Origin of the sequence: uncultured Aggregatibacter sp., assembly GCF_901873365.1 — a bacterium.
Lineage (GTDB): Bacteria > Pseudomonadota > Gammaproteobacteria > Enterobacterales > Pasteurellaceae > Aggregatibacter.
Map to the genome: position 1 here is coordinate 1 of NZ_CABFLM010000049.1, position 57,671 is coordinate 57,671.

55 protein-coding genes and 1 other RNA gene (1 of these 56 running past the window's edge) are annotated in these 57,671 nt (G+C 43.8%); 33 read left to right on the forward strand and 23 right to left on the reverse strand.

Features of this window, described 5'->3' with window-relative positions:
- The first annotated feature begins 291 nt into the window (after positions 1 to 291).
- The 9 genes from rsxA (at position 292) to QZ106_RS02745 (ending at position 10,444) form a co-directional block, all read left to right on the forward strand.
- On the forward strand, positions 292 to 873 hold the full coding sequence (rsxA, locus tag QZ106_RS02705) for an electron transport complex subunit RsxA (protein WP_209364546.1): 582 nt from the start codon (positions 292 to 294) through the stop codon (positions 871 to 873).
- On the forward strand, positions 873 to 1,466 hold the full coding sequence (rsxB, locus tag QZ106_RS02710; RefSeq protein WP_209364544.1) for an electron transport complex subunit RsxB: 594 nt from the start codon (positions 873 to 875) through the stop codon (positions 1,464 to 1,466). The genes rsxA and rsxB overlap by 1 nt, the downstream gene beginning before the upstream one ends.
- Positions 1,467 to 4,004: an electron transport complex subunit RsxC gene (rsxC, locus tag QZ106_RS02715; protein ID WP_295973921.1), complete on the forward strand. Its 2,538-nt coding sequence runs from the start codon at positions 1,467 to 1,469 to the stop codon at positions 4,002 to 4,004.
- A gap of 10 nt (positions 4,005 to 4,014) precedes the next feature.
- Positions 4,015 to 5,094 (forward strand): electron transport complex subunit RsxD, encoded by a 1,080-nt coding sequence (gene rsxD / locus QZ106_RS02720; RefSeq protein WP_295973924.1) that lies wholly within the window; start codon positions 4,015 to 4,017, stop codon positions 5,092 to 5,094.
- 9 nt (positions 5,095 to 5,103) lie between these two features.
- Positions 5,104 to 5,715 (forward strand): electron transport complex subunit RsxG, encoded by a 612-nt coding sequence (gene rsxG / locus QZ106_RS02725; RefSeq protein WP_295973926.1) that lies wholly within the window; start codon positions 5,104 to 5,106, stop codon positions 5,713 to 5,715.
- Positions 5,715 to 6,431: an electron transport complex subunit E gene (locus QZ106_RS02730; protein WP_295973929.1), complete on the forward strand. Its 717-nt coding sequence runs from the start codon at positions 5,715 to 5,717 to the stop codon at positions 6,429 to 6,431. The genes rsxG and QZ106_RS02730 overlap by 1 nt, the downstream gene beginning before the upstream one ends.
- Positions 6,432 to 6,642: 211 nt before the next feature.
- On the forward strand, positions 6,643 to 7,278 hold the full coding sequence (gene nth / locus QZ106_RS02735; RefSeq protein WP_295973930.1) for an endonuclease III: 636 nt from the start codon (positions 6,643 to 6,645) through the stop codon (positions 7,276 to 7,278).
- A gap of 16 nt (positions 7,279 to 7,294) precedes the next feature.
- Positions 7,295 to 8,668, forward strand: a complete 1,374-nt coding sequence (locus QZ106_RS02740) for a sodium-dependent transporter (RefSeq protein WP_295973932.1) — start codon at positions 7,295 to 7,297, stop codon at positions 8,666 to 8,668.
- Between the two features lie 321 nt (positions 8,669 to 8,989).
- Complete coding sequence (locus tag QZ106_RS02745; RefSeq protein ID WP_295973933.1) at positions 8,990 to 10,444, forward strand: glycoside hydrolase family 32 protein; 1,455 nt, start codon at positions 8,990 to 8,992, stop codon at positions 10,442 to 10,444.
- A gap of 14 nt (positions 10,445 to 10,458) precedes the next feature.
- Here QZ106_RS02745 and prmB read toward each other — a convergent pair whose 3' ends face one another.
- A complete protein-coding gene (gene prmB / locus QZ106_RS02750) occupies positions 10,459 to 11,409 on the reverse strand; it encodes a 50S ribosomal protein L3 N(5)-glutamine methyltransferase (RefSeq protein WP_295973935.1) in 951 nt (316 codons plus the stop codon).
- Between the two features lie 62 nt (positions 11,410 to 11,471).
- Between prmB and smrB the strand changes: the two genes are divergently transcribed.
- Positions 11,472 to 11,978: an endonuclease SmrB gene (smrB, locus tag QZ106_RS02755; RefSeq protein ID WP_295973938.1), complete on the forward strand. Its 507-nt coding sequence runs from the start codon at positions 11,472 to 11,474 to the stop codon at positions 11,976 to 11,978.
- On the opposite strand, the gene yccS is transcribed toward smrB, so the two are convergent.
- The 4 genes from yccS to QZ106_RS02775 all read right to left on the reverse strand — a co-directional run bounded on the left by yccS (position 11,975) and on the right by QZ106_RS02775 (position 15,793).
- On the reverse strand, positions 11,975 to 14,116 hold the full coding sequence (yccS, locus tag QZ106_RS02760; RefSeq protein WP_295973941.1) for a YccS family putative transporter: 2,142 nt from the start codon (positions 14,114 to 14,116) through the stop codon (positions 11,975 to 11,977). The two genes, smrB and yccS, sit on opposite strands and share 4 nt — an antisense overlap.
- Positions 14,117 to 14,131: 15 nt before the next feature.
- A complete protein-coding gene (locus QZ106_RS02765) occupies positions 14,132 to 14,587 on the reverse strand; it encodes a YccF domain-containing protein (RefSeq protein WP_295973943.1) in 456 nt (151 codons plus the stop codon).
- An 8-nt stretch (positions 14,588 to 14,595) separates the two neighbouring features.
- Positions 14,596 to 15,054 carry a methylglyoxal synthase gene (gene mgsA, locus QZ106_RS02770; RefSeq protein ID WP_295973946.1) on the reverse strand — a complete coding sequence of 153 codons (459 nt, stop codon included), beginning with the start codon at positions 15,052 to 15,054 and terminating at the stop codon, positions 14,596 to 14,598.
- A 73-nt stretch (positions 15,055 to 15,127) separates the two neighbouring features.
- Positions 15,128 to 15,793 (reverse strand): DUF2057 domain-containing protein, encoded by a 666-nt coding sequence (locus QZ106_RS02775; protein WP_295973948.1) that lies wholly within the window; start codon positions 15,791 to 15,793, stop codon positions 15,128 to 15,130.
- Positions 15,794 to 15,952: 159 nt separating this feature from the next.
- On the opposite strand from QZ106_RS02775, the gene QZ106_RS02780 reads away from it, so the two are divergent.
- Positions 15,953 to 16,225, forward strand: a complete 273-nt coding sequence (locus tag QZ106_RS02780; RefSeq protein ID WP_295973950.1) for an acylphosphatase — start codon at positions 15,953 to 15,955, stop codon at positions 16,223 to 16,225.
- Here QZ106_RS02780 and QZ106_RS02785 read toward each other — a convergent pair.
- The 6 genes from QZ106_RS02785 to QZ106_RS02810 form a co-directional block, all read right to left on the reverse strand.
- Positions 16,200 to 17,048: a metal ABC transporter permease gene (locus QZ106_RS02785; RefSeq protein WP_295973953.1), complete on the reverse strand. Its 849-nt coding sequence runs from the start codon at positions 17,046 to 17,048 to the stop codon at positions 16,200 to 16,202. The genes QZ106_RS02780 and QZ106_RS02785 overlap by 26 nt on opposite strands.
- On the reverse strand, positions 17,045 to 17,902 hold the full coding sequence (locus QZ106_RS02790) for a metal ABC transporter permease (protein WP_295973955.1): 858 nt from the start codon (positions 17,900 to 17,902) through the stop codon (positions 17,045 to 17,047). The genes QZ106_RS02785 and QZ106_RS02790 overlap by 4 nt, the downstream gene beginning before the upstream one ends.
- The gene (gene afeB / locus QZ106_RS02795; protein ID WP_295973957.1) at positions 17,902 to 18,792 is read right to left on the reverse strand and encodes an ironABC transporter ATP-binding protein AfeB; all 891 of its coding nucleotides are present in this window, start codon (positions 18,790 to 18,792) and stop codon (positions 17,902 to 17,904) included. Before afeB ends, QZ106_RS02790 begins: the two co-directional genes overlap by 1 nt.
- Positions 18,792 to 19,673 carry an iron ABC transporter substrate-binding protein AfeA gene (gene afeA / locus QZ106_RS02800; RefSeq protein ID WP_109127750.1) on the reverse strand — a complete coding sequence of 294 codons (882 nt, stop codon included), beginning with the start codon at positions 19,671 to 19,673 and terminating at the stop codon, positions 18,792 to 18,794. Before afeA ends, afeB begins: the two co-directional genes overlap by 1 nt.
- A gap of 99 nt (positions 19,674 to 19,772) precedes the next feature.
- On the reverse strand, positions 19,773 to 20,102 hold the full coding sequence (locus QZ106_RS02805) for a TusE/DsrC/DsvC family sulfur relay protein (protein ID WP_109127751.1): 330 nt from the start codon (positions 20,100 to 20,102) through the stop codon (positions 19,773 to 19,775).
- Between the two features lie 84 nt (positions 20,103 to 20,186).
- Positions 20,187 to 20,849: a Bax inhibitor-1 family protein gene (locus QZ106_RS02810; protein ID WP_295973963.1), complete on the reverse strand. Its 663-nt coding sequence runs from the start codon at positions 20,847 to 20,849 to the stop codon at positions 20,187 to 20,189.
- Positions 20,850 to 21,219: 370 nt separating this feature from the next.
- Between QZ106_RS02810 and QZ106_RS02815 the strand changes: the two genes are divergently transcribed.
- The 4 genes from QZ106_RS02815 (at position 21,220) to QZ106_RS02830 (ending at position 24,959) form a co-directional block, all read left to right on the forward strand.
- The gene (locus QZ106_RS02815) at positions 21,220 to 22,323 is read left to right on the forward strand and encodes a factor H binding protein domain-containing protein (protein WP_295973966.1); all 1,104 of its coding nucleotides are present in this window, start codon (positions 21,220 to 21,222) and stop codon (positions 22,321 to 22,323) included.
- A gap of 12 nt (positions 22,324 to 22,335) precedes the next feature.
- Positions 22,336 to 22,590 (forward strand): hypothetical protein, encoded by a 255-nt coding sequence (locus QZ106_RS02820; protein ID WP_295973969.1) that lies wholly within the window; start codon positions 22,336 to 22,338, stop codon positions 22,588 to 22,590.
- 263 nt (positions 22,591 to 22,853) lie between these two features.
- On the forward strand, positions 22,854 to 24,395 hold the full coding sequence (gene der / locus QZ106_RS02825) for a ribosome biogenesis GTPase Der (protein ID WP_295973972.1): 1,542 nt from the start codon (positions 22,854 to 22,856) through the stop codon (positions 24,393 to 24,395).
- Positions 24,396 to 24,749: 354 nt separating this feature from the next.
- The gene (locus tag QZ106_RS02830; RefSeq protein WP_295973973.1) at positions 24,750 to 24,959 is read left to right on the forward strand and encodes a cold-shock protein; all 210 of its coding nucleotides are present in this window, start codon (positions 24,750 to 24,752) and stop codon (positions 24,957 to 24,959) included.
- A gap of 81 nt (positions 24,960 to 25,040) precedes the next feature.
- Here the strand turns inward: QZ106_RS02830 and QZ106_RS10675 are convergent, their stop codons facing one another.
- Complete coding sequence (locus QZ106_RS10675; RefSeq protein WP_367259955.1) at positions 25,041 to 25,334, reverse strand: surface lipoprotein assembly modifier; 294 nt, start codon at positions 25,332 to 25,334, stop codon at positions 25,041 to 25,043.
- A 258-nt stretch (positions 25,335 to 25,592) separates the two neighbouring features.
- Between QZ106_RS10675 and metE the strand changes: the two genes are divergently transcribed.
- The gene (gene metE, locus QZ106_RS02835; protein WP_295973975.1) at positions 25,593 to 27,866 is read left to right on the forward strand and encodes a 5-methyltetrahydropteroyltriglutamate--homocysteine S-methyltransferase; all 2,274 of its coding nucleotides are present in this window, start codon (positions 25,593 to 25,595) and stop codon (positions 27,864 to 27,866) included.
- Positions 27,867 to 27,931: 65 nt separating this feature from the next.
- Here the strand turns inward: metE and QZ106_RS02840 are convergent, their stop codons facing one another.
- Complete coding sequence (locus QZ106_RS02840; protein ID WP_021616585.1) at positions 27,932 to 28,162, reverse strand: YgjV family protein; 231 nt, start codon at positions 28,160 to 28,162, stop codon at positions 27,932 to 27,934.
- 281 nt (positions 28,163 to 28,443) lie between these two features.
- Between QZ106_RS02840 and lspA the strand changes: the two genes are divergently transcribed.
- The 6 genes from lspA (at position 28,444) to nhaA (ending at position 34,598) form a co-directional block, all read left to right on the forward strand.
- Positions 28,444 to 28,944, forward strand: a complete 501-nt coding sequence (lspA, locus tag QZ106_RS02845) for a signal peptidase II (RefSeq protein ID WP_295973982.1) — start codon at positions 28,444 to 28,446, stop codon at positions 28,942 to 28,944.
- Positions 28,941 to 29,885 carry a 4-hydroxy-3-methylbut-2-enyl diphosphate reductase gene (ispH, locus tag QZ106_RS02850; protein ID WP_295973984.1) on the forward strand — a complete coding sequence of 315 codons (945 nt, stop codon included), beginning with the start codon at positions 28,941 to 28,943 and terminating at the stop codon, positions 29,883 to 29,885. Before lspA ends, ispH begins: the two co-directional genes overlap by 4 nt.
- Positions 29,886 to 29,941: 56 nt before the next feature.
- Positions 29,942 to 32,176 (forward strand): transglycosylase SLT domain-containing protein, encoded by a 2,235-nt coding sequence (locus QZ106_RS02855; protein WP_295973986.1) that lies wholly within the window; start codon positions 29,942 to 29,944, stop codon positions 32,174 to 32,176.
- A gap of 39 nt (positions 32,177 to 32,215) precedes the next feature.
- Positions 32,216 to 32,524 carry a trp operon repressor gene (gene trpR / locus QZ106_RS02860; RefSeq protein WP_295973989.1) on the forward strand — a complete coding sequence of 103 codons (309 nt, stop codon included), beginning with the start codon at positions 32,216 to 32,218 and terminating at the stop codon, positions 32,522 to 32,524.
- A complete protein-coding gene (gene mtgA / locus QZ106_RS02865; RefSeq protein WP_295973992.1) occupies positions 32,502 to 33,263 on the forward strand; it encodes a monofunctional biosynthetic peptidoglycan transglycosylase in 762 nt (253 codons plus the stop codon). Before trpR ends, mtgA begins: the two co-directional genes overlap by 23 nt.
- A 171-nt stretch (positions 33,264 to 33,434) precedes the next feature.
- On the forward strand, positions 33,435 to 34,598 hold the full coding sequence (nhaA, locus tag QZ106_RS02870; RefSeq protein ID WP_295973993.1) for a Na+/H+ antiporter NhaA: 1,164 nt from the start codon (positions 33,435 to 33,437) through the stop codon (positions 34,596 to 34,598).
- 279 nt (positions 34,599 to 34,877) lie between these two features.
- Here the strand turns inward: nhaA and QZ106_RS02875 are convergent, their stop codons facing one another.
- Both QZ106_RS02875 and rpmE read right to left on the reverse strand, forming a co-directional pair.
- Positions 34,878 to 36,533, reverse strand: a complete 1,656-nt coding sequence (locus QZ106_RS02875) for a sulfatase-like hydrolase/transferase (protein ID WP_295973995.1) — start codon at positions 36,531 to 36,533, stop codon at positions 34,878 to 34,880.
- Between the two features lie 117 nt (positions 36,534 to 36,650).
- A complete protein-coding gene (gene rpmE / locus QZ106_RS02880; RefSeq protein ID WP_021616576.1) occupies positions 36,651 to 36,863 on the reverse strand; it encodes a 50S ribosomal protein L31 in 213 nt (70 codons plus the stop codon).
- Between the two features lie 225 nt (positions 36,864 to 37,088).
- On the opposite strand from rpmE, the gene priA reads away from it, so the two are divergent.
- Together priA and ftsN are read left to right on the forward strand one after the other, a co-directional pair.
- Complete coding sequence (priA, locus tag QZ106_RS02885) at positions 37,089 to 39,287, forward strand: primosomal protein N' (RefSeq protein ID WP_295973999.1); 2,199 nt, start codon at positions 37,089 to 37,091, stop codon at positions 39,285 to 39,287.
- Between the two features lie 103 nt (positions 39,288 to 39,390).
- Positions 39,391 to 40,272: a cell division protein FtsN gene (gene ftsN / locus QZ106_RS02890; RefSeq protein WP_295974001.1), complete on the forward strand. Its 882-nt coding sequence runs from the start codon at positions 39,391 to 39,393 to the stop codon at positions 40,270 to 40,272.
- Between the two features lie 77 nt (positions 40,273 to 40,349).
- On the opposite strand, the gene pgeF is transcribed toward ftsN, so the two are convergent.
- Positions 40,350 to 41,087, reverse strand: coding sequence for a peptidoglycan editing factor PgeF (gene pgeF, locus QZ106_RS02895; protein WP_295974005.1), 738 nt, complete (start codon positions 41,085 to 41,087; stop codon positions 40,350 to 40,352).
- A gap of 1 nt (position 41,088) precedes the next feature.
- On the reverse strand, positions 41,089 to 42,063 hold the full coding sequence (gene rluD, locus QZ106_RS02900) for a 23S rRNA pseudouridine(1911/1915/1917) synthase RluD (protein ID WP_295974007.1): 975 nt from the start codon (positions 42,061 to 42,063) through the stop codon (positions 41,089 to 41,091).
- 106 nt (positions 42,064 to 42,169) lie between these two features.
- Between rluD and QZ106_RS02905 the strand changes: the two genes are divergently transcribed.
- Positions 42,170 to 42,958 carry an outer membrane protein assembly factor BamD gene (locus QZ106_RS02905; RefSeq protein WP_295974010.1) on the forward strand — a complete coding sequence of 263 codons (789 nt, stop codon included), beginning with the start codon at positions 42,170 to 42,172 and terminating at the stop codon, positions 42,956 to 42,958.
- Positions 42,959 to 42,989: 31 nt separating this feature from the next.
- On the opposite strand, the gene QZ106_RS02910 is transcribed toward QZ106_RS02905, so the two are convergent.
- From QZ106_RS02910 to QZ106_RS02920, 3 genes are all read right to left on the reverse strand, one after another.
- Entirely contained in the window at positions 42,990 to 43,583 is a 594-nt protein-coding gene (locus QZ106_RS02910) for a 5-formyltetrahydrofolate cyclo-ligase (protein ID WP_295974012.1), read from the reverse strand.
- Between the two features lie 15 nt (positions 43,584 to 43,598).
- Positions 43,599 to 43,782: non-coding RNA, 6S RNA (ssrS, locus tag QZ106_RS02915), on the reverse strand.
- Positions 43,783 to 43,871: 89 nt separating this feature from the next.
- A complete protein-coding gene (locus QZ106_RS02920; RefSeq protein ID WP_021616569.1) occupies positions 43,872 to 44,180 on the reverse strand; it encodes a cell division protein ZapA in 309 nt (102 codons plus the stop codon).
- 130 nt (positions 44,181 to 44,310) lie between these two features.
- Between QZ106_RS02920 and QZ106_RS02925 the strand changes: the two genes are divergently transcribed.
- Genes QZ106_RS02925 through QZ106_RS02940 form a run of 4 tightly spaced genes read left to right on the forward strand, consistent with a single transcriptional unit; the run spans position 44,311 to position 47,600 of the window.
- On the forward strand, positions 44,311 to 44,859 hold the full coding sequence (locus tag QZ106_RS02925; protein ID WP_295974017.1) for a YecA family protein: 549 nt from the start codon (positions 44,311 to 44,313) through the stop codon (positions 44,857 to 44,859).
- Positions 44,860 to 44,868: 9 nt separating this feature from the next.
- Entirely contained in the window at positions 44,869 to 46,194 is a 1,326-nt protein-coding gene (gene pepP, locus QZ106_RS02930) for a Xaa-Pro aminopeptidase (RefSeq protein ID WP_295974019.1), read from the forward strand.
- A 9-nt stretch (positions 46,195 to 46,203) separates the two neighbouring features.
- Positions 46,204 to 46,542 carry a nitrogen regulatory protein P-II gene (glnB, locus tag QZ106_RS02935; protein WP_021616566.1) on the forward strand — a complete coding sequence of 113 codons (339 nt, stop codon included), beginning with the start codon at positions 46,204 to 46,206 and terminating at the stop codon, positions 46,540 to 46,542.
- Between the two features lie 2 nt (positions 46,543 to 46,544).
- Positions 46,545 to 47,600: an AI-2E family transporter gene (locus QZ106_RS02940; RefSeq protein WP_295974021.1), complete on the forward strand. Its 1,056-nt coding sequence runs from the start codon at positions 46,545 to 46,547 to the stop codon at positions 47,598 to 47,600.
- Positions 47,601 to 47,629: 29 nt separating this feature from the next.
- On the opposite strand, the gene mfd is transcribed toward QZ106_RS02940, so the two are convergent.
- Positions 47,630 to 51,073 carry a transcription-repair coupling factor gene (gene mfd, locus QZ106_RS02945; protein ID WP_295974023.1) on the reverse strand — a complete coding sequence of 1,148 codons (3,444 nt, stop codon included), beginning with the start codon at positions 51,071 to 51,073 and terminating at the stop codon, positions 47,630 to 47,632.
- A gap of 205 nt (positions 51,074 to 51,278) precedes the next feature.
- On the opposite strand from mfd, the gene QZ106_RS02950 reads away from it, so the two are divergent.
- The gene (locus tag QZ106_RS02950) at positions 51,279 to 51,509 is read left to right on the forward strand and encodes a zinc ribbon domain-containing protein (protein WP_295974157.1); all 231 of its coding nucleotides are present in this window, start codon (positions 51,279 to 51,281) and stop codon (positions 51,507 to 51,509) included.
- 66 nt (positions 51,510 to 51,575) lie between these two features.
- Here QZ106_RS02950 and dusA read toward each other — a convergent pair whose 3' ends face one another.
- Both dusA and QZ106_RS02960 read right to left on the reverse strand, forming a co-directional pair.
- A complete protein-coding gene (gene dusA, locus QZ106_RS02955; RefSeq protein WP_295974026.1) occupies positions 51,576 to 52,559 on the reverse strand; it encodes a tRNA dihydrouridine(20/20a) synthase DusA in 984 nt (327 codons plus the stop codon).
- 2 nt (positions 52,560 to 52,561) lie between these two features.
- Positions 52,562 to 53,950 (reverse strand): chloride channel protein, encoded by a 1,389-nt coding sequence (locus tag QZ106_RS02960; RefSeq protein WP_295974028.1) that lies wholly within the window; start codon positions 53,948 to 53,950, stop codon positions 52,562 to 52,564.
- 260 nt (positions 53,951 to 54,210) lie between these two features.
- On the opposite strand from QZ106_RS02960, the gene QZ106_RS02965 reads away from it, so the two are divergent.
- The 3 genes from QZ106_RS02965 to QZ106_RS02975 form a co-directional block, all read left to right on the forward strand.
- Positions 54,211 to 55,215 carry an ornithine carbamoyltransferase gene (locus tag QZ106_RS02965; RefSeq protein WP_295974031.1) on the forward strand — a complete coding sequence of 335 codons (1,005 nt, stop codon included), beginning with the start codon at positions 54,211 to 54,213 and terminating at the stop codon, positions 55,213 to 55,215.
- Positions 55,216 to 55,225: 10 nt separating this feature from the next.
- On the forward strand, positions 55,226 to 56,158 hold the full coding sequence (gene arcC / locus QZ106_RS02970; protein WP_295974034.1) for a carbamate kinase: 933 nt from the start codon (positions 55,226 to 55,228) through the stop codon (positions 56,156 to 56,158).
- A 109-nt stretch (positions 56,159 to 56,267) separates the two neighbouring features.
- Positions 56,268 to 57,671 carry the 5' portion of a YfcC family protein gene (locus QZ106_RS02975; protein ID WP_295974037.1) on the forward strand. It continues 126 nt past the right edge of the window, so only the first 1,404 of its 1,530 coding nucleotides appear in the window; it begins with the start codon at positions 56,268 to 56,270; its stop codon lies off the right edge, out of view.

Consider the following 57,671-nt stretch of genomic DNA (forward strand, 5'->3'; position numbering starts at 1 on the left):
ATGTTGAGTTTCGGTTGCCAGCCTTGTTCATTATATAGCGAGGATTTTTTTCTGTTCATCGCTTAAGCTATTTGGCGCCATACGCATAGCCTATGGCTTTTACAGCCAGACTTTGGCTGGCTATAATAAAACGGCTGAAAAATCCACCGCACTTTTAAAATACACTTTTCGGCGTATCAAAAAGTGCGGTCAGTTTTGTTAAAATTCGTTCACCTACCTTGCTTATTTTTTTATTGTTCTTAAGCCCATAAATGGCGATAATACACCGCTTATACGAACGAATTGAACGCTATGACACATTACATTCTACTGATCATCGGCACGGCATTGATTAATAACTTCGTGTTGGTGAAATTCCTTGGACTCTGCCCTTTTATGGGCGTCTCAAAAAAAATTGAAACCGCTATCGGCATGGGCTTGGCAACAACCTTTGTGCTGACAGTGGCGGCGCTTTGCTCCTATTTAGTGGATAATTATATTCTCGCGCCATTAAACGCAACATTTTTACGTACACTCGTTTTTATTTTAGTCATCGCCGTAGTGGTGCAATTTACTGAAATGGCGATTCACAAAACCAGCCCAACTTTATATCGTTTACTGGGCATTTTCCTGCCGCTTATTACCACCAACTGTGCCGTGCTTGGCGTGGCGTTGTTAAACGTGAATCTTGCGCATAATTTAACGGAATCGGTGGCTTACGGCTTTGGTGCCTCTGCCGGTTTTGCCTTAGTTTTAGTCTTATTTGCCGCATTGCGTGAACGCTTGGTTGCCGCTGATGTGCCGATGCCATTTCGTGGTGCCTCTATCGCCTTGATTACGGCAGGCTTAATGTCTCTCGCCTTCATGGGCTTTACCGGATTGGTGAAACTATAATGGCCACTTTCTATTATGTTCTCATTGCCATTGTTGTATTGGCGCTGATTTTCGGCGCCATTTTGGGCTTTGCATCCGTAAAACTGAAAGTCGAAGCAGATCCTATTGTCGAAAAAATCGATGCGATTTTACCGCAAAGCCAATGTGGCCAATGTGGCTATCCCGGTTGCAGACCTTATGCTGAAGCCATTGCCAACGGCGATGTGATTACCAAATGTATTCCGGGCGGCAGACCCACTGTCATTAAAATCGCCGAACTCCTTGGCGTTGAACCGCCGGAGACCGATAATTTAGCCGAAGATCCTGCGCCGAAAGTCGCCTTTATTGATGAAAATATGTGTATCGGCTGCACCAAATGCATTCAGGCGTGTCCGGTAGATGCCATTATCGGTAGCAATAAACTCATGCACACGATTATTCCTGATTTATGTACCGGCTGTGAGCTTTGTGTTGCGCCCTGCCCGACCAGCTGCATTTCCATGATTAAAGTCGAAAAAAATATTGATACTTGGGATTGGAAATTCGATCCTAATCTAGTGATTCCGATTGTTGATACCACATCGGCAGAGAAGAAAATCATTGTGGGGAAATAAATGGCGGATGTATTAACACGTTTTAACAGTGGCAAACTTTGGGAATTTGACGGTGGTATTCACCCGCCGGATATGAAGTCCCAATCCAACGGCACACCCATTCGCACGCTCCCCCTGCCCGATGATTTTTATGTACCGTTAAAACAACACGCCGGTCGTGCAGGAAACTTGTTAGTCAAACCCGGAGATCAGGTTCTCAAAGGGCAACCACTGACACAAGGCGATGGCTTGCAAAGTTTACCTGTTCATGCACCCACCTCCGGTACAGTGATTGATATCGCGCCTTATGTCGCGCCACATCCATCCGGGCTGACAGAAACCTGCGTACATATTCAAGCAGATGGCTTGGATCAATGGCGTCCACAAGTGCCAATCGAGGATTTTTTCACCCAAACGCGGGAACAGCTCATTGAAAAAATTTATCAGGCAGGCATCGCCGGCTTGGGTGGTGCAGTTTTCCCCACTGCGGCAAAAATTCATTCGGCTGAAAAACAGGTCAAACTGTTGATTATTAACGGGGCAGAATGTGAACCTTACATCACCTGCGACGATCGCTTAATGCGCGATCGTGCCGATGAAATCATCGAGGGCGTGCGTATTCTGCGTTATATTTTGCGCCCTGAAAAAGTCGTTATCGCCATAGAAGACAATAAACTTGAAGCCGTATCCGCCTTAGAACATGCATTACATGGCGCGAATGACATTGACATCCGTATCATTCCGACAAAATATCCGTCCGGTGCGGCAAAACAACTCATTCAAGTGCTAACAGGCATGGAAGTGCCAAGCGGACAACGCTCTTCCAGCATTGGCGTGCTCATGCAAAATGTAGGAACCGCCTTTGCCATTAAACGCGCGGTACTTGATGATGAACCTTTAATTGAGCGCGTCGTTACTCTCACCGGTGATAAAATTCCAAACAAAGGCAATTATTGGGCGCGCTTTGGCACCCCGATTTCTCATTTATTGCGTGAAACCGGCTACCAATATGACGACCGCTTTCCAGTCTTTATGGGCGGTCCAATGATGGGTGTCATTCTACCTGATTTAAATGCGCCGATGACCAAAGTGGCAAACTGCTTATTGGCACCGGATCATTTTGAATATGCGCCACCGGAACCGGAAAAAAGCTGTATTCGCTGCTCTGCCTGCTCCGATGCTTGCCCGGTAAAACTGATGCCGCAGCAACTCTATTGGTTTGCCCGCAGCGAAAATCACGAAAAATCGGAAGAATATTCTCTCAAAGACTGTATTGAATGCGGTGTGTGCGCCTATGTTTGCCCAAGCCACATTCCGCTTATTCAATATTTCCGCCAAGAAAAAGCCAAAATTTGGGAAATCAAACATAAAGCAAAATTAGCAGAAGAGGCGAAAATCCGTTTTGAACAACGCCAAGCCCGCCTAGAACGGGAAGAACAAGAACGCAAAGCGCGTTCTCAACGAGCCGCGGCAGCACGCCGTGAAGAATTAGCACAGCAAAAAGGCGTTGATCCGGTCGCCGCTGCCTTAGAACGTTTAAAAGCGAAAAAAGCGGAAGCGGCGGAAAATACACAAATTGAGCAAAAAACCCTTATTGATGAAAAAGGCCATATTCAGCCTGACAATCGCGACATCATGGCACAACGCAAGGCGCGCCGATTAGCCCGTCAAGCGGAAGCCGTAGCCTCTGCCGAACCGGCAATAGACCAAAGTGCGGTTCAAATTTCAGATGAAAATCCGGCAGAAACCGATCCGCGCAAAGCTGCGATTGCTGCCGCGCTCGCACGTGCTAAAGCGAAAAAAGCCGCGCAGCAAGGGGAAACCGTAACCTCTGCCGAACCCGCAACAGCACAAAGTGCGGTTCCAATTTCAGATGAAAAACCTGTGGAAACGGATCCGCGCAAAGCCGCTATTGCGGCGGCTATCGCACGTGCTAAAGCAAAAAAAGCCGCGCAGCAAGGGGAAACCGTAACCTCTGCCGAACCGGCAACAGACCAAAGTGCGGTTCAAGTTTCAGATAAAAAATCAGAAGAGACGGATCCGCGCAAAGCCGCTATTGCTGCTGCGATCGCGCGTGCTAAAGCGAAAAAAGCAGCGCAGCAAGGGGAAACCGTAGCCTCTACCAAACCTGAAACAACCCAAAGTGCGGTTCAAATTTCAGATGAAAATCCGGCAGACACGGATCCGCGCAAAGCTGCCATTGCGGCTGCGATCGCGCGTGCTAAAGCGAAAAAAGCAGCGCAGCAAGGGGAAAACGTAGCCTCTGCCGAATCGGCAACAACACAAAGTGCGGTTCAAATTTCAGATGAAAATACAGCGGAAACAGATCCGCGCAAAGCCGCCATTGCTGCCGCTATCGCCCGTGCTAAAGCCAAAAAAACAGCGCAGCAAGGGAATGCAGTCGCTTCAAGTACCTCTGAAACAGCCCAAAGTGCGGTCCAAATTTCAGATGAAAATCCAGCGGAAGCGGATCCGCGCAAAGCCGCCATTGCCGCGGCTATCGCACGTGCTAAAGCGAAAAAAGCCGCGCAGCAAGCCCAACAAAATGAACAGCATTAAGGAATAACCCATGTTTAAGATGATCAGTTCACCCCATACTCATTCGGGAAAACTCACCATGCGAATTATGCTTTGGGTGATGTTAGCCATGCTGCCGGCGATTGCATTACAAGTGCATTACTTCGGCGTTGGCGTGCTGATTCAAGCCGCCTTGGCAATCAGTTTTGCTTTGGTGCTGGAATTGTTGGTGACTTTTTTGCGCAAACAACCGACCTTGAGTTACCTTTCCGATTTGAGTGTAATTTTGACCGCACTGATTCTTGCGGTGGCGATTCCGCCTTATGCGCCTTATTGGATTATTCTTATTGGCACATTTTGTGCGGTGATTTTGGGCAAGCACGTTTATGGCGGATTAGGGCAAAATCCCTTTAACCCTGCTATGGTAGGGTATGTAGTGTTGTTGACCTCATTCCCATTGCAAATGACGACTTGGATGCCGGCGATTCAACTTCTGCCGGAACCGCCAACCTTTGCCGATGCCTTACAATTGATTTTTCATGGTTTAACCACCGATGGTTTTAGCTTACACCAATTAACCGCCTCCATTGACGGCATGACACAAGCCACGCCGCTGGATACCACGAAATTGTTTTACGCCACACAGGCTTCCGATCACAATATCAGTTCGGTTTATGCCGACTTAGTGAAATTACCGATATTTACCCAAAACGGTTGGGATTTTGCGCAAGGTTGGTGGCAAATCAATTTCGCCTTTTTACTGGGTGGAATTTTCTTAATCCTGAAAAAAGCCATTCACTGGCACATTCCCGTGGCAATGTTAAGTAGCTTTACCCTTTTGAGTCTGTTAACCGAACTCTTCTCAACGAGTGGTCACTTAAGCACGGCAAGCCAACTCTTCAGCGGTGCCATGATGTTCGGCGCATTCTTTATCGCCACTGATCCGGTTACGGCTTCGATTACGCCGAAAGGCAAATTGGTATTTGGTGCATTGGTGGGATTATTCGTTTATTTAATTCGGTTTTATGGCAACTACCCTGACGGCGTGGCATTTGCTGTCTTGCTCAGCAACATTTGCGTGCCATTAATCGATCATTACACCCGTCCACGGGTCGCCGGTCATCGCGGATAAGGAGACATCATGCAAGCAATCAAAATCACCTCCAAATACGGCGTGTTATTGGCTTTTGTGGCATTTTGTTGCACAGCAATTTCGAGCGGCGTTTATTTTCTCACGAAAGATAAAATCGATCAGGCAATGCAAGCGCAACAACGGGCGTTACTATTACAAGTGATTCCACAGGACTATTTTACGAATGATTTAACGCAAGATTGCTACACGCCGAAAAACCACGCGTTACAAAACGTGGATATTCAAAAAATCTGTACAGCCAAAAAAGACGGCAAAATCACCGCTTATGCTTTTGAAAGCGTGGCGCATGACGGTTACTCCGGTGATATTCGTATTTTAGTTGGCATGAAGCCGGATGGCGAAGTGCTTGGTGTGCGCATTACGGAACACCATGAAACGCCGGGCTTGGGCGATAAAATCGAAACGCGTATTTCCAATTGGATTTTGAGCTTTGATCATCAAGTCATCAGCCAAGAGAAAGCGCCAGAATGGGCAGTCAAAAAAGACGGCGGTAAATTCGATCAATTCGCCGGAGCGACAATCACGCCACGCGCTGTGGTCAATCAAGTAAAACGCGCTGCACTGGCGATGTTGGATAATTTACCGAAAGAGAAAGAATAATGGATAAACGAGATGAAATAACTGAAACGCCGGCAGAAAGCCAATCTGTCGAAAATAAAAGTGCGGTGACCATTTCAAATGAAAAAAGCATTTGGAAAACCATTTTCGTTCAAGGTATTTGGACGAATAACTCCACGGTGGTGCAATTGCTGGGATTGTGTCCGCTACTTGCTGTGTCCAATACGGCAACGAATGCCCTGGGTTTGGGGTTAGCCACCATGCTGGTACTCACCTGTACCAATACGGTCATATCGATTTTTCGTCAACATATTCCCAACGAAATTCGGATTCCGATTTACGTCATGATCATTGCCACGACGGTTACTGTGGTGCAGTTACTGATGAATGCTTATACTTACCCGCTTTACCAATCACTCGGTATTTTTATTCCGCTGATTGTGACCAACTGTATTGTGATCGGGCGGGCGGAAGCCTTTGCCTCAAAGAACAGCATCGCCCATTCTGCCTTTGATGGTTTTTCCATGGGGTTGGGGATGTTATGTGGCTTGGTCGCATTAGGTGGCCTACGTGAAGCTATCGGCAACGGCACCCTGTTCGACGGCATTGAAAATCTGCTAGGCGATTGGGCGGCATTTATGCGAATTGAATTTTTCCATAACGACAGTAACCTGCTGCTGGCAATTTTGCCCCCCGGTGCATTTATCGGTTTAGCGTTGCTATTAGCGTTAAAAAATATCATAGATACAAAAAAGTAGTTTAAAAATAAATAATGCTCAGATAATTCGTCCCCATCTAATTTGCCTGAGCGACTGAGAATTTTTAGGAAAATTTAGCTTGTCTGAACAACCTAGTTGCGAGTTCTAAATTTTCCGTAAAGAAAATTCTCACCAAGCTCAGACAAGCAAATTAGCTTGGGGTGTGTTTTTTGCTACTTTTTTGCACAAGCAAAAAAGTAGAAGGAAAAGTATGAATAAAGAAAAAAGAATTGAAATTCTAAAACGTCTGCGTGCTGCCAATCCGCACCCAACCACGGAACTGAATTTTAGCTCGCCCTTTGAATTATTGATCGCCGTGATTTTGTCAGCACAAGCCACTGACAAAGGAGTAAATAAAGCGACAGATAAACTCTTTCCTGTTGCCAATACACCGCAGGCAATTTTGGCATTGGGCGTGGATGGCTTGAAGGAATACATCAAAACGATTGGTCTATTTAATAGCAAAGCAGAAAATATCATCAAAACCTGCCGTGATTTAATTGAAAAACACCACGGTGAAGTGCCTGAAGATCGCGAAGCGTTAGAAGCCCTTACCGGCGTAGGAAGAAAAACGGCCAATGTGGTATTAAATACCGCATTTGGACACCCGACTATCGCCGTGGATACCCATATTTTTCGCGTCTGCAACCGTACCGGCTTTGCGCCTGGCAAAGATGTGGTGAAAGTCGAAGAAAAATTGATAAAAGTGGTTCCTGCCGAATTTAAGGTGGATGTACACCACTGGTTAATTTTGCATGGACGATATACTTGCGTAGCGCGCAAACCTCGCTGCGGTGCGTGCATCATTGAAGATTTATGCGAATATAAAAATAAAACAGAATATTAAAAATACAGGAAAACTTATGACAACACCAAAATTAGAACGACAAACCTGGTCCAATCGTTTAACTTATGTGCTTACCGTTGCCGGCGCAACCGTCGGTTTTGGCGCAACATGGCGCTTTCCCTATTTAGTGGGAGAAAACGGTGGCGGTGCCTATGTCTTGCTATTTTGCATTGCGATGATTGTCATTGGTATTCCAATGATTTTAGTAGAAAACGTGATTGGCCGTCGTTTACGGGTCAACTCCATTGATGCCTTTGGCGATAAAATTTTAGATAAAGGCAAAGGAATTTCTAAATATTGGAAACTGCTTGGTTATATGGGGCTTCTCGGTGCGTTCGGGATCATGGCGTATTACATGGTACTTGGCGGCTGGGTGATTACCTATATCATTAATCTCATCAGCGGTACGCTTGATATTTCTACGCCCATCACCAAAGATGTCGCAAAAGATTTCTACGATTTACACATCAGTAACAGCCCGGTTGAAATCATTATTTACACCGCACTTTTTGTACTCGTCAATTACATTATTTTGGCAAAAGGCATTATCGGTGGTATTGAACGCTCTGTGAAATACTTAATGCCATTGCTGTTTATTTTCTTGATTGGCATGGTTATTCGTAATATTACCTTGCCGGGGGCAATGGAAGGCATCACCTTTTACCTCAAACCGGATTTTTCTAAAATTACCCCCAAATTATTTGTGTTCGTGTTGGGACAAGTTTTCTTCGCTTTAAGTCTCGGTTTTGGCGTATTGATCACCCTTTCCAGCTACTTAAATAAAGAAGAAAACTTGATCCAGACAGCGGTAATCACCGGCTTCACTAACACCATTATTGCCGTGTTAGCCGGCTTTATGATTTTCCCGTCTTTGTTTACCTTTGGCATTGAACCGAATGCCGGCCCAACATTGGTATTCCAAAGTTTGCCAATCGTATTCTCCCATTTATGGGCAGGTAAATTCTTTGCAATTATCTTCTTTGGCTTATTGCTTATCGCTGCTTTAACAACATCTATCACCATTTACGAAGTGATCATCACGGCCTTGCAAGAAAAACTCAGAATGCGCCGTAGCAAAGCCATTATTCTAACGCTCAGCGGAATTTTTCTCTTGGGCAACGTGCCGTCTATTTTAGGGGATAATCTTTGGAAAGATGTCACCTTCTTCGGCAAAAGCATTTTCGATGCCTTTGATTTCGTCAGTGGCAATATTCTGTTTATGCTTACCGCACTTGGTTGCGCGCTTTTCGTGGGTTTCGTGTTAAAAGACGAAGCAAAAAAAGAACTGTCTCCAACGCCAGATTCTACTTTTACCAAACTTTGGTTTAACTATGTGAAATTTGTCGTACCATTTATTATTTTGGTCATTTTTATCAGCAATTTACTTTAAGTGAGATCAAAGTCTGCTCAACACCGAGCAGGCTTTGTTTTATGAGCATAAATGCAATAGATCCCCATGATGATCACGGTTTATTAAGCAAAAAAAAGTGCCTCACAGAGGCACTACTCGGAAAGCAAAATATGTTTGGCTATTTTTATAGCACTTGTTTTTATAGGGTTAAGCATACTCAACGCCACCTAACAACGCAAACGCTTATTTACAAATTTGTGAACTAACTCACGCTTTTAAATGATTTATTTTCACCAAACAGCGTCGCGTGATATTTAGCTTTCTCACGATAAGCCTCCCCCGTCCAAACGGAGAAATCCCATGCAGATTTTTAACAATGGCAAATACAAAAGTATCCTTGCGGCAGAATCCGGTGAACTTGCGGACATTGCGCAAACCGTGCAAAAAGACAAGGATTTTCGACCGCACTTTCATATTGCGCCACCCACCGGACTAATGAACGATCCTAACGGTCTCATCTTTGATGGCGAGAAATATCACCTTTTTTATCAATGGTTTCCTTTTGATGCCATACACGGCATGAAACATTGGAAACATTTAATCACCAAAGATTTCCAACATTATCAATCTGCTGACGATCTCATTCCTTGTGAGCTTTTTGAATCTCACGGCTGTTATTCCGGTGGCGCGTTAAAAGTCGATGATAAATTAGCCATGTTTTATACCGGTAACACCCGTCGCCCAAGCGATAATCAGCGTATGCCGTTCCAAAATTTAGCCATTTTCGATCTTGATGGAAAATTGATCAGCAAGCGTCCATTAATTGAAAATGCGCCTGAAGGCTATACGGAACACGTTCGCGATCCGAAACCTTATTTCACTGAAAACGGTAAAATCCGTTTTATCTGCGGTGCACAACGGGAAAATCTCACCGGCACGGCGATTATTTTTGAAATGGACGATCTTGAAGATACACCGCGTTTGCTAGGTGAGCTTTCCTTGCCGGCGTTTGATAATACCAATGTATTTATGTGGGAATGCCCTGATTTGTTGAAACTGGGCGATAAAGATGTGTTTATTTGGTCGCCTCAAGGCAAAGATCGTGAAGCGCATCAATTCCAAAATAATTACCATGCGACTTATGCGGTGGGGAAATTAACGGAGTTAACCTTTGACGCAGAATATATCGGCGAGTTGGATCAAGGCTTTGATTTCTATGCCCCACAAACCTTCGGCGGTTTGAATAATAAAACCCATGCTGTGCTTTTCGGCTGGATTGGTTTGCCGGATTTAACCTATCCAACGGACAAATTCAAATGGCATTCTGCCTTAACCTTGCCGCGAGAATTACGCTTAGAAGGCGCTAAAATCTATCAACGCCCGATTGCAAAAATCTATGAAAACTTGACCGCACTTTCAACGTTTCATCTTAATAAAAACATTGAAATTGCTGATTTAGATCGTGCCTATGTCAAATTTGAGGCTAATCACCAAGCTTTTGATTTAACCTTCTTCCAAAATGACAAAGGACAATCCTTGCGTCTTTCTTATAAAAACGGCGTGATTTGCTTAGATCGCAGCCAAAGCGAGCAAACCGAACTCATGGAAACATTCGGCAGTAAGCGTTTTTGTGAAATCGCAAACCTACAAACCGTAGAAATATTCTTTGATCGTTCCATTGTGGAAATTTTCTTCAATCACGGTGAAAAAGCCATGACATCAAGATTTTTCATTGAAAACAGAAAAAATACTATGACCGGCAGTCGCCCATTGGATTTAATGGTCGGCTATTTACCGGTCATTCACTCTATCTAAATAAAATAGGCACCTTAAGCAAATGCCGCTTGATGTTCAAGCAATTGGGCTTTGGTTAAGGCGAATACACCCACGCCGCCATTGGCGAGTTCAAGCCAGTTAAACGGCACTTGTGGGAATTGTTCAATTAAATGTACCATGCTGTTGCCCACTTCGCAGACTAATACACCATCGTCCGCTAAGTAATTCGGCGCTAGGCGTAGGATTTCTTTAGTGATAGTTAACCCATCATTGCCGGAGCCGAGAGCCATTTCCGGTTCGTAGTGAAATTCTTCCGGCATATCGGAGAGATCTTCTAGATCCACATAAGGTGGATTAGTGACAATGAGATCATACTGTTCTTCCAATAAACGGGAGAATAAATCCGATTGAATCGGGAAGACGCGGTGAGTTAAATTGTGGCGTTCAATGTTGATTTCGGCAACATTTAACGCATCAAAAGAAAGATCAACGGCATCCACATCGGCTTCAGGGAAGCGCTCCGCACAGGCGATCGCAATACAGCCGCTGCCGGTACACATATCTAAAATGCGTTGCGGCTCATGCGTTAATAAGCCGGCGAACCCTTGTTCAATCAAGGCACTGATGGGAGAGCGAGGAACAATCACGCGTTCATCCACATAAAACTCTAAGCCGCAGAACCAAGCACGGTGAATTAAGTAAGCGACAGGAATGCGTTTTTCAATGCGGATGATGACCAAGCGGATGATTTCGAGCTTTTCTGCCGTCGTGAGTCGGGTGTCATACAATTCGCTTGGGAAATCTGGCGGTAGGTGCAAGGTAGCTAAGACCAGTTGTTGTGCTTCATCCCAAGCATTGTCGTAGCCGTGTCCGTAGTAAATGTCGGCACGATTGAAGGTGCTGTAGCACCAACGTAGAAAATCTTTGATCGTGTGCAGTTCTTCTTGCACGTTGGTGGAATAAATATCGTCAATAAGTTCCTGATTGAAGGTAATTTGGTTCATGATTTGCTCGTATCAATGTTAAAATTGCGCGTAGTTATACCATATTTGAGATAGGAAACGAAATGTTAGATGAGGAAGCAATTTCCCTGTTTCGCGCTGAAATGAAAGGCGTGAAACCGTTAAAACAGGATACTTTTGTGGCGGCACGCCCCCATAAAAAGAAAGCACTGGCAACAATAAAAGAACAGCGTGAACAACAGGACACGTTATTTTATTTTTCTGATGAATATGAGCCGTTGTTAAATGAGGAAAGTGCGGTCAAATATTTGCGTGAAAATGAAGATTCCCATTTGTTGAAACAATTACGGCGTGGCGATTTTTCACCGGAGATTTTTTTGGATTTGCATGGCTTAACGCGTGAACAGGCAAAATTAGAGCTGGCGGCATTAATTCAAACCTGCGAGAAAGAGCATCTTTATTGCGCCAGTATCATGACAGGTTACGGCACTTATACGTTAAAACGCCAGATTCCCCGTTGGCTAGTGCAACACCCGAAAGTGCGAGCATTGCACCAAGCCCCAAAGGAATGGGGCGGTGAGGCAGCCATTTTGATCCTGATTGATGTTTAACAACATTTATGAACGGCATGGTAAAGCGGCGGTAAAATTTGGTTGATCATGCTAAGTTGCTGCATTGGAATGTGTCCTTGCAGCTGTGCCACTTTATGATTTTTTTCTAAATGGCTTTGTGCCTGTTTTAAACTCACTTCAATGTTATTTTGTAATTTCTCGAAAACCATCGGTGTAAGCTGTTCAATATGCTCTAAAATGTAAATAATTTTCTTCGCTGCCGGATAAAACTCCGCCAAGAAAAAGGTGCTTTGTTGCATTTGTTTCATTTTACTGCGGTAAGCCCCTAGCGTAGAAATGTAACTCAGCAGAGAATAGTTAATTTTTAAAAGCTCAAATCCTGCCTGTAAATGCGCCTGATATTTTTTCGGCTCATGGTTCATATTGGAGATGGTAGCGCTTAATGCCGAAGCATATTCATGGGCATAGCGGCGGGCAATTCGGTATTTCAAGTTATCGCCTTTGCCAAACTGTAATTGACTGATGATATACAACAAATATTTCGCATCGCTTTTGATTGCCTGACGGCTAACTTTATCCAATTGCAAATACTTCCAATCCGGCCATAAGTAAGACACGGCAAACCAAGAAATGGTCGCCCCGATCAGGGTGTCAATGACGCGAGAATAAAGCGCTTGTTCCACATTAAATCCCATCACATCAAAGCTGAAAATAACCTGTAAGGTAATGAAGAAGGTGGAAAAGCTGTAATTATTGGTACGGAAAAAGAAAAAGAGCGTGCTGGTCAGCACGATTAAGCCTAATTGTAACTCCAGTGTCGGATTCGCATAAGGTAGAAGTGATGCCAGAATGACGCCAAGAATGGTGCCGACAATGCGTTGTTTTAAACGCAGTTTAGTGGCCGTGTAGTTGGGCTGACAAACAAAAACAGCGGTTAATAACACCCAATACGCCCGATCTAACGGCAAAAATTCGCCGATGGTGCAACAAATAAACACCACAATCGACAAACGTACCGCATGGCGAAAGAGTTGCGAATTGAAATTAAAGTGGCTACGCAGGGCAAGCAGGATATTTTTAAAGCCGGTAATTTGTTCCGTATAAATTTGAGCCGTATCGGTTTGTTCCAACTCGTTCACTTCTTGATCAATATGACGTAATTGATAGTCAACGCTTTTTAAATTATCCAGTAATGTTTGGAGATTGATAAGATTTTCGGTTTCTTCAATATGGCTATTACTATAAAGCTCGAACGATTGATTTAATCCGTTAATGGCTTTTTCTAAACGCAGGTCATAACGGTAGGTTTTATTTTGTTGCAAACTTAGGGCAATATCACGGCACGCTTGGGCTTGGAGTTCCAGTAAGCGTTGAATCCGAAAAATTAAATCGGTATTTTTCAGGTGCTCCGCAAGGGTTTGGTAATCAAAATGATTGGAACTAATGCGCTCATGAATATCTTGCGCAGAGAAATAATAGCGAATCATTTTGGTCGTACGGCTGTGGCGGTGTTGTCCTCGGATACGATAAAACAGCGCCGTTCTCGTCTCATTAAATGCACTTATCAGTTCACTATTTTTCATTGCCATGGCGATATGCTTATTTTCAATTTGCTCAATATCGTCAGGATCAAAAAAAGTGGCTTTCGCATCAAGGTAATTGGCTAGTGCAATAAACGATTTTGCAACGCTTTCCTGTACGGGACGGTTAGGAAAAAATAAATGCACACAAAGGGTGGTTACGCTATAAAGCAATGTTCCGCACAAAATCATTAATGGATTCATATACCACACGGTTTCCGGCAAATACGTCAGTGTGGTGTATAGCGCGACGACTAACGTACCGAACGCGATGGTGCTATAACGTTGTCCGATTGCCCCAATCATGGTGAAAACAAAGGTCATCGCCGTCATCAACACCATAAATTGGAAATTATGGTTGATACTCAGCTGCACACTGATGGTAGAAACTGAAAATGCGAGCAGCGTATAAAATACATTTTTGATTCGACCGGTTAATCGGTTATCTAAATCCACCAAACCGCCGGCAATAATGCCCAAGACCAAGGGCATACTTTGCTCGGAAATATCAAAATACCAAATGGCAATCACCGCCAAATTGACGGCAATAAAAATCGGAATGGAGGCAATCACTTTTGCATTAAACCAGTGATTCATGCGAAATCCTTAAGACTACTTATAAAAACGATCATATTGCATTGCGTGTTGTTGACGAATCAAATCCACCATCGCTTTAGGAACAACCCGTTGCCCCACAGGAAATAACGCAATTCTGGCGATATGGAAATTTGCCAAGCCGGTTGGGATACCGATGATGGTTAGACATTGAGAAATGCCACAAAAAACATGAGCAAGAAACAGCCACCAACCGAAAAGAATGAACCAGACAACATTGAGTAACGATCCGAGAGAATTTCCCACCGCACTTTTGGGTTCTAAATACTTCACATGAATCAAATCGTTGCCAAAGGGAACCAATGACATTTTACAAATTTCCCAACAACTACGCGTATAAGGCAATGTAACGATCAAGACGGCACTCATGAGGGTAGCGAATAGCCAACCTAAGGTTGTCGCGAATCCCCCAAGGACAAAATTGAGAATATTTAAAATCAGGCTCAAATTCATAACAATATCTATTTTAAGCGTTCGTTTAAATAACCTTGATAGTCCGGAATACGAATATCGCAGGTGTCGTTAAAGAGTGGTGAAGAAACCAGAAAATCGGCACTTGCCATATTCATTGCAACAGGAATATTCCAAACGGTGGCAATACGCATTAAAGCTTTAACATCGGGATCATGCGGTACGGCATTCATCGGGTCCCAGAAGAAAATCATTAAGTCAATTTTGTTTTCAGCGATTAAGCCACCGAGTTGTTGATCCCCGCCCATTGGACCGCTGAGCAAACTATTGACGGTCAAACCGGTTTCACGATGAATAAGATTCCCTGTGGTACCGGTGCCATAGAGCGTGTGGTTTGCCAAAAAAGTGCGGTGCGTTTTACACCAGTTTATCAAATCCGCTTTACAGTGGTCATGCGCCACTAAGGCAATGTGTTTATTCGCCGACAATGTGCGATAGGTCGTTTGCATAAGTGCTCCTAAAATAAAAAGTGAGCGAACAAGCTCACTTTTCGGACATCAATGAATGAGAAGAAATCACCGATTATTTTTGTTTTTTCGCCCAATCAATAAAACGTGCTTGGGTTTCTTTATCGGCTTGTTGATACCAATATTGCAACATTTGTTCTGCCACATTTTCACCTTGTAATGTTACCTTGCCTTTGTTGACTTTACCGGCTGCGGCAGTGCCACCAACAGCCACTGCGGCTGGTGCTGTACCGGCAAAGGCTGCCACCGCAGCAGGCGCGCCAGAGGCGTTATATTCACTTAAGTCTTTAATTAAGCTCACTGAAGGGAAGAAACCTTCTTGTTTTAAATATTCTTGCTGATTCGCAACGTCTCTTCCGGATGGCGTTTTTACGCTGATGATCGGTGCCTGTTTAAATGCATTTACATCACGTTCATTTTGTAAACGAGGCGCAGAAATAACGATATCATCAGGGGTTCCCTGAAATGCCACAACGATCGGATCAGACTCAAACAAAACACGATCAGAACCGCTTTGAATAATTTCGGATACTCGCACGACCACTTGGTGTTTTTGTGTATCATTCACATTAAATGCATGATTCTCTTTTAACATGGATTTAGCCGGTTTTTGACCATCAATGGCTAAAAAATCAATATTCGATGAACCGGTGACTACGCCGGCAAAGCTCGCCGTACTGGCTAAAAATGTTGCAGCTAATGCAGCGAAACGAAATTTCATATTTACTCCTGTTTTGAAGGGCATTCATTAAAATTAGATGACACTCTATAAAATAAAGCGTAGTTTGTATGCTATGCCAAATTAGCGAAAAATGAAAATAAAAAATACGTGTTAGGCGTGAGTTTTTGTATTTTTTCGCACATTTTAAGGAGAAAGCTGATGATCAAAAAACGCTTTCGTATTTACGGCTATGTACAAGGTGTTGGGTTTCGTTATTTTACGTGGAAGCAAGCGCTGAAAATTGGCGTAACGGGCTTTGTGCGTAATCTTGCCGACGGCTCTGTTGAGGTGGTCGCCGTCGGTTCGGAAAGTCAAATTGAAGCGTTAGATGCTTGGTTACAAGAGGGGCCTCGCACTGCCATCGTGGACGATGTATTTGTAGAAGATTATCTTGGCGAAAAAGAATTTACGGCGTTTCAAGTGCTACACTGAAACGCAGTTTGATTTTGCTATAAATAAGTGCGGTTAAAAATACCGCTGCTTGTAACAAAATAATGCAAGGGCCTGTCGCACCGTCAATGTGATAGCTGATAATCGTCCCGAAGATACTGGTGCTGATAGAGGTTGCCAAGGCAATGGCAATCATATGATCAAAGCGCTTGGTTAAAATAAATGCGGTAATACCTGGTGAAATAAGCATCGCAACGACTAAGATCACGCCCACCACTTGCATGGCGCTGACAATAGTTAAGGCAAGGAGAATCAGCAAGCTGTAATGCAAAAGTCGAGGCGATAAGCCAACGATTTTCGCTTGCGTAGCATCAAAACAATAAAGTAAAAAATCTTTTCGACGTAAAAAAACAACCCAAAAAACGACCGCACTGATGACGAGCGTTTGCAACATTTCCGCATCGCTTACGCCAAGCAAGTTACCAAATAAAATATGGGTTAAATGTTGATCCGTTTCAATTTTGCTAAACAAGACAATCCCGAGCGCAAACATGCCTGAAAAGACAATTCCCATGGCGGTATCTTCTTTAATACGACTGTTTTCTTTTAAATAACCTACGCAAACAGAACAGGTTAAACCCGCAACAAAGGCACCGATAGCTAAGGGCAATCCTAACCAAAACGCCACCACAATACCCGGCAGAACGGCATGAGAAATGGCATCGCCCATTAACGACCAACCTTTTAATACTAAATAGCAGGAGAGCATGGCGCAAATAATGGAGACTAATAACGCTGTAATTAATGCGTTTTGCATAAAGGGATAGGCGAAAGGCTCGGTGAACCATTGATAAATAGCGTTCATTGTTGCACCTCTTCTTTCGTGATTGGTTTACGTTGACGGATTAAGCCGTATTTTGGCGAGAAAATAAAAGCCAATAGGAAAAGTGCAGTCTGAATACACACAATAACCCCGCCTGTTGCGCCATCCAAGAAATAACTGAGATAAACGCCAATCGCACTGGAAAGAATGCCTAGAATAACGGCAATCATGGCAAGGGTTGTAAAGCGATCAGTAAGCAAATAAGCGGTAGCACCCGGTGTGATCACCATGGCGATAACTAAAATCGCCCCAACGGTTTGTAACGCGGCGACCACACAAGCACTGAGTAACGTAAAAAATAGCACTTTGTAATAAATTGGGCTGAGCCCTACGGAAGTGGCATGGACTTCATCAAAGAAAATTAATAACAGATCTTTCCAAAAAATGAGCAATAAAATTAGACTGATGCCAATGATAATTGCCACTTGAAGAATATCTTCGTCTGCAATACCTAGGATATTGCCTAACACAATATCTTGCACATTGACGGAGGTCGGGTTAAGGGAAATGATCAACAAACCAAGCGCAAAAAATGTCGTGAAAATGAAGCCGATAACCGCATCTTCCCGCAGTTTGGTAATGGATTTGACCCATAAAATAGACACGGCAGCTAAGATACCGGAAAAGAAAGCACCTAATGCATAAGGCAGGGAAAACGCATAAGCGATGGCAACACCGGGGACAACCGAGTGGGAAAGGGCATCACCGATGAGCGACCAGCCTTTTAGCATTAAATAAGCAGACAAAAAAGCACAGACACCGCCCACGGCAGAACTGAGCAAAATGGCTTTCACCATATAATCATAGGAAAAAGGCTCCAGTAATAGATCTAACATTACGGTTTTTCCTCTGATTTACAGTGTTTTACAATCGGTGCCGGTGGATCGACTTTGGTTTTACCATAGAACACCGCCGCGCGCTCATCATCGGTAAGGACGGTAACGGCACGTGGATCTTCATCATCGTGCAAATCTGAACCAAGTAACTTAATGTGACGCAATACGCCACCAAAGACCAATTCTAAGTTATGTTGATTAAACGTGGTTTCTGTTGAACCGGCGGCGATGACCGTGCGATTAATCATCACCACCTGATCGCAAAAATCCGGTACGGAACCAAGGTTATGCGTGGAGACCAAAATAAGATGCCCTTCGTTGCGTAATTGCCCGAGTAAATCAACAATGGCATTTTCGGTTTGCACATCCACGCCGGTGAAAGGTTCATCCAGTAAAATAATCTTACTTTGTTGAGCAAGTGCGCGAGCTAAAAATACGCGCTTTTTCTGCCCGCCGGAAAGTTCGCCAATTTGACGATGGGCAAGGTGCTCAATATTCACCCGTTGCATGGCTTCTTGCACTTTTTGCTTATCGGTTTCACTTGGGCGGCGCAAGAAATTCATGTAGCCATAGCGTCCCATGAGTACCACATCATAAACAGACACCGGAAATTGCCAGTCCACTTCTTCCGATTGAGGCACATAAGAGACCAGATTTTGTTTTAATGCCTGTTTAATTGGTAAATGACACAACTTAATATTGCCTCGTTGTGGATGAATCAACCCCATTAAACTTTTAAACAGGGTTGATTTACCGCTTCCATTTACGCCCACGAGGGCACAGGTGGTGCCGCCTTCTAAACGAAAGGTGACATCGTGGATAGCGGTGTGGCCGTTGTTATAGCGAACCGTGACATCTTCAACACAGATCGAGGCAATATTCGATGACATTATTTTTCAAATCCTTTTGCGATAGTGGAAACGGTCGTGTTCAACAAATCGATATAGGTTGGTACCGGACCTTTTTTATTGGAAAGGGAATCCACATAAAGTACGCCACCGTATTTTGCGCCGGTTTCTTTCGCGACTTGTTTTGCCGGTTTAGGTGAAATCGTACTTTCACTGAAAACTACCGGAATGTTGTTGGCTTTAACGGTTTCAATCACTTTGCGAACCTGTTGTGGTGTACCTTGTTGTTCTGCGTTAATCGGCCATAAATAGGCTTCTTTAAAACCATAGTCACGAGTGAGATAGCTGAAAGCCCCTTCACTGGTGACCAACCAACGTTGAGCTTCCGGCACTTGTGCTAATTTTTCGCGAAGCGGTTTATCCAACTCTTTGATTTTTTGTGCATAAAGTGCGGCATTTTTTTCGTATGTTTCTTTATTTTGTGGATCGTATTTGACCAACGCATTTTTAATGTTCTCAATATAAATCAATGCATTGGAAGGGGACATCCAAGCATGCGGATTTGGGTTGCCGGTATAAGGACCTTCATTAATAGACATTGGCTCGATACCCTCAGTCACAACAACCGCCGGTTTATCTTTCACGTTTTGGAAGAATTTTTCAAACCAACGTTCAAGATTTAAACCGTTCCATAAGACTAAATCGGCAGATTGTGCTTTCACAATATCTTTTGGGGTCGGCTCATAATCGTGAATTTCAGCACCCGGTTTGGTGATCGATTCCACGGTAGCCGCATCACCGGCGATATTTTGCGCCATATCTTGAATGATGGTGAAGGTGGTAACGACTTTAAATTTTGCATAAGCTAAACTGCTGCCTAAACTTAATGCAAGCACACTGATTAATGTCGCGAATAAACGCATGTTTTTCTCCTTTGAAAAGTTTTAGTAAAAAATAACAACATAAGTTGCAGGGTGAATTATATTCTTTTATTTCTCAAATGCAAATGATTCTTAAATGAGTTATAGGCATTTTGCCGGTTTGGGTAACCCGGCTAATTTTGTTGCTTGTTTTGCCGGACCGTCAGGAAACAAACGTTGTAAATAACGGCTATTGCCTTTGTCTTCCCCCAGTTTTTGTGCTGTGGCTTTTACCAGCATACGAATGGCCGGTGAAGTTTTGTATTCCTGATAAAACGCCCGCACAAAATGAATGATTTCCCAGTGGGCGTCAGTTAATTCCAAATTCTCTAATTTCGCAATGGCTTGTGCTACTTCGATATTCCAATCATCAATATTGAGCAAATAACCCGAAGCATCGGTTTCAATGTGTTTATTATTAACTTCAAGCATGATAATAACCTTAGTATTTATGGGGGAGGATTATATAAAAACGCCCCAAAAAAGGGGCGTTGAATTTATCTATCAAATTAATAATTAATCTCTAGAAGAGAAGAAGGAAAGTAAGTTTAACAAACTGATAAACAGGTTGTAGATAGACACAAATAAGCTAACCGTTGCACGAATGTAGTTGGTTTCACCGCCATGAATGATGTTACTGGTTTCATACAAAATTCCCATGGTGGAGAAAATCACGAATAACGCGCTAATTCCCACGTAAAGTGCCGGGAATTGGAAGAAGAAACTCGCGACCATGCCAAGTAATAACACCACGAATAAGGCTAGAATCGTACCGGATAAGAAAGACATGTCTTTTTTCGTGGTTAAGACATAAGCGGAACAAGCGAAGAAAGTGGCTGCGGTACCGGCTAAGGCTAACACGATAGCATCACCCAAACCGGCGCTCACATAGGCATTTAAAATCGGCCCTACGGTGTAACCTAAGAAACCGGTGAAGGCAAAGGCAGATAAAATCCCTAATGCGCTATTTGCTAAGGCATTGGTTAAGAAAAGCAGCCCATAGAAACCTACAAGCATGATGATAAGCCCCGGTCTTGGTAAATTCATCGCCATAGATACATAAGCCACCACAGCGGAAAAGGCTAATGTTAACGCTAACAAGAAATAGGTGTTACGTAACACTTTGTGTGTGCTAAGCAACGATTCTTCTCTGCTGCCAACAATAATACGAGATTGCATAAAAGCTCCTTTTTTGTAAAGAAAATAATCGATTGAGATCGCTGTGTAAGGTAAGGGCTGAGACGCTAAATGTCAATTGATCCGTGAACATTTAACATTGAAAAAAATTGAACTCAATAACCACCGCACTTTCATTTAGATGATCGTCATTTATTCATCATGAAAAATAAAAAATTTCTATTATTCACAATGGTTAACAAATAATTTTTCAAACAAACCTAGGTTTTATTAAATTATTTAATAATAAAGGCATTATTTTAGATAAATTTTATCACTTGCTTTCATTTTTTTTTTTTTGATTTATAATTTTGCCGTTATTTTTATATAACATTTAATTCAAAATTTAGTAAAAATAAAGGAGCATGACAATATGTCAAAAATCACATTTTCTACTCTCATATTCAGTACTTTGATGATAAGCGCTTGTGGAGGTAGTGGTGGAAGTAGCCATTCCGATCCTCAACCAATTCCTTCTACGCCAAGCAATTCGCCTACGACAACCACTACGCAGTCAACACAGCAGGAACCGACACCGGCAGCAACACTTTCCAATTCCCATCCTCAGGCAGCTGAAAAAACAGCAACATCACAGCCTCACCAAATTACGCCGCCAACACAGCAGGAACCGAAACCGGCAGCAACACCTTCCAATTCCTATCCTCAGGCAGCTGAAAAAACAGCAGAATCACAGGCGCAACAAGAACGCCCACAAGCACAACGTCCTCCTGTCACGCCATCTGTTCCATCTACGCACCTAACTCGTTCTGATCTTACTATTTCCCAAGATGAATTTAAGAAGGGTATGCTGGAAAACATACCGGTTCGCTCAGGTAACACCAAAGTCGGTACTCTTTCCGGCTATAACCGCACTTATTCCTTTAACGGCGCATTCAAAAAGGAAGAAGGCAAGGATGTACAAACACTGCTTGTTGACAACATGACAATCAAGCTTATTGGAAACGCATCCCAAGCTTTCACCGGACTCTCCTCCCTCTCCTCCACTATCGCCTCACGTTGGCTTAGCGCTGCTTGGAATGCAACAAAAGATCCTACACGAGACATTTTCTACATGGGAAGCGAAACACCTGTTGAAAATATTCCACAACACGGTGTTGTTACCTACCAAGGCAATGCAAGCCGTTATGACAATATCAATAATCAAGTTAAAAACATTGGTGCTGCTAAATTAGTCGCAAACTTCGATGATAAAACAATCTACGGCGAGTTGGATATGGCTTATCTTCGAAGAGACATTGTGCTTCACAAAGCGCCAATTGTCGGAAATAGCTTCCAAGGCGAAGCGGTTGCGGAAGGAAATCTTCCTTTTTTCATAGATCGTAAAGGTCAATACGAAGGTAAATTCTTCGGTCCTCATGCGGAAGAAGTCGCCGGTAAAGCAACATTTAGCGGAGAAGCGATTATCGGTCAAGTAGAAAGTTTAAATACCAGTTTCAGTGCAGAACAAACTAAATAAAAGGACACTATAATGAAAAAAATGATTGTCAAAACAGCATTGCTAATTACTCTCAGTACGTTACTTAGCGGTTGCGAAATGCAGATGCAACACCGAGTTGAAGAATGGTATAAAGAAGGCGTCAGTAAAAAAGACACCGATACAAAACTCGCTAAATGCACCTATGATGTAGGCATGAATAAAGTTGATCCGCTCCAAGAGCAAACCTTAATTACAGCCTGTATGAAAGCAGACGGTTTCCGTTGGCGCGTCAGAATGGTGAATTAAATCAGCTAAAAGTGCGGTGGGAATTTCTTGTGTTTTTAATCATCTTACTAATAAACAAACAAAAGAATTCTGCCGCATTTTTATATAAATCATATTTCTAATAGGCATTACTCAAACAATCTCTTCTCTATTTTTTCCTTCCCCACTCAATTCTCCCCTTACCTTGTCATTTCTCATCATGACCAAAATCCGCTATAATGCCAGCCATTTTTCAAGTGCCGATATCAATATTCCCGTGGCACATTCATTTATAAGAGGTTTTTATGACAACTCCCGTAGTTGCCTTGGTGGGTCGTCCAAACGTGGGCAAATCCACTCTATTCAATCGCCTAACCCGTACTCGTGATGCCTTAGTCGCTGATTTTCCCGGTCTGACGCGCGACCGTAAATATGGCCAAGCGCATCTTGCCGGACACGATTTTATCGTCATTGACACCGGCGGTATCGACGGCACAGAAGAAGGCGTAGAAGAAAAAATGGCAGAGCAATCATTACTTGCCATTGAAGAAGCCGACATCGTTTTATTCTTAGTGGATGCCCGTGCCGGCTTAACATCAGCGGATATTGGCATTGCAAACTATTTGCGCCAACGTCAAAACAAAACCACCGTGGTGGTTGCCAATAAAGTGGACGGCATTGATGCCGACTCCCACTGTGCAGAGTTCTATCAATTAGGCTTAGGTGAAATTGCCCAGATTGCAGCCTCTCAAGGTCGTGGTATCGCGAGCTTAATGGAGCAAGTGCTTACCCCATTAGCAGAAAAAATGGCAGAAGACGCAGAAAAAACAGAAGAAAGTGCGGTCGAAACCACGGATGTTTCTTCTGAAACTACTGAATTTGACGAATGGGACGAAGATTTCGATTTTTCAAATGAAGAAGACACCGCACTTTTAGACGAAGAACTGGCGCAAGAACAAACGCCGGATAAACAAAACATTAAAATCGCCATTGTAGGTCGCCCGAACGTAGGCAAATCCACCTTGACTAACCGCATTTTAGGCGAGGATCGCGTGGTGGTTTATGATATGCCGGGCACCACCCGCGACAGTATTTACATTCCAATGGAACGTGATGGGCAAAATTACACGTTAATCGACACAGCTGGGGTACGCAAACGCGGTAAAGTGCATTTAGCGGTAGAAAAATTCTCCGTGATCAAAACGCTACAAGCTATTCAAGACGCCAACGTAGTGTTATTGGTTATTGACGCCCGTGAGAACATCTCCGACCAAGACTTGTCTCTCCTCGGCTTTATTTTAAACGCCGGTCGTTCCTTGGTTATCGTGGTGAATAAATGGGATGGATTGGACACCGATGTTAAAGATCGCGTGAAATCCGAACTCGATCGTCGTTTAGATTTTATTGATTTTGCCCGCGTACACTTTATTTCAGCCTTACACGGCAGTGGCGTTGGCAATTTATTTGATTCCGTCAAAGAAGCCTACGAATGCGCGACGCAGAAAATGACAACATCTATGCTGACCCGTATTCTGCAAATCGCTGTGGATGAACATCAACCACCGATGATTAGCGGTCGTCGTGTGAAACTGAAATATGCCCACCCGGGTGGCTACAATCCGCCAATCATTGTGATTCATGGTAACCAAGTGGATAAACTGCCGGATTCTTACAAACGTTATTTATCCAACCATTTCCGCCGTAGTCTGAAAATTATCGGCTCGCCGATTCGTCTGCAATTCCAAGAAGGGAACAACCCGTTTGCCGGCAAACGAAATAAACTCACGCCGAATCAATTACGTAAACGTAAACGTTTGATGAAGTTTATTAAGAAATCGAAAAAATAGCAGTATAAAAATTTTACTTTACTATTTATTGATAATAAAAAGCCGAACTGAAACAATCTTGTGTCCTCCGCCCTCACAAAAGGCGGGGGTTTTTTAATAGTTTCATTTTAAATGAAGATACAAATAAAACAGCAGATTAGATATAAATAGATTGTTTTCATTCCATTGGTATGCTCTAATTCACAACACGCTAGACAATCACTTCAGTAAGTTAGTTATTTCGCTTCTTCCTTATTCAAATTTTAAGTTTGCGCGTTGAAGATTCAATTTATCCATCTCTATTTAAGTCAAATCACTAGCGACTCGTGCTGACAATAAGCATACAATTTCATTATTTTCAATAAGGAAGACAATATGTCTAAACTAAACGGTAACGTAAAATGGTTCAATTCAACAAAAGGTTTCGGATTTATCGCCCCTGAAGACGGTTCTAAAGACGTTTTCGTGCACTTCTCCGGCATCGTGGGCAATAATTTCCGTACTTTAAACGAAGGGGATCGTGTTGCTTTTAACGTACAGGATTCCCAACGTGGTCTGACAGCTGTTGACGTTGAAGTGATTTAATTACTTTTCTATATAAAAAATTAGCCCTTTCACTAAAGGGCTAATTTTTACTTATTAATAAATCACAAAGTGCGGTATTTTTTAGAAACTTTTACTCACCTCAAAAAGTATTTGATTTTTATCGTATGAATAAATCGGCAAATTACTGTTTGTTTTTGCATAAACCCAAGTTAATCTAGGCGTAAACCCCGCATAATGTATCTTTTTGTGCCAAATAGATAACACCACATTATATTCATCATTTTTCTGTTTAACTCGAAAAAATGATGCTTCTCGATAAGTACGTTTAGCATACCCTACACTAGCATTTGTTGATATGCCCAATGGCCATTCTTTTCCCCAAGTTAAAAAATAAGAGCTAAAAGGATAAAGCAATATATTTAAAATATATATCCCATGATATGTATTAACTTCTATTAAAAGAATAAATTTTGTCGAAGTAACCTAAAGTGCGGTGCATTTTCACTGTATTTTTTGCTCGTCACATATCTTAACGCCATAAATTACAAGATTATTAAAATTTTTCATAAACTTTCAGAAAATTATTAATTTGCATAATAAACCTGATTCCGTCATTCTAGCCTCGTACAGACGTTTAGCCGTCTAAATCATTTAACATATCGAGGAATTAACATGACAACATATCATTTATCGGGTTTCCCACGCGTAGGTGCAAAACGTGAACTTAAATTTGCACAAGAACGTTACTGGCGTGGTGAAATCGCTGAAGCCGATTTATTAGACATTGCAAAAAAATTACGTGAAATTAACTGGCAACATCAAGCCAATGCGAATGCGGATTTCGTGGCGGTTGCGGACTTTACTTTCTACGATCACATTTTAGATTTGCAAGTGGCAACAGGTGCCATCCCTGCGCGTTTTGGTTTCGACAGCCAAAATTTAACCTTGAATCAATATTTCCAACTGGCGCGTGGCAACAAAACACAATTCGCCATTGAAATGACCAAATGGTTCGACACCAACTACCACTATCTTGTGCCTGAATTCCACAAAGACACCCAATTTAAAGCTAACCCGGCGCACTATGTGCAACAAATCCGTGAAGCTAAAGCCCTTGGTCACAAGGTAAAACCCACCATCGTTGGCCCATTAACCTTCCTTTGGTTAGGGAAAGAAAAAGGCGCAGCCTTCAACCGTTTCGATTTGTTAAACCAACTCGTGCCGGTTTATGTGGACATCTTAAACGCGTTAACCGCTGAAGGCGTGGAATACATTCAAATTGATGAACCTGCCTTAACCCTTGATTTACCGGCAGAATGGATTGCCGCTTATAAAGCGGTTTATGCCACTTTTGCTGCACAAGTCAACGCCAAACTCTTGCTTGCGACGTATTTCGGTTCCGTGGCAGAACACGCCGATTTATTAAAAGCCTTACCGGTAGCCGGTCTTCATATTGATTTGGTGCGCGCACCGGAACAAGTGTATGAATTCGTTGATTACGACAAAATCCTTTCCGTAGGCGTAATTGACGGACGTAACATTTGGCGCGCAAATTTAAACCAAATGTTAGATGTGGTTGAACCACTAAAAGCAAAATTAGGTGAGCGTTTATGGATTGCACCTAGCTGTTCCCTACTCCATACGCCTTATGATTTGGCGGTGGAAACTCAGCTGCAAGCTAATAAACCGGAACTTTATCAATGGTTGGCGTTCACCTTACAAAAAATTCAAGAATTACGCGTCATTAAAACCGCACTTGAGCAAGGCAGAGCAGCTGTGCAAGCTGATCTTGATGCTAGCCAAGCGGCAGCTGATGCGCGTAAAAACTCCCGTGAAATCCACCGCACTTGTGTGGCGGAACGTTTGGCAAATCTGCCGAAAAATGCCGATCAACGTAAATCGCCATTTGCAGAACGGATTAAGTTACAAAATGCGTGGTTAAATCTACCGTTGCTGCCAACCACCAATATTGGTTCCTTCCCGCAAACCACAGAAATTCGTCATGCCCGTGCCGCCTTCAAAAAAGGCGATCTCAGCTTGGCGGATTACGAAGCGGCAATGAAAAAAGAAATTGAATTCGTGGTGCGCGAGCAAGAAAAATTGGATTTAGACGTGTTAGTACATGGCGAAGCAGAACGTAACGACATGGTGGAATACTTCGGTGAATTGCTCGATGGTTTCGCGTTTACCAAATTCGGTTGGGTACAAAGTTACGGTTCCCGCTGCGTCAAACCACCGGTCATTTACGGCGATGTGACCCGTCCGGAACCAATGACCGTGCGTTGGTCGCAATATGCTCAAAGCCTCACCAACAAAGTGATGAAAGGGATGTTGACCGGCCCGGTAACGATTTTACAATGGTCTTTCGTACGTAATGACATTCCACGTTCCACGGTATGTAAACAAATTGCTGTAGCGCTTTCCGATGAAGTGTTGGACTTAGAAAAAGCGGGGATCAAAGTCATCCAAATTGACGAACCGGCCATTCGCGAAGGCTTACCGCTCAAACGTGCCGATTGGGACGCTTATTTACAATGGGCAGGTGAAGCTTTCCGTTTAAGTTCAATGGGTTGTAAAGATGATACGCAAATTCACACACACATGTGTTATTCCGAATTTAACGACATTTTACCGGCCATTGCCGCCCTAGATGCTGACGTGATCACCATCGAAACCTCCCGTTCCGACATGGAATTGCTTACCGCTTTCGGTGATTTCAAATACCCGAACGACATCGGCCCGGGCGTGTACGACATCCACAGCCCACGCGTACCGACCGCAGAGGAAATCGAACATCTTCTTCGCAAAGCGTTACAAGTGGTGCCAAAAGAACGCTTATGGGTAAATCCGGACTGTGGCCTAAAAACCCGCGGCTGGCCGGAAACCATCGCCGCATTAAAAGTGATGGTAGATGTTACGAAGAAATTACGTGCGGAATTAGCCTAATTCACATAGTTGTTCACAGATAAAAGAAAAGCTGAATCTCAAGAGAGGTTCAGCTTTTTATCTTTCTATTGCTTCTCCTGTTTTAGTCGCCACAGTTGATACAGATTTACGGCGACTAAAAAGATATTCAATAACGCAACCGGATAAGTCTGTTTAACGAGTCCATAAATGACGAATAAAATCGCACCGATACAATTAACGGTTCTGAGGGAAACTATCGATTTAAACAAAAATGAAGCCGCGACAAAAAAGGTCGCGGTGTAACCTAACAGTTCAATAAAATCTATACCCAACATAATCGTCTCAATTCTAGAAATAAAAGGGCGGCTATCATATTGTAAATTTCACAAAAAGCAAACCTGACTATCGACACCTGACTGAAAAGTGCGGTGATTTTTCAACACGTTTTAAACGCTTTGCCATTTCACGAAAATCCATTACGTCATTCCATGGTGTTCGCCTGCAACATAAAATGACGTGTATCTATTCGCTTTCTCATCACCTTTTTCTGTATAAAACCTTGCCTTGTGCTAGAATGGCGACCTAATTTTGATCATGATTTTATTTAGGAAACATTATGTCCCAACAAAAATCCGGACTCTCTTGTCTCTGGCTAAGCGCGGTCGCTTTTTTGCTTGATTTGCTGACAAAGTATATTGTGGTACAAAAATTTGATTTGTATGAAAGTATAAATGTTCTGCCGGTGTTTAATCTCACTTATGTACGAAATTATGGTGCGGCATTCAGCTTTTTGGCGGATCATGATGGTTGGCAAAAATATTTCTTTATTCTGTTGGCGATTGGTATTTCTCTGATGCTGGCGTATTTCATGAAGAAAAATCGTGCCGATCAAACATTACAAAATTCCGCCTACGCACTCATTATTGGTGGTGCACTTGCCAATATGGTGGACCGTGCATATAACGGTTTTGTAGTGGATTTCTTTGATTTTTATTGGGATATTTATCATTATCCAGTGTTTAATGTGGCGGACATTGCCATTTGTATCGGCGCCGGTTTACTGGCATTAGATGCCTTTAAAGGTGATAAGAACAAACAAAAGAGCGGTCAAAAATGAAGATAATTTTAGCCAACCCACGCGGTTTTTGTGCCGGCGTTGATCGTGCCATCAGTATTGTTGAACTGGCGTTGGAAATTCATGGCGCACCTATTTATGTCCGTCACGAAGTGGTGCATAACCGTTTTGTGGTGAACGGCTTGCGTGAGCGCGGTGCCATTTTTGTGGAAGAACTGAGCGAAGTACCGGACGGCGCGATAGTCATTTTCTCCGCCCACGGGGTGTCTCAGGCAGTACGTCAAGAAGCGAAAGACCGCAATCTCAAAGTATTTGACGCCACTTGCCCTTTGGTGACCAAAGTACATATGCAAGTGGCGCGTGCCAGTAAAAAAGGGACGAAAGCGATTCTCATCGGCCACAAAGGCCATCCGGAAGTGGAAGGCACCATGGGGCAATACGGCAATCAAGAGGGTGGTATTTATCTCATTGAAAGTATTGAGGATATTGCTAATCTCCCCGTAAGCCACAATGATGATTTAACCTTTATGACACAAACCACGCTGTCTTTAGATGACACGGCGGAAACCATCAGTGCATTAAAAGAAAAATACCCTGCGATTCAAGGCCCGCATAAAAACGACATTTGTTATGCCACAACCAATCGTCAACAAGCCGTGCGCGAACTGGCAAAACAATCGGATTTAGTGGTCGTGGTAGGCTCCAAAAACTCCTCTAACTCTAACCGTTTGGCAGAGCTGGCTTCTCGAATGGGCGTGGTATCTAAGTTAATTGATGATCCCAATGATATTCAGCCGGATTGGTTTAACGGCGTGCAAACCATTGGTGTCACTGCGGGTGCTTCCGCGCCGGAAGAATTAGTGCAATCGGTGATTGCGCGCATGAAAGAATTTGGCGTCACGGATGTAGAAGAATTGCAGGGACTCGAAGAAAATATGTTCTTTGAAGTGCCAAAAGAATTGCGCGTAAAAGAGGTTAATTAAGCGGTTATTACCCCACACCTTCTTTTCACCTTATTTATCTTTGTCGGAACCTCACGATGCGATATTTGAAACAAGCTTCCATTTCTCTGCTCATGTTGACCGCACTTTCGTTTTCAGCCTTAGGATCACATGCTCATAAGGCTGAACGTAAACCGAACCTATCCCATGAACAAGCCGAATGGTCGAAAGCCCAACATGCAGATGAACTCAAACACCTTGCTCAACGGGCGACATTTTTACAGTTAGAAAATCTGTTAAAAAGTGCGGTGAAAAATAACAACGTTTCCGATAACGCCGAGTTATATCTTAAACTTATTGATTCCCTAAAAGACTATCCTCTAAAAACAGACGCCATGTCAGCTTACCTCGAAGCGCGCATAAAAAGCGTCAATCAAGATACCCCAGCGGAAGATGTCAACACATTAAAACAAGAAATAGAACAACTTATCCAACAATATCCTGCGCATTTTTTACGTTCACGATGGGAACAAAGTCTTTTCACGCTATTAATAAATGCGAATGATACGGAAGGATTAGTCCATTATGCGCAACGCATTACGCCAAACACCTTGGAAATGCAAATTGCCGTTTTAAACGCCGAACTGCAACAGGAAAGCACAAACAACACAACAGATAAAAAACAAGCTTCCAACGCAAATACCAATATTATTTCTCGTTATGAACAGCTTTGGTTAGCTAACAGCAAACTGCCTAACGATGCTCAACTTTGGGCAGCGTGGTATGCTCGCGGCGGCAGAACGGCAGCGAAAGTTTATCAAAAAGCGGAAAATCTCTTTGCCAAAAATGATGAAAACGGCTTAGCACTCTTAGCCACGGAATTACATCGCATGACCGGTGAGAACGAAGACGAAAAGATTGCCGCCCAATTACAACTGTTGCAAACACTCATCAAAACACCGGCAAGTTTAGCCGAATTCACCGCAAGATTACCGCTGACGGAAAATAACACTCCTCTACTGAAATTTGCGGTGGTACAAAGTTTTCCGCGCTATTTGCGTACGTTGCCCGAAAACATGAAAGATCCCGGCTTTACGCCTTATGCACAATGGGCGAAAGACTGGCAACTGACTGATACGGAAATGCGTGAATGGGAAATCGCGTTTTTAAATCGTTTTTTTGATAACGAAAGCCCGTCATTTCAACAATGGCGGGATGCGGAAATTATTAAATTAAAAGCAGATAGCCTCACCGAACGCCGTTTACGCATGGCGATTTGGCAAAAAACCGATTTACTGCCATGGCTCAACGCCCTCTCTGATGAAGGCCGTCAAAAACAAGAATGGCGTTATTGGTTCGCCAAAACCATCGCGAAAAACGATAGCCAAAAAACAACAGAAATATGGACCGCACTTTCTCATGAACGAGGATTTTATCCGATGTTGGCGGCAGCCAAATTAGATCCCCAAACCCGTGGTAAGCGTTATCATTTCGAGCCACCTAAATTACCCATTACCCCGAGCATGACCGATGAAACTTGGGCCGATACATTTAACGAGGTACAACCGGTATTGGAAGAAATTGCCGAATTGCGCCAACTGGATCGACTTGGTGCCGCGAAACAACGTTGGCGTTTCCTGTTAGAGAATCTTCCTGCCGATCAGAAAAAAGAAAAACAAATTGCACTCAGCCAATATGCCAACCAACAAAACTGGTTTGATTTAGGTGTGGATGGCACCATTATTGCGAAGGCATTAGATTACATTCAAGTGCGCCTGCCAATGGCTTATAGCCATTATTATGACATTGCATTAAAACCACGCCGTCTTACCTTAAGCAAAGGCAAACCGCAAGCATCGCGAAACACGCCTGTCAGTAAAACGTTTGCGATGGCAATTTCCCGACAAGAAAGCGCATGGAATCCACAAGCACAATCTTCCGCCAATGCGCGCGGATTAATGCAGCTTTTGCCAAGTACCGCCAAAGCGACTGCCAGTCATGCCAAATTGCCTTATACGGATGAAGCAGATTTATTTAAGCCGCTCAATAATATTTTGCTCGGCACTGCCTATTTGGCAGAGTTAAATGCCAAATATCCAAATAACCGGATTCTCATTGCTTCAGCTTATAATGCCGGCGCACATCGTGTGGAAAAATGGTTAGCACGCGCAAATGGTAAGTTAGAAATGGACGAATTCGTGGCATCCATTCCTTTTTATGAAACGCGCGGCTATGTGCAAAATGTCCTGACTTACGATTTTTACTATCAGCGATTGCAAAACAAAGAAGATCCACAAACTTTTAGCAATGAAGAATATGATCGGCTATACTAGACGCACTAGTTTAATAGTATAGGATGTAGGATCGTTGATATGTACATTAGTCGCAATTTAGAACAATGGAATGCCTTTCTTGATATGTTAAAAACCGCATTCGAACAGGGCAAAGCACAAGATGTCTTAACCTTATTGCTCACCGCTGACGAACGGGATGCCGTAGGGTTACGCTTACAAATTATCGCGCAATTATTGGATAAAAACCTACCACAACGAGAAATTCAACAAAATCTCAATACCAGCGCAGCAACCATTACACGGGGTTCCAATATGCTAAAAACCATGGATCCCGAATTTATCGACTGGATAAGAAACCAACTGAATGTGTCACAAAAAGCTGACTAATGTTATTTTGAAACGGTTAACGCCGTTTAACGTCAGATTGCGCCGATTTCACTTTTCCTACAAAAGTGCGGTGCGTTTTTTCATTCGTTTTTTTCTCGCCATCGTTGCCATCACATTTCTTTTTCGCTTTATTCCCATCCCCTGCTCAGCGTATATGTTGCAACAAAAAATCGCCCATTTATTCGCCGGCGATATGAAATACACGACACGCTACCAATGGATTAGTATTGACGATATTGCTTGGCCAATGCAATTAGCCGTGATTGCCGCCGAAGATCAAAATTTTCCGACACATTACGGGTTTGATTTCAATGCCATTGAAAGAGCCTTCAAGTATAATCAAAAAAGCCAACGCACGCGTGGCGCGTCAACGATTTCTCAACAAACTGCTAAAAATCTCTATTTATGGCATGGACAAAGTTGGCTTCGGAAGGGAATTGAGGTGCCTGCCACCCTGTTGTTAGAAACCCTCTGGTCTAAAAAACGCATTCTAGAAGTGTATTTAAACATTGCCGAATTCGGTGAAGGAATTTACGGCGTGGAAGCCGCCAGCCAATTTTATTTCAAAAAGTCAGCGAAAAATTTATCGCCAAATGAAGCCGCACTTTTAGCCGCCGTTTTGCCTAACCCGATCGTTTATCATGTTAATGCACCTGGCGCTTACACCAAACGCAGACAGTTATGGATTCAACATCAAATGAATCAGCTCGGCAAAGCCTATTTACAAAAATTAATGTAATGACATGCTGCTTGCCAAAATAAATGAAATCGCTTTAAAAATAAAAAATAGTGCGAATAACATTAATCAATCCCGACTTTTCTTGAAAATATCATTCATTTCCTGTAACTTTCTTAACTTTCATATTTATGCTTTGCCTTTCAGGCGTTATCTCAGGGAGTATTATTGTTTATGCAACATATCCAAAAATTTTTCCAATCTGAAGCCAGCGGTGGCGTATTGCTGCTGATTTTTGCCTTGATGGCCATTGTGCTCGCCAACACGGCACTGAGCGAAAACTATTTTCACTTTTTAGATACCCCCGTCAGCGTACAATTTGGCGCATTTAGTATTGCCAAGCCCCTACTCATGTGGGTAAACGATGGTTTTATGGCAGTATTTTTCGTTTTGGTTGGCATGGAAGTCAAACGTGAAATGCTAGAAGGCTCGCTCTCAAGTTATCAACAAGCGATCTTCCCTGCCATTGCGGCAATCGGGGGTATGGTAGTACCGGCTTTAATTTATTTTTTAATTGCGCAAGGTGCGCCGGAAATTCAGTCTGGCTGGGCAATTCCTATGGCAACAGACATTGCTTTTGCCGTCGGGATCGTTGCACTTTTAGGCAAGCGCGTCCCTTTGCCGCTCAAAGTGTTTTTATTGGCACTTGCCATTATTGATGACCTCGGCGCCATTGTTGTCATTGCGATTTTTTACTCACACGAACTCAGTACGCCGGCGCTGATTACCGCCGCAATCACCATCAGTATTTTGGTCACAATGAATCGCTTTAAAGTCAGTGCGCTTTGCGCCTATATGGTGGTCGGCTTAATTTTATGGGCTTCCGTACTCAAATCAGGCGTTCATGCCACCTTGGCAGGCGTGATCATCGGTTTTTGTATCCCAATGCAGGGACGCCAAGGTGAAAAACCCTTGCATCAATTCGAACACATTTTGGCGCCATGGTGTAGCTATTTGATTCTGCCGTTATTTGCGTTTTCTAATGCCGGTGTCTCCTTGGAAAACGTGGGATTCTCCAGCTTAAGCTCACCACTCACCTTGGGCATTATGCTCGGTTTAATCATCGGCAAACCGCTTGGCGTTTTCCTGTTCAGTTACTTATCGGTGAAATTACGCCTTGCAAAATTACCTGAAGGCATCCATTTCACGCAGATTTTTGCGATTGCCGTACTCTGCGGTATCGGCTTTACCATGTCAATGTTCCTTGCCGGCCTTGCCTTCGGAGAAACCGGGCATGATAACTTTGACACCCTCTCTCGTCTCGGTATTTTATTGGGCTCGTGTGTGTCAGCCTTGTTAGGTTATGCGTTGTTAAGAAAAACAACGTCAGCGCACTAAGAGAAAATAAAAATAAGCGAACATTTTAAGTAACGATAAAAGAATCGTAGCGTGCATATTGATGCACGCTACGCACGAAATTGTGAATTACACATCAAAGTTAATCATTCGTGCAACAAGTTGCACGCTACGTACGAAATCATGAATTACGCATCAAGGTTAATCATTCGTGCATCAAGATGCACGCTACGCACGAAATCATGAATTACGCATCAAGGTTAATCATTCGTGCAACAAGTTGCACGCTACGAAGGTACAGTTTTTTTAACTTTCCACTTTTTATCTGGCAATTTTCAGATGTTGATATAAATAATGACGATAATCATTCACCAGACTTTGATCTTCCGCATCTTCTAATTTTCCTTCGCTCAAGATCCGCATGGCAATATTCGCGCGCATAAAGTCATCTTCAACCGGCAATCCGGCAATCTCAAGCAATAATCCGCCAACAAAAGCCAAATCCAAAAACGTTTGGTGTTGCGTAAAACTTGACGGCATATTACTTCGAACCACCACTTGCGTCACATAATCCGGATTCGCATATTGTCCCAACTTCGGTGGTAAACAATTATCAAACGCCACTTGGTGATCCCCAAAATACGCGAACACATAAGGCGTATTGCGTTGTTTTAAAGAGTGGTGAAAGGCTTCTGTCGCTTGATTTAGCGCCACAATACGCTGCGTATAATCATTCAAACAAGCAATCGTTTTCTGACTCAAGCCGTCTTTAACCAAATTAAAACGATTCGGCGTATCCGTATGATACGGCCCGTGTTCCTTCATGGTTAATACATAAACAAACATCGGTTGTTGAACATGCTGTAATAACGGATGTTGTTTTTGCAAAATCATCTCGGCATACTTCAACATCTCATCGCTGCCAATATGCCACAGATTTTTGCCCAACGGCGCAGGATAGCCTAAATCCTGCGGCTGTAACATTAAATCAAAACCGAAATGATCATAGGCGGATTTGGCATTGTAATTCCCTTTCGTGAAAGGCGATAAGGCAACACAAAAATAGCCTTGCTCACGCAAATTTTTCACCAACCCGCAGGTTAAATGCGGAACAACGGAATAGAACACGCCGTTTGCCAATGCGCCAAAATCTGTGGATGGCACCCCGGCCAAGAAAGCAAACTCCGATTTCCACGTCGCCCCACCTAAGGTATGCACACGCAACGGGCTCATAAAAACGGTCTCTTCTTGTTTTTCAAACATAGAAAGCGGTGGAATCGTCTGCTGATCAAAATCAAATTGGTGCGGATTCAGCGTGGACTCTTGCAAACACACCACGATATCCGGCTTTGTTTCTCCTTGAAAATGCGCTTTATTAGTGAAAAGTGCGGTCATTTTTTCATGAAATTGTTGACCGTCACCGGAAAAATTCGGCACACTAAAAAAGACACCCCGACAAGACATCGGCAAATTTAAAAACACATCTCTGCCATCATCCGGTAAAGAGTCCAGCCAAACTTTCACCGCTTGAGGATGGTGAGAATAATGCCACATCAACCCCAAAGCAGCGACACTGACTAACCCTGCACAAATCCGCCAATACACCGGCAATATATCTGCATCCGCCCAACCGAAAATGGCATAAATCAACAAACCGATCAAACCGAAAATCGCCAAAATCGCGCCTTTATAATGCAAGAGCGTTTCCCAATTACGCCAATCGGCGACCAGTAAAAAATCTGAAATCAATAAAGGCTGTTTGTAATAATGAATTTTTAAACGATGAAATAACATCAAAACAACAAACAATATCGACGCAAAATTCAAACCTCTTTGCCACTGTCCGGAAAAGAAGGTCATTCCCCCGAAAAAAAAGAGAAATAACGCAATAGCAAAAAAATACGTCCAGCGATAGTGAGAATTAAAAATGAAAATAACGGCAGCCAAAAAAAACAAGGCTAAAAGAAGATAGGACATGGTGTAACTACCTAAAATATCAAACGTTAAATGCCATTAACGATGTTTGAAAAGTAATTGAAAATTAACGATTACCTGTAAAAAAGCCCTACCATAGGCAGGGCTTGCAAAATGAGATTATTTTGAACTTGGGATTTTGAAACGGCTGTTAAAGCGTTCAACACGACCGCCAGTATCAACAACACGTTGTTTACCTGTGTAGAATGGGTGGCATTTACCGCACACATCAAGGTTGATGTCTTTGCCTAAAGTAGAACGAGTTTTGATCACATTACCGCAAGAACAGGTTGCCGTAACTTCTTTATATTCAGGATGAATACCTTGTTTCATAGAAAACCTCAAAGTTGAAGCCATGCCGCTATCAAGCCAATCGCAGAAGCAATCCCTGACACCGCATGAGATTGATATTACGCCATTTAAAATGGCACGCTTGTGTGTAAGGTTGCGAATTTTACAGAAAAAGAAAATAACATTCAACCCATCCGCCCCTAAATAGACAACAATCCCCCAAAATGCTATATTCCGAGCCCATTTTATTTCACTGAATTTCCATTCATGCCATTTGCCCGAATCGCACTTCCGGTGCCGCTACATCGCTATTTTGACTATATCCTCCCTGCGTCAATGAAGGTTGTCGTTGGGGCGCGGGTGCTTGTGCCCTTTGGGGCGCAGAAACGGGTTGGCGTTGTCGTTGACGTGGTGGAACAGACGGACGTGCCTGAAGAACAGTTGAAACCTGTGCTAGCCTGTCTGGATGATACTTCACTGTTTTCTCCGAAAAGTTGGCAGTTCTTAAATTGGGCGGCAAATTATTATCACGCCCCGTTGGGCGAAGTGTTATCGCAAGCCTTGCCGGTGAAGCTGCGCCAAGGGGAAAGTGCGGTGGAAAAACAAAAAGTTTTTTGGACACCGACCGCACTTGGCGAGCAAGCATTGGCGCAAGGTTTGCTAAAACGCTCGAAAAAACAGCTTGAAGCATTGCAGGCGGCAAAGGAGGGGATGGAAAAAGGCAACAATCCCTTTGGCAGTGGTATTTGGTCGGCGTTGAAAGCCAAAGAATACATTACCGAAATCGCTCAAGATCCGGCAATTCAAACCTGGCAACAACAATTAGCCGGTGAACCAATTGTGAATAAGGCCGATCGATTAACGCTTAATAAACAACAAGCGTTGGTATTCAGCCAATTGAAATTTACCCAAGGGTTTGTCGCGTGGTTGTTGGACGGCGTGACAGGTTCCGGCAAAACGGAAATTTATCTGCAATTTATTGAAGAGATTTTAAATCAAGGTAAACAAGTGTTGGTCTTGGTGCCGGAAATTGGGCTAACGCCACAAACGGTAAGTCGTTTCCAAGCCCGTTTTAACGTGGTGATTGATGTGTTGCATTCCAATTTAAATGATACGCAACGCTTGCAGGTATGGCAACGTGCGCGTAGCGGACAAAGTGCGGTCATTATTGGCACGCGATCGGCGTTGTTTACGCAATTTGCCGATTTAGGCACAATTATTATCGATGAAGAGCATGACGCTTCTTTTAAGCAGCAAGACGGTTGGCGTTATCATGCTCGGGATTTGGCGGTGGTGTATGCAAAACAACTGAATATTCCCGTTTTAATGGGGTCGGCAACCCCTTGTTTGGAAAGTTTGAATAATGTGCAGCAGGGGAAATATCAGCGTTTATGTCTATCAGAAAAAGCCAATCAGTCCACCGCACTTCAACAACACGTCATTGATTTAAAACATCAGTCAATGCGCAATGGTTTATCGGAAATCCTGATAAAACGCATGCAGGCGCATTTAGAAAAAGGCAATCAAGTGTTGCTGTTTTTGAATCGACGCGGTTTTGCGCCGGTGTTGTTGTGCCATGAATGCGGCTGGATAGCGGAATGTCGCCATTGCGATAAACCTTATACCTATCATCAACAACATAATGTATTGCGTTGTCATCATTGCAGTGCACAAAAACCGATTCCGCGCCAATGCGGAAATTGTGGTTCAACCCAATTAATCACCACGGGCTTAGGTACAGAACAGCTAGAAGATACCTTAAAAGCCATTTTTCCCAATTACGGCATTGCTCGAATTGACCGTGACACGACGGCGCGCAAAGGCAAATTGGAAGGTTATTTAGCGGATATTCAACAGGGCAAAAGCCAAATTCTTATCGGCACCCAAATGTTGGCAAAAGGACATCATTTCCCGAATGTCACCTTAGTCGCGTTAGTCAATGTGGATAGTGCATTATTTTCATTAGATTTCCGTGCAGAAGAACGGTTGGCTCAACTTTATATGCAGGTGGCAGGCCGTGCTGGGCGTGGTGCGCAACAAGGCGAAGTGCTTTTACAAACCCATTATCCGGAACATCCTTTGTTACAAAGCCTGTTGCAACAAGGCTACAACCAATTTGCCCACAATGCTCTCGCCTTGCGTAAAGCCATGGGATTGCCGCCTTTTAGTTCACAAGCGTTGTTCAAAGCGCAAAGCCGCCATAGTGAAGACGCAGAGCATTTATTGGCGCAGTTTGCGGCATATTTACAGCAGGTGAAACGAGATATTGCACCGGAATTACAAATCCTCGGGCCGATGTCGGCGCCATTCAGCAAAAAAGCGGGGCAATATCGTTGGCAGTTATTGTTGCAAAATCCTTCTCGCGCCACCTTGCATCAGGTCTTGACGGCGTTTGAACGAGATCAAGCCGATCAAGCAACAAAAGTGCGGTGGATTTTAGATGTGGATCCATTGGATTTAAGCTAGTTTCGGCTTTGTGGTAGTCAATAAGGCAATTTTTCAGTAGAATTACGCGAATTTTTATTTCATCCCTTTAATGATTATCTTTTTAAATTGAACAGGTTTTATTGTGGCTCAACGTGATTACGCTGCGCGCAGCAGCATGAAGAAAAAGAAGAAACAAAATAAAAATAACAAATCCTTGCTATTAATGATTGCCGCCATGGTGGTCGTTGCTTTTGGACTTGGGCTTTATTTATTAAAAGAAAAAGCGCCGGAGCCTGTGGCAGAGTCTGCCACTACAGTGGAAAAAACACAACCGAAAAGTGTCTTGCCGAATCGTCCGGAAGAAGTGTGGAGCTATATTCAAGCACTAGAAACCCGCACTGTGCCAATTGATAATAATCCGAAATCGTTGGATAAAAATATGCGTTTAACGGAAGAACAACGTAAGATTTTAGCAGCGATGGAAGAAGAACAAAAACAAGCGGAACTGGCGCGCAGCAAAGCAGCTGAGGCTCAAGCCACAACTGCACCACAAACGGCGCAAGCACCGGTTCAAGCCCCGGCACAAACGACACAACCCCCAGTGCAACCGCAAGCCAAACCGCAAGTGGTAGAAGCGAAAGAGGCGAAAAAAGTAACGCCGCCAAAAGAAGAGAAAAAAGCGGAACCAGTCGTGAAAACCGAGCCACCGAAAAAAACTGAGCCGGTGCCACAACCGCAATCGCCGTCACAACCTCAGCCACAACAACAAACGGCAAAACCGGCATCACCACAAACAGCCAGCACGGGTGAGCGCCGCTACGGGTTACAATGTGGCGCATTTAAAAATAAAGCGCAGGCTGATGCATTACAGGTTAAATTAAACGCACTCGGATTAAATGCCAGAGTGAATGAAAGTGCGGATTGGAATCGTGTTGTTGTCGGCCCTGCCGGCGATCGAAATGCTGCCGTAAAAATGCAGGAAAAAGCACAAAGCGTGATTAGCTGCGTGGTGATTGGAATGTAATCAACGATAAAAATGCAATAAAAAAGTGCGGTTATTTTTTAACCGCATTTTTTCATGACACCGGATGAGAAATCAAATTATCCGTTAATCCATACTACCGATGCCATTCTTCCTGTGACATTCTCTCGGCGATAAGAAAAGAATTTGTCTGCTTCAAGATAAGTGCAGTATTCGCCACCGCTGATTTGGGTAATACCGAGAGCGTTGAGACGTTGCGTAGCGATTTGGTAAAGGTTGCCGAGGAATTTGTCTTTCGCTTTTGGATCTGCGATAAAGGCGGATATGGCTTGGGGATCTTGGGCAACAAATTGATCGATAACCTCTTGACCCACTTGGAAAGCCGTTGGGCCAATAGCCGGTCCAAACCATGCTAAAATGTCTTCATGTGGACAGTGAAATTTGGCGACAGTTTGTTCTAATACACCATCGCATAATCCGCGCCAACCGGCATGGGCAGCTGCCACTTCTGTGCCCTGTTTATTGGTAAATAACACGGGCAAACAATCGGCAGTCATCACTAAACACACTTGATTCGGTTGGCTGGTATAAACCGCATCGGCATTGAAATCTTCCCCGTCATAAGGCAGGGTTAATACGCGCGTGCTATGAGTTTGGTTTAAGAACAACGGCATTTGTGGCAAATGGCATTTTTCTACCAATAAAGTGCGGTTGATTTTCACGGCGTTTTTATCGTCGCCTACATGGTTACCCAAATTAAAACTGTCATAAGGCGCAAGGCTCACACCGCCATAGCGAAGCGTAGTGAATGCCTTCACGTTTTGCGGGGCGTTCCAGTTCGGTTTAATGGCTTGCATATTAATAATCCAATTCGTCTTTGTGGAGAACATAATCCGCTTTTAAAGCGGTCACTAATTCCACAAAATCGTCCGGCAAGGGAGCGTACCATTCCATCATTTCGCCGCTAATCGGGTGTTGTAAACGTAACATCACCGCATGTAATGCCTGACGCTTAAAATTGCGCAATACTTCCATCAATTCTTCGCTGGCATTTTTTGGAGGACGCGGACGACCACCATAGGTTTGATCGCCTAATAATGGATGGGCGATATGTGCCATGTGCACACGGATTTGGTGGGTTCTGCCGGTTTCTAAACGCAAACGTAGGCGGGTATAATCGCGGAAACGTTCCATTATGCGATAGTGGGTAACGGCAGGTTTGCCCATCGGATGCACTGCCATATGAGTACGTTTGGTTGGGTGGCGCGCCATGGGCTCATCCACGGTACCGCCTTTGGTCATGATGCCGCAGGCAACGGCTTCATATTCGCGGGTGATTTTGCGTTTTTGCAAATCACGCACCAACTGGGTTTGCGCGGGAATGGTTTTGGCGACGACCATCAAGCCCGTGGTGTCTTTATCTAAACGATGTACAATGCCCGCACGCGGCACTTCGGCAATTTGTGGGTAATGGTAAAGTAGCGCATTGAGAACAGTGCCTTTAGGATTGCCTGCACCGGGGTGAACGACAAGATCTTTGGGTTTGTTGATAACGAGAATGTCCTCGTCTTCATAAACGATATTTAACGGAATGTTTTCCGGCTCGAAACGGGTTTCATCTTCAATTTCTACGGTAATCTCAATCTGTTCATCACCGTAAACCTTGGTGCGCGGTACATTTTGCACAGCGCCATTGACCAACACCAAATCCTCCTCAATCCATGTTTTTAAACGGGAGCGGGAATAGTCGGGGAACAATTCCGCCAGGGTTTGGTCTAAGCGCTGTCCCATTTGTTGCGGTTGCACGGTTGCCGAGAGAGTAATTTGTGCCATAAATAAAAAATCCGTTAATCAAGTTTGCTTATTTAGCAATGTTCTATACAATATCGGGCAATTGTAACTCATTTCTCATTTTTCGTAAAAATAAGGATTCTATTTAATGCGTAAACTTAAATCCCTTGCACTTTTGGCTTTTGTTGCATTGGCGGTTACGGCGTGTTCCGGTTCTAAGCAAGATGTCGAGCAAGCACCGGAGCAAGAATTATACAGTACCGGTCAAACCTATTTGCAAAAAGGGGATTATAGTCAGGCAATCCGTTATTTAACGGCGGTGGATAATCGTTTTCCGGGCAGTTCATATAGTGAACAGGTGCAACTGAATTTGATTTATGCCTACTATAAATCACAGGATTACACCGAAATGTTAGTCACTGTTGATCGCTTTATTCAACGTTTTCCGCATAGCGATCATTTAGATTACGCCTTATATATGGCAGGGTTAGCCAATTCCGCTTTGGGGGATAACTTCTTCCAAGATTTCTTCGGCGTCGATCGCGCAACACGTGAGAATACCTCGATTAAAACGGCGTTTTCTAACTTCCAAAATTTGGTGCAACATTTCCCGAATAGCCCTTATGCACCGGATGCCTTAGCGCGTATGGCGTATATTAAAGCGAGCCTTGCACGTCATGAGTTAGCGATCGCGAAATTTTATTTTAAACGCGATGCCTATGTAGCAACGGCTAACCGTGTCGTGTCTATGTTGAAGTTGTATCCGGACACTCAAGCCACGTTAGAGGCGCTGCCATTAATGAAAGAATCTTATGAAAGAATGAATTTAAAACAATTAGCGGATCAAACGGCAAAAATCATTGCGGCGAATGAAGGTAAGAAATTTGCTGAACCGGAAAAGCCAAAAGCACCGGAATTGAAAGCACCTCAAAAATAAACAAAAAACCTCCGAGTTATCGGAGGTTTTTTTATCCCACAAAGATTCGTTCCAACGGCATATCCCAGCTTTCAACGGGCAAGGTATCCACTTGCTGACATTGGTGCGCTAAACCAATCGGAATGAAATGTTTCTGTTGCCAATGTTGCAACGTGCGATCGTAAAATCCCCCGCCCATGCCAAGGCGATTGCCCTGCTTATCAAACGCGACTAACGGCGTAAAAATCACGTCTAACTGCTCAAGCGGAATCACATTTTGTACGTTTAAGTGCGGTTCAAAAATCCCAAATTTATTGGCTTTCATAGGCGTGTCAGGCAAATAACGCAAAAAGAGTAAATGTCCTTGACAAAAGGGATGGAGCACGGGCAAATACACGTTTTTGTCCTGTTGCCATAACTGTTCAATAAGCGGTTGTGTCGCAATTTCGCCATCTACGGCAAGATATAAGGCAATGTGCTGTGCTTGCTGTTGTTCAATGAACGAAAGCGCTTGTTGAGTAATACGTTGAGCGGCTTGTTGTTGCTGAAGTGCGGTCAAATTCCGACGCGCTTTTCGAATATGTTGGCGTAGTTGCTGACGAAATTGTTGATGTTGTTGCTGAATGGTTGAAAGGCGTGTTTGCATAAATGTCGTATCAGAAAGGAACCCGAGGTGCCGTTGTAGGTGATCAGTCCTTGAACCCTACGGTTCAAGGGAATTAGTTGAAATCATTTTTAGGCTTCTTAGTCAAGCTAAGCCTGCACACCAATGACAGGAAACCAATTCATAAGATTAAAAGTATCGGCTCAGGGACATAACCCACTGGCGAACACCTCAGGAAATTCTTTGATGTAATACTACTCGAAATTGCATTTTATGACTAGCAATAATTCATATCCTTACACTATTTTACATTGTGACCAAGACAAAAAATTAGTTCATATTGAATTTTTGCGTAGAAAGATTATCCAGTGAATGATCGAGCGGTCGTAAGATTTTATTTTTCAAGACATCTTCAATTAAGTGGGTTTTCTGCTGCTCTTGCATCAGCTCGAAACTTAAATTTAATGCAACGATGGAAAGGACTTTTTCCACTTGCAAAATGCCGGTGCGTTCTTTCATTTCTGATACGCGTTGATCTAATTCACGGGCGGCATGGCGCAATGCGTCATGTTGTTCTTCCGGACAATTTAAGCGTAACAGCTGCCCCAATACGGATAATTCAATACTTTTAGATGACATTTTTTGCCCCAAATTCGCTAATGAAAACTGTGCGCATTATGCCACAGGCGAAAAAACTTGCCAATTTCTAAACTGGTTACCTAAGGTGAAGAATGATAGACTAAGCGCAATTTCAACAAGGATAATTTCAATGACCACAATTTCTTATCAACACCTAAATCAACAACTTCAATACGCCTCTATTCCCCTTTCTGCTGCTGAATTACACGGTTTTTTAAGCGGCTTAATTTGCGGAGGGATTCAAGATCAAAGTTGGCAGCCATTACTTTATCAATTTACCAATGATAATCACGCCTACCCTACCGCACTTTTAACGCAACTTACCGACATTTATCAACAAATTCGCCACCAATTAGCCGATAATGAAGCCTTTGACTTTGCGCTTTGTTTGCCCGATACGGAAAATATTTTTGAATATGCCGACGGTTTGGCAGAATGGTCGAACCACTTTTTGCTCGGTTTAGGTTTGGCTCAACCGCATTTGGATAAAGAAAAAGGCGACATTGGCGAAGCGTTGGACGATTTACACGATATTTGCCAGTTAGGTTACGAAGAAGACGATGATCCCGAGGAACTGGCGCAAGCGGTGGAAGAGATCGTGGAATATGTGCGCACCATCGCCACCTTGTTTTTTACCCATTTCACCAAACAAGAAGACAAACAGCCAACGTTACACTAAGGATAAATGATGGATCTCGCATATATGGCAGCGTTACCGATGGAAGAATTTGCCCAACGCCGCGCTAAGGTTTTTGAACAAATGCAGGACGATTCCCTGTTTTTGGTATTTTCCGACATTGAACGTCGTCGCAATGACGGCTGTGATTATCCTTTCCGTCAGGACAGCTATTTCTGGTATTTAACCGGTTTTAATGAGCCGAATTCGGCATTGTTATTGCGTAAACAACAAGGTGAACAGCAGGCGATCATTTTTGTACGCCCGTCCGATAAATTACTGGAAATTTGGAACGGACGCCGTCTTGGCGTGGACAATGCACCGCCAACCTTGTTGGTGGATACCGCTTATGCCATCGACGAGTTTGTGCCGCAATTTAAAAATTTAGTGCAAAAACAGACCGCACTTTATTATGCACCGAAGCAACAGCCTTGGGGCGATGCCTTGCTGGAACAAAGTGCGGTGGAATTTTTGAGTGTTTTTAATTGGAAGCCGATGCTCGGTGAGATGCGCCTGTTCAAATCGGAAAATGAAATTGCGCTCATGCAACAAGCGGGGCAAATCAGTGCGCTTGGACACATTAAAGCCATGCAACAAACCCGCCCGAACCGTTTAGAATATGAAGTGGAAAGCGATATTTTGCATGAATTTAATCGCTTTGGTGCGCGTTATCCTTCCTATAACAGCATTATTGCCGGTGGTGAAAATGCCTGCATTTTGCATTATTCGGAAAATGATATGCCTTTGCGTGATGGCGATTTGGTGCTGATTGATGCGGGCTGTGAATTTGCCATGTATGCAGGGGATATTACCCGCACATTTCCAGTGAATGGTCAATTTACTGAAGCGCAAAAAGCGATCTATGGAATTGTGCTACAAGCGCAAAAACGCGCCATTGAATTGCTGGTACCGGGCGGCTCCATTGCGAAAGCAAACGAAGAAGTCATTCGTATTAAAACCGAAGGTTTAGTGCGTTTAGGTATTCTGAAAGGCGACGTAGATGAATTAATCGAACAAAAAGCCTATCGTGAATTTTATATGCACGGGTTAGGGCATTGGCTCGGTTTGGATGTGCATGACGTAGGCGAATATGGTGAAAATCGCGACCGCACTTTGGAGCCCGGCATGGTACTCACCGTAGAACCGGGATTGTATTTATCTAAAGACGCCGATATTCCGGAACAATACAAAGGCATTGGCATTCGGATTGAAGACAATTTGTTGATTACCGATTACGGCAACAAAAATCTGACGTCCGCAGCACCGAAAGAAATTGCCGATATTGAAAAATTAATGGCAGAAGCCAAAGCCTGTTTCAATACTGAAAGAGAAAACTAAGGAAAAAGAATGAAAAAAATTGAAGCGATTATTAAGCCCTTTAAATTAGATGACGTGCGAGAAGCCTTGTCCGATCTTGGCATTACCGGAATGACTGTGACAGAGGTGCGTGGTTTTGGCCGTCAGAAAGGACATACGGAACTTTATCGTGGCGCAGAATACATGGTGGATTTCCTGCCGAAAGTCAAAATGGAAATTGTGGTGCCCGATGACCTATTGGAGCCTTGTTTAGATGCCATTATAGAGACGGCACAAACAGGCAAAATCGGCGACGGCAAAATCTTTGTTTATGAAGTCGAGCGGGTTGTCCGCATTCGTACAGGCGAAGAAAATGAGGATGCTATTTAAACATGGCGCAGCATTCTTCTCTTGTTAAAGCGCTGGTTGCCTGCGCTTCAATAGTCATTGTTTTGGCCGGCATTAAAGCGGCTTCAGAAATTGTGGTGCCGTTTTTATTGGCATTGTTTATTGCGATTATCTGCTCGCCTTTGCTAGCATTTTTGACCAAAAGGAAAGTGCCTTATTGGCTGGCGATTACCACCTTATTATTGTTGATTTTCGTGATCTTTTTCTTCCTGTTCGGTCTGATTAACAGCACGATCCAAGAATTTAGCCAATCTATTCCACAATATCGGCAGTTGTTGGCAGAGCGCGTCAATGATGTATTAACACTCGCACAAAAATGGAAAATCCCGTTAGATATTTCGGAAAATAGCATTATGGAGAATTTCGATCCGAGTGCCATCATGAAATTTGTCCAACGTGTCTTTTTAAGCTTTTCCGGTGTCGTGACCAATATTTTTGTCTTATTGCTTGTAGTGATTTTCATGCTGTTGGAAGCGCCTCAGGCGAAGCATAAATTTGCCATCGCATTTAGCGATAATCCGAATGATATCGGGCAGCAAGAGCATTATTTAGATCGCATTTTAAACGGCATCATGAGCTATCTCGCCGTCAAAACCATGATGAGCGTGCTGACCGCCATTTGTGTTTGGGCATTATTAGAAGTCGCCGGCGTGCAGTATGCGATCTTATGGGCAACGCTCAGTTTTCTGCTCAACTACATTCCCAATATCGGTTCTATCATCGCGGCAATCCCGATCATTGTACAAGCTTTGCTGTTAAATGGGTTCATTATCGGCTTGGGCGTATTGGTCGCAATTGTCATCATCAACGTCGTTATCGGCAGTGTGTTGGAGCCGCGTTTAATGGGGAAAAAACTGGGGCTTTCCACTTTGGTGGTGTTTTTATCTTTACTATTTTGGGGTTGGTTATTAGGCACCGTAGGGATGTTGCTTTCCGTGCCGTTAACTATGGCGTTGAAAATCGCATTAGAGGCCGGTTCCTCAACGGCGAAATACGCCATCTTGCTTGGTGACGGACATTCACAACAAGCGAAACGCTAAAAATAAAGTCGCAGACGCGACTTTATTTTTTATCTTGTGACGATTTCCTTAACCAAATTCTCCACAAATTCTAACCGCACTTTATAGTCCGTTAAATCTTTGGTGAAGCGGAATTTATGTGGCCCGTCAAAACGATAAACCGCTGGATTGCGTTGGATTAACTGTAAAAAGATCATCGGGTCTAATTCGGCGTTCGGCGCAAATTCGATGAATCCGCCTTGCGCATTGGCATCCAAGCGAATGACATTGAGCGGTTTTAAATCCAGTCGTAATTGGGTAATTTGTAACAGATTCCGTGTGGCTTGTGGCAAGGTGCCGAAACGGTCGATAAGCTCCACTTTTAATTCATCCAATGCTTCGGTATTTTCCGCGCCGGCAATGCGTTTATAGAAAGACAAACGCATATTCACATCGCCCAAATAATCTTCCGGCAACAGCGACGGCATCCGTAAATCAATCTCAGTTTGTTGTTGCGTCAGTTCGTCCAAGGACGGCTCGCGCCCTTCTTTTAAGGCTTTCACCGCACGCTCCAACAATTCCATGTAAAGCGAAAAACCGATGCTTTCAATTTGTCCGCTTTGCTCGTTGCCCAGTAATTCCCCTGCACCGCGAATTTCCAAATCATGAGTAGCCAAAATAAAACCGGCACCAAGGTTGTCTAGGCTTTCCAGGGCTTCCAAGCGTTTTTGCGCATCCTTCGTCATTAGTTTCGGTGGCGGTGTGAGCAAATACGCATAGGCTTGATGGTGAGAGCGCCCAACCCGTCCGCGCAACTGATGCAACTGTGCCAAACCAAAATTGTCGGCACGCTCGATAATAATGGTATTGGCCGTCGGCACATCGATACCAGTTTCAATAATCGTAGAACACACCAGCACGTTATAACGTTGATGATAAAAATCCGACATCACGCGTTCCAACTCACGTTCGCGCATTTGCCCGTGTCCCACAATCACGCGCGCTTCCGGCACAAGTGCGGTCAGTTTTTCTGACGTATTTTCAATGCTCGCCACGTCATTATGCAAATAATACACCTGCCCGCCACGCAAAATTTCACGCAAAATGGCTTCACGAATCACCAATTCATCCGTTTGACGCACAAACGTTTTAATGGTTAAACGGCGTGCCGGTGGCGTAGAAATAATGGAAAGATCGCGAATGCCATTCATCGCCATATTTAGCGTACGTGGAATCGGCGTTGCCGTCAGGGTGAGAATATCAATGTTCGCGCGCAGCTGTTTCATTTTTTCTTTTTGGCGCACGCCAAAACGGTGTTCTTCGTCAATAATCAACAAGCCTAGATCATGGAATTGCACATCGCCTTGAATGATTTTATGGGTGCCAATCAGAATATCCACTTTGCCGTCGGCTAAATCCTGAATCACCTGTTTCTGCTCTTTCGCCGTTTTAAAGCGGGACAACATTTCCACGTTCACCGGCAAGTTAGCAAAGCGGTCTTTGAAATTATCGAAATGTTGTTGCGCCAACAACGTGGTCGGCACCAACACGGCAACCTGTTTGTGGTTCATTACCGCTAAAAAGGCGGCACGCATGGCCACTTCCGTTTTACCAAAGCCCACATCGCCACACACAAGGCGATCCATGGCTTTCGGTTGAGTCATGTCGGAAATCACGGCATTAATTGCCATAAGTTGGTCATGGGTTTCTTCAAACGGGAACGTGGCGGTGAATTGTTGGAATTCCTCACGATCATATTGGAACGCAAAGCCTTTTTGCGCTTCACGTTGCGCATACACATCCAATAACTCTGCTGCCACATCACGAATTTTCTCCGCCGCTTTACTGCGCGCTTTGCCCCAGGCTTCAGAGCCTAACTTGTGCAACGGGGCGGTCTCATCGGAACCGCCCACATAACGGCTGATTAAATGTAACGATGCCACCGGCACATACAATTTTGAGTCGTTGGCATAATTGAGCAACAAATATTCTGCTTTAATGCCACCGTTTTCTAAACTCACTAAACCGCCGTAGCGCCCCACGCCATGATCCAAATGCACGACCGGCTGACCGATTTGCAATTCGGCAAGGTTGCGAATCAAGGTATCGGGGTTCACCGTGCGGGATTTATCCCGCTGCCGTTGTTGCACGCGTTCGCCAAGCAATTCCGATTCACAAATAATGGCAAGCGGCACCTCCTGCTCAATAATAAAACCATGCTCCAACGGGCTCACCATTAAAGCCAATTTTTCTTCCGTCGCTTGCGCCAAAGAAGAGATTTGTTTTGGTTTCAGTTTTAGCGGAGCAAGCAGGCTTAACAAGGTTTCACGGCGTCCTTCCGTTTCCACGATAAATAAAATATTGCCTTTAAAATGCTCAACAAATTGGCATAACTGATGTAACGGTTCTTTTTGTTGCGATTGAATGGTCACTGGCGGTAAGGGGGTAATAGCCAAATTTTTCTGCCGTGCGGACGACCGCACTTTTTCCGTTTTTAACGCAATGGCAGGGTAATTTTTTAACTGACGATTCACTTCGTCAATGCGCAACCAAAGTTTATCGGGTGACAATAACGGACGCATCGGATCGATACGGCGACTCTCAAAACGTTGTTCCGCATCCGCATAAAAACGCTCACCCTGCATTTGATTTTGCTCGCCGGTAATAAATAGCGTATTCGCCGGGAAATAATCAAATAAAGTCGCCATTTCTTCAAAAAACAAGGGCTGCCAATATTCAATCCCTGCCGCCAACGTGCCTTTGCTGATTTGTTGATAAATATGTTCCGGATCCCGTCGAATTTCACCAAACGCCGCGCGGAATTGGCTACGGAAAAATTCAATGCCTTGATTATCCGTTGGAAATTCGTGCGCTGGTAATAAATTGATTTGATCGATTTCCTGCAACGTGCGTTGTGTATCTACGTCAAAAGTGCGAATGGAATCAATTTCATCATCAAAAAAATCTAAGCGAAAAGGCACCGCACTTCCCATGGGGAAAAGATCCAACAAGGCACCGCGCACCGCATATTCGCCATGTTCCAACACTTGTTCCACCGCGCGATAACCCGATTTTTCCAATTGCAAACGAAGCGTTTCAATAACAAAACGGTCGCCTTTGTTAATCAGTAATACCCGATGTTGTAAATAAGACGGCGGGCAAACACGTTGCATTAAGGTGGCAATCGGCAAAATGAAAATGCCTTGTTTGCGTTGCTGTAAATGAAATAAAGCGCTCAAGCGGGCAGAAATAATATCTTGATGCGGCGAAAAACTGTCGTAAGGCAAGGTTTCCCAATCAGGAAAAAAGGTGACATTAAGCGGGCTCAATTGCGCTAATTCTTTTTCTAAACGCACCGCACTTCGGGTGTCGTTCGTCACCACGACGGTTAGCCCGTTAAATTGCGCCGCAATTTCACTCACGGCAAGGCTATCCGCACCGGGCAGAATATTGGCTAAAATTTTATGATCTTGTGCTTGGGTTGGAATTTCGATGTGAAAAAATGGAGTTTGCATAAAGCGACAATATATTAAAAAAAAATTGTCGCTAGTTTAGCTCAAACAAGGGGGATTTCCAATAAAAGTCTGTATAAAAAAACAGTAATAATGAGATTGATATTGGCGTAATTTGTTCATACTCCATTGAAAAGAGGTCATTCATCCCTCTTGTGTTTTTTACCATTATCGTTACATTACCAAAAAACAGATGTATTAAAGGTGAATTATGTTACAACGATGCCCCGAATGTCGTAAAAAAATCAGTGAGAGCGCAACACATTGCCCGAATTGTGGCTTTTCTTTTCAGGCGGAAGATTTGGAACGCTATAAAGCCATGTTGGAAAAACGCCGTTTGCACAATCAAGAAGTGAACCGCAAAAGCGCGCGATTGCAGTTGGTTTGGTTGCTTATTTTTGCGTTGGTGATTGGTGTGGCGGCTTATTGGGTGAATTAACGTGGCAGCCTGCTTTATGCTTAAGTGCGGTGGGGTTAAAAAACATTTCCCAAATCCACCGCACTTTTATTCTTCTACAAACCCTAATGCAGTTTCTACCACGTCAATGCCTGCGCCTTCTTTGTAGGCGTTTTCGCTTAAATAACGACGCCATTGGCGTGCGCCTTTACAGTGTTGGAAGGCGCCGAGCATGTGGCGCACGATATGATTGAGATAGACACCTTGGCTGAGTTGCTGTTCGATGTATGGAAACATGTTTTCCACCGCTTGGCGTGGGGTGATAATCGGGGCATTTGCGTCAAACAATGCGTGGTCGATATGGCCGAGCAACGCGGGATTTTGGTAGGCTTCCCGTCCCACCATGACGCCATCCACATACTTCAAGTGCTGTTGCATTTCTTCAAGGGTTTTAATGCCACCGTTGATGCTGATGAGTAAATGGGGGAAATCCTGTTTTAGTTGATACACACGTTCGTAATTCAGCGGCGGAATTTCACGATTTTGTTTCGGGCTTAAACCGGATAACCACGCTTTACGGGCATGCACGATAAATTCTTGACAGCCGGCTTGGTACACTTTTTGGACAAAATCACAGAGAAAATCATAGCTGTCAAAATCATCAATGCCGATGCGGGTTTTTACGGTGACGGGAATGTGCACCGCACTTTGCATTTGTTGCACGCACTCTGCAACCAGTTCCGCGTTTGCCATTAAACACGCACCGAACATACCGTTTTGTACACGATCGGATGGGCAACCTACGTTCAGATTGATTTCTTGGTAACCACGCTGTTGCGCTAATTGAGCGCAATGTTGAAGTTGTTTTGGATCGCTACCGCCCAGTTGTAACGCCACCGGATTTTCTGCCGTATCAAAATCAAGGTGATCGTACTTGGCATGAATAATGGCTTGGGTGGTCACCATTTCCGTATAAAGCAACGCGTGACGGGAAAATTGGCGGTGGAAATAACGGCAATGGCGCGTTGTCCAATCCAGCATGGGCGCGACGGCAAAGCGTCCGCGGTAAAAGTGCGGTTGATTTTGGGACATTTTTATGGGTTTTCCTTCATGTCTTTTTGCGTTTCTTCTTTTATCCGCTGGCGGAAACGCCCTGCCGCCATGTGATAAAACGGCTTCGGATTAAATTGGCGTGAAATAATGGAGGAAATTAGGCAGCAAATCAATAGCCAAATCAATACGGGTTGGCAGCCGGTCATTTCCATCACGATAACGCTGGCGGTGACCGGCGATTGAGTCGCACCCGCGAGAAATGCTGCCATACATAACAACACCAGCAAGCGCTGGTCGACTGAACCGTCAGTAAAGGCAGCCACTTGCACGCCAAGCCCAGCCCCGATGGTGAGTGAAGGGGTGAAAATACCGCCGGCAATGCCCGTCCAATATGTGCCTACTGTGGCGAACAGTTTCATGATGCCAATGTCGCTTTGTACCGCTTGGCCATCGAGTGCTTGGGTAACGACTTGGTAACCTGTGCCGTAAGTTTGGCCGTTGGTGTAAACGCCAAGTGCGGTCAAAATTAGGCCTAAAATAATGGCGGTGAAAATAGGGTGCTTGCGTATCCAATGGCGACAGAAAGGGAAGGTTCCGGCTGCGCCTTTGATTAACAAACGGCCGAAAATTCCCCCGCTGACACCACTTACCGCACCACAAACTAAAACCCATAAACATAAATAAGGCATATCGGTGACACCTTGATATGTCGGGAAATAGGGGTTGTTGCCTTCAATCGCTACCAGAATAAAACCGGCAGCGAGTACGCCTAACAATACGCGCCGTTCCCAACGCAATAGCACACCACGTCCCAATTCCTCGATGGCAAAAATAACGCCGGCTAAAGGCGCATTAAATGCAGCGGCAAGGCCTCCGGCCGCCCCGGTTGCCATCAGTTCATTAGCACTCAATCCATTAAATGCCACGCCGTATTTTCGGCACAAGTTGCCCCACCATAACATCACGGCTGCACCGACTTGCACGGAAGGACCTTCCCGTCCTACGGAGGCGCCGATAAGCATCGCTAAAAACGTAAGTGGAATTTTCCATAGAGTTTGTCCAAAGGCGACTAAACGGTTTTTATTGGCGTGATGGGGCAGGCTAAGCGAGGCAATGACTTGCGGAATGCCACTGCCACCGACATAAGGTGTGTATTTGGCGACGAACCAGGTTAAGAGCGCCAAACCGCCAGGCAAAATAAACCAGACGGCAATCGGATGTTGTTGTGTCCAATGGGCGTTCCATTCCAAGCCCAAATCCGCAAGTTTGGCAAAGCCAAGGGAAAACAGCGAGACCAAGCTGGCGCCGATCAGTAAACAGGTAAATTCAATGCTTTTATGGGAGATTCGATAGGTTTGACGTAATTTCTTGTGTAAAACATACCGCACTTTAATGGCGTTATGACGTAAAAAAAGAAGCACAGTGTTCATGATGAGATTAATGTTGGGTGATGAGGTTAAAATTTTTTCACATAGAAAATTTTTGTTCGAATTCTATACCAATAAAAAGCCCTTTGTTAGAAATTTGTTCAAAATCTTTACATTACGAGCGGAAATTCGAAACGATATTTACTTGCCTTTCTTTTACAATAAAGACGTTCGCAAGGAAGTAAGTTGTATGTCGAATAAATCGTTTGTGAATAGCTTGGCTATTCGGATGAAGTCAATAAACAAAAATCAAGGAGATTATTATGGCTTTCAATCTTAAAAACAGACACTTATTAAGTCTTGTTAATCACTCAGAACGTGAAATCAAATATTTATTAGATTTATCCCGAGACTTAAAAAGAGCAAAATATGCCGGTACCGAACAACAAAAATTAAAAGGCAAAAATATTGCGCTAATTTTTGAAAAAACCTCCACCCGTACCCGTTGCGCTTTCGAAGTTGCGGCTTATGACCAAGGCGCCCAAGTCACTTACATCGATCCAAACTCCTCTCAAATTGGCCACAAAGAAAGTATGAAAGACACTGCCCGCGTATTAGGCAGAATGTACGACGCCATTGAATATCGTGGTTTCAAACAAGAAATTGTGGATGAATTAGCAGAATATGCCGGTGTGCCGGTGTTCAATGGTTTAACCGACGAGTTCCACCCAACCCAAATGTTGGCGGACGTGTTAACCATGATTGAAAATTGCGATAAACCATTAAGTGAAATCAAATATGTGTATATCGGTGATGCGCGCAACAACATGGGTAACTCCTTGTTATTAATCGGTGCTAAATTGGGTATGGATGTCCGTATTTGCGGACCAAAAGCCCTATTACCGGATGCAGAGTTAGTTGACATGTGCAAAAAATTTGCAAAACAAAGTGGCGCACGCATTACCGTCACCGATGATATTGATAAAGCCGTGAAAGGCGTTGATTTCGTGCACACTGACGTATGGGTTTCCATGGGTGAACCATTAGAAACCTGGGGCGAACGCATTAAATTATTATTACCGTATCAAGTCACTCCTGAATTGATGAAACGCACCGGCAATCCGCGTGTGAAATTCATGCACTGCTTACCGGCATTCCATAACAGCGAAACCAAAGTGGGTCGCCAAATTGCAGAAAAATACCCTGAATTGGCAAACGGTATTGAAGTCACCGAAGATGTTTTTGAATCGCCAATGAATGTGGCATTCGAACAAGCAGAAAACCGTATGCACACCATTAAAGCTGTACTTTATTCCAGCTTAATTTAAGAGGTGGCGTATGAGAATTGTTATTGCCTTGGGCGGAAATGCCCTATTGCGTCGCGGCGAGCCGCTCACCGCGGAAAATCAGCGATTAAACGTGCGTACCGCTTGTGAACAAATTGCGAAGATTTATCCGAACAATGAATTAGTTATTGCACATGGTAACGGTCCGCAAGTGGGTTTATTGGCGCTGCAAGGGGCGGCTTATAAAGACGTGCCGACCTATCCGTTAGATGTGTTAGGCGCAGAATCCGTAGGCATGATTGGTTATATGATTCAACAAGAATTAGGAAATCTCGTGCCGTTTGAAGTGCCGTTCGCCACATTACTTTCACAAGTGGAAGTGGATATTAACGACCCAGCCTTTAAAAATCCGACCAAACCCATCGGCCCGGTCTATTCCAAAGAAGAGGCAGAACGTTTGGCGAAAGAGAAAAACTGGAGCATTGCACAAGACGGCGACAAGTATCGCCGCGTGGTGCCAAGTCCGTTGCCAAAACGCATTTTTGAAATCAAACCGGTGAAATGGTTGTTAGAAAAAGGCAGCATCGTAATTTGTGCCGGGGGAGGCGGTATTCCGACTTACTACGATGAGCAACACAATCTACGTGGTGTAGAAGCCGTTATCGATAAAGATTTGTGTTCAGCGCTATTAGCCGAAAATTTGGACGCCGATTTATTCATCATTGCAACAGATGTGTCTGCCACCTTTGTGGATTGGGGCAAACCAACGCAAAAAGCTATCGCACTAGCACCACCGGATGAAATTGAAAAAATGGGCTTTGCTGCCGGTTCTATGGGACCGAAAGTACAGGCTGCCGTGAATTTCGCACGCAATACCGGCAAAGACGCCGTCATCGGTTCGCTTTCCGATATTGTGGATATCGTCAAAGGTAAAGCCGGTACGCGCATCACAAATAAAGTGAAAGAAATTTCTTATTATTCATAATAATCAAAGTGCTTTGAGTATTTTAGCTGTTCAAAGGAGAAAGTGCGGTCGGCATAATGAATAAAAATAATTATGCCGATCCGCCGCTGTCATTGACAAGGAGTCTGCTATGGAAGCGTCTAATAAAAAAAAGGTCTTTAATTTCCCATCCGCGTTCACGATTTTATTCTTTATTTTAATTCTCGCCGTGGGATTGACCTGGGTTATTCCCTCCGGTTCCTATTCTAAGTTGACCTATAATACGACCGACAAGGTCTTTGTGGTTAAAACCTATGGGGAACAAGATAAAACCTACCCTGCAACGGAAGAAACTCTCAATAATCTTAATATTAAAATTAAACTGTCCAATTTCACCGAAGGGGTGATCAAAAAACCGATTGCCATTCCTGGCACCTATCAACGGATCACACAACATTATAAAGGCATCAAAGATATTCCTATCAGCATGGTGGAAGGGACTATTGAAGCAGTAGATGTCATGGTCTTTATCTTTGTACTGGGCGGTATGATCGGTGTGATTAACCGAACAGGATCGTTTAATGCCGGGCTTATGGCACTTGCCAGACGCACCAAAGGCAACGAATTCTTGATTGTGTTTAGCGTCTCCATATTAATGGTGCTTGGCGGTACCACTTGTGGTATCGAAGAAGAAGCCGTTGCGTTTTACCCGATTTTGGTGCCGGTATTTTTAGCGCTGGGCTATGATGCTATTGTCTGTGTTGGGGCAATTTTCTTGGCCTCCTCCATGGGAACGGCGTTTTCTACAATTAACCCATTCTCTGTGGTTATCGCGTCTAATGCAGCCGGTATTCAATTTACCGAAGGGATTGGTTTCCGTGCGCTAGGTCTTGTATTAGGAGCAACTTGCGTGATTGCTTACTTATATTGGTATGGTAAGAAAGTCAAAGCGGATCCGAGTTTTTCCTATACTTATGAAGATAGAGAAGAGTTTTATCATCGTTATATGAAAAACTTTGACCCAAATACCGTGCTTGAATTTACCCTAAGAAGAAAACTGATCTTAATCCTCTTCTGTATTGCTTTCCCAATGATGATTTGGGGGGTAATGGCCGGCGGTTGGTGGTTCCCACAAATGGCTGCTTCTTTCTTGTCCATCACGATTATCATTATGTTTATCAGTGGCTTGAAAGAAAAAGATATCGTGGAATCCTTCACCGAAGGCGCTTCCGAATTGGTGGGTGTCTCCTTGATTATCGGTTTGGCACGTGGTGTAAACTTAGTGCTTGAACAAGGTATGATTTCCGACACCATTTTGGACTACATGTCTAACCTAGTAAGCGGTATGCCGGGTAGCGTCTTTATTCTTGGTCAATTAGTGGTCTTCATCTTCTTAGGTCTTATCGTACCATCTTCTTCCGGTTTGGCAGTGCTTTCCATGCCAATTATGGCACCACTTGCCGACGCAGTGGGTATTCCGCGTGACATCGTGGTTTCTGCCTATAACTGGGGTCAATACGCCATGTTATTCTTGGCACCGACCGGTTTGGTGTTG

Coding starts and splice junctions, on each gene's coding strand:
- QZ106_RS02855 (WP_295973986.1), top strand. CDS start 29,942: ATGCGATATTTGAAACAAGCTTCCATTTCTCTGCTCATGTTGACCGCA.
- QZ106_RS02940 (WP_295974021.1), top strand. CDS start 46,545: ATGGCGCAGCATTCTTCTCTTGTTAAAGCGCTGGTTGCCTGCGCTTCA.
- lspA (WP_295973982.1), top strand. CDS start 28,444: ATGTCCCAACAAAAATCCGGACTCTCTTGTCTCTGGCTAAGCGCGGTC.
- glnB (WP_021616566.1), top strand. CDS start 46,204: ATGAAAAAAATTGAAGCGATTATTAAGCCCTTTAAATTAGATGACGTG.
- QZ106_RS02830 (WP_295973973.1), top strand. CDS start 24,750: ATGTCTAAACTAAACGGTAACGTAAAATGGTTCAATTCAACAAAAGGT.
- rsxD (WP_295973924.1), top strand. CDS start 4,015: ATGTTTAAGATGATCAGTTCACCCCATACTCATTCGGGAAAACTCACC.
- mgsA (WP_295973946.1), bottom strand. CDS start 15,054: ATGCAAACGACCTATCGCACATTGTCGGCGAATAAACACATTGCCTTA.
- QZ106_RS02920 (WP_021616569.1), bottom strand. CDS start 44,180: ATGTCATCTAAAAGTATTGAATTATCCGTATTGGGGCAGCTGTTACGC.
- rsxB (WP_209364544.1), top strand. CDS start 873: ATGGCCACTTTCTATTATGTTCTCATTGCCATTGTTGTATTGGCGCTG.
- pepP (WP_295974019.1), top strand. CDS start 44,869: ATGGATCTCGCATATATGGCAGCGTTACCGATGGAAGAATTTGCCCAA.
- QZ106_RS02780 (WP_295973950.1), top strand. CDS start 15,953: ATGATCAAAAAACGCTTTCGTATTTACGGCTATGTACAAGGTGTTGGG.
- rluD (WP_295974007.1), bottom strand. CDS start 42,063: ATGGCACAAATTACTCTCTCGGCAACCGTGCAACCGCAACAAATGGGA.
- rsxC (WP_295973921.1), top strand. CDS start 1,467: ATGGCGGATGTATTAACACGTTTTAACAGTGGCAAACTTTGGGAATTT.
- der (WP_295973972.1), top strand. CDS start 22,854: ATGACAACTCCCGTAGTTGCCTTGGTGGGTCGTCCAAACGTGGGCAAA.
- nhaA (WP_295973993.1), top strand. CDS start 33,435: ATGCAACATATCCAAAAATTTTTCCAATCTGAAGCCAGCGGTGGCGTA.
- QZ106_RS02840 (WP_021616585.1), bottom strand. CDS start 28,162: ATGTTGGGTATAGATTTTATTGAACTGTTAGGTTACACCGCGACCTTT.
- arcC (WP_295974034.1), top strand. CDS start 55,226: ATGAGAATTGTTATTGCCTTGGGCGGAAATGCCCTATTGCGTCGCGGC.
- QZ106_RS02960 (WP_295974028.1), bottom strand. CDS start 53,950: ATGAACACTGTGCTTCTTTTTTTACGTCATAACGCCATTAAAGTGCGG.
- smrB (WP_295973938.1), top strand. CDS start 11,472: ATGTTAGATGAGGAAGCAATTTCCCTGTTTCGCGCTGAAATGAAAGGC.
- QZ106_RS02815 (WP_295973966.1), top strand. CDS start 21,220: ATGTCAAAAATCACATTTTCTACTCTCATATTCAGTACTTTGATGATA.
- afeB (WP_295973957.1), bottom strand. CDS start 18,792: ATGTCATCGAATATTGCCTCGATCTGTGTTGAAGATGTCACGGTTCGC.
- ispH (WP_295973984.1), top strand. CDS start 28,941: ATGAAGATAATTTTAGCCAACCCACGCGGTTTTTGTGCCGGCGTTGAT.
- rpmE (WP_021616576.1), bottom strand. CDS start 36,863: ATGAAACAAGGTATTCATCCTGAATATAAAGAAGTTACGGCAACCTGT.
- priA (WP_295973999.1), top strand. CDS start 37,089: ATGCCATTTGCCCGAATCGCACTTCCGGTGCCGCTACATCGCTATTTT.
- QZ106_RS02730 (WP_295973929.1), top strand. CDS start 5,715: ATGGATAAACGAGATGAAATAACTGAAACGCCGGCAGAAAGCCAATCT.
- mtgA (WP_295973992.1), top strand. CDS start 32,502: ATGTGTCACAAAAAGCTGACTAATGTTATTTTGAAACGGTTAACGCCG.
- rsxG (WP_295973926.1), top strand. CDS start 5,104: ATGCAAGCAATCAAAATCACCTCCAAATACGGCGTGTTATTGGCTTTT.
- QZ106_RS02740 (WP_295973932.1), top strand. CDS start 7,295: ATGACAACACCAAAATTAGAACGACAAACCTGGTCCAATCGTTTAACT.
- pgeF (WP_295974005.1), bottom strand. CDS start 41,087: ATGCAAGCCATTAAACCGAACTGGAACGCCCCGCAAAACGTGAAGGCA.
- QZ106_RS02820 (WP_295973969.1), top strand. CDS start 22,336: ATGAAAAAAATGATTGTCAAAACAGCATTGCTAATTACTCTCAGTACG.
- QZ106_RS02790 (WP_295973955.1), bottom strand. CDS start 17,902: ATGTTAGATCTATTACTGGAGCCTTTTTCCTATGATTATATGGTGAAA.
- QZ106_RS02785 (WP_295973953.1), bottom strand. CDS start 17,048: ATGAACGCTATTTATCAATGGTTCACCGAGCCTTTCGCCTATCCCTTT.
- afeA (WP_109127750.1), bottom strand. CDS start 19,673: ATGCGTTTATTCGCGACATTAATCAGTGTGCTTGCATTAAGTTTAGGC.
- metE (WP_295973975.1), top strand. CDS start 25,593: ATGACAACATATCATTTATCGGGTTTCCCACGCGTAGGTGCAAAACGT.
- dusA (WP_295974026.1), bottom strand. CDS start 52,559: ATGTCCCAAAATCAACCGCACTTTTACCGCGGACGCTTTGCCGTCGCG.
- QZ106_RS02925 (WP_295974017.1), top strand. CDS start 44,311: ATGACCACAATTTCTTATCAACACCTAAATCAACAACTTCAATACGCC.
- mfd (WP_295974023.1), bottom strand. CDS start 51,073: ATGCAAACTCCATTTTTTCACATCGAAATTCCAACCCAAGCACAAGAT.
- QZ106_RS02775 (WP_295973948.1), bottom strand. CDS start 15,793: ATGAAATTTCGTTTCGCTGCATTAGCTGCAACATTTTTAGCCAGTACG.
- nth (WP_295973930.1), top strand. CDS start 6,643: ATGAATAAAGAAAAAAGAATTGAAATTCTAAAACGTCTGCGTGCTGCC.
- QZ106_RS02805 (WP_109127751.1), bottom strand. CDS start 20,102: ATGCTTGAAGTTAATAATAAACACATTGAAACCGATGCTTCGGGTTAT.
- QZ106_RS02765 (WP_295973943.1), bottom strand. CDS start 14,587: ATGAATTTGAGCCTGATTTTAAATATTCTCAATTTTGTCCTTGGGGGA.
- trpR (WP_295973989.1), top strand. CDS start 32,216: ATGTACATTAGTCGCAATTTAGAACAATGGAATGCCTTTCTTGATATG.
- QZ106_RS02875 (WP_295973995.1), bottom strand. CDS start 36,533: ATGTCCTATCTTCTTTTAGCCTTGTTTTTTTTGGCTGCCGTTATTTTC.
- QZ106_RS02745 (WP_295973933.1), top strand. CDS start 8,990: ATGCAGATTTTTAACAATGGCAAATACAAAAGTATCCTTGCGGCAGAA.
- prmB (WP_295973935.1), bottom strand. CDS start 11,409: ATGAACCAAATTACCTTCAATCAGGAACTTATTGACGATATTTATTCC.
- rsxA (WP_209364546.1), top strand. CDS start 292: ATGACACATTACATTCTACTGATCATCGGCACGGCATTGATTAATAAC.
- yccS (WP_295973941.1), bottom strand. CDS start 14,116: ATGAATCACTGGTTTAATGCAAAAGTGATTGCCTCCATTCCGATTTTT.
- QZ106_RS02965 (WP_295974031.1), top strand. CDS start 54,211: ATGGCTTTCAATCTTAAAAACAGACACTTATTAAGTCTTGTTAATCAC.
- QZ106_RS02910 (WP_295974012.1), bottom strand. CDS start 43,583: ATGCAAACACGCCTTTCAACCATTCAGCAACAACATCAACAATTTCGT.
- QZ106_RS02905 (WP_295974010.1), top strand. CDS start 42,170: ATGCGTAAACTTAAATCCCTTGCACTTTTGGCTTTTGTTGCATTGGCG.
- QZ106_RS02810 (WP_295973963.1), bottom strand. CDS start 20,849: ATGCAATCTCGTATTATTGTTGGCAGCAGAGAAGAATCGTTGCTTAGC.